The sequence below is a fragment of the Streptosporangium saharense genome, assembly GCF_014203715.1.
In the GTDB taxonomy this organism is placed as follows: domain Bacteria; phylum Actinomycetota; class Actinomycetes; order Streptosporangiales; family Streptosporangiaceae; genus Streptosporangium; species Streptosporangium saharense.
In genome coordinates this window covers 1-55,458 of the sequence record NZ_JACHJP010000016.1, presented here as the reverse complement: position 1 = coordinate 55,458, position 55,458 = coordinate 1, and the positions used below count along the sequence as shown (strand labels likewise).

General features: G+C 70.7%; 59 protein-coding genes, 1 pseudogene and 1 CRISPR repeat array (1 of these 61 only partly in view). Of the genes and pseudogenes, 26 read left to right on the top strand and 34 right to left on the bottom strand.

Features of this window, described 5'->3' with window-relative positions:
- The 5 genes in view from FHS44_RS38790 to FHS44_RS38770 are tightly spaced (at most 22 nt apart) and all read left to right on the top strand, a layout consistent with a single transcriptional unit that may run on beyond the window.
- Positions 1-1,165 carry the 3' portion of a glutamate-cysteine ligase family protein gene (locus FHS44_RS38790; protein ID WP_184725339.1) on the top strand. 59 nt of this gene lie to the left of the window's left edge, so only the last 1,165 of its 1,224 coding nucleotides appear in the window; the start codon falls outside the window, past its left edge; its stop codon occupies positions 1,163-1,165.
- Positions 1,162-2,472 carry an ergothioneine biosynthesis protein EgtB gene (gene egtB, locus FHS44_RS38785; RefSeq protein ID WP_184725337.1) on the top strand — a complete coding sequence of 437 codons (1,311 nt, stop codon included), beginning with the start codon at positions 1,162-1,164 and terminating at the stop codon, positions 2,470-2,472. Before FHS44_RS38790 ends, egtB begins: the two co-directional genes overlap by 4 nt.
- A complete protein-coding gene (egtC, locus tag FHS44_RS38780; RefSeq protein WP_184725335.1) occupies positions 2,473-3,183 on the top strand; it encodes an ergothioneine biosynthesis protein EgtC in 711 nt (236 codons plus the stop codon).
- A 22-nt stretch (positions 3,184-3,205) separates the two neighbouring features.
- Positions 3,206-4,186 carry an L-histidine N(alpha)-methyltransferase gene (gene egtD, locus FHS44_RS38775; RefSeq protein WP_184725333.1) on the top strand — a complete coding sequence of 327 codons (981 nt, stop codon included), beginning with the start codon at positions 3,206-3,208 and terminating at the stop codon, positions 4,184-4,186.
- A 15-nt stretch (positions 4,187-4,201) separates the two neighbouring features.
- On the top strand, positions 4,202-5,302 hold the full coding sequence (locus tag FHS44_RS38770; protein ID WP_184725331.1) for a M20 family metallopeptidase: 1,101 nt from the start codon (positions 4,202-4,204) through the stop codon (positions 5,300-5,302).
- A gap of 24 nt (positions 5,303-5,326) precedes the next feature.
- Here FHS44_RS38770 and FHS44_RS38765 read toward each other — a convergent pair whose 3' ends face one another.
- Together FHS44_RS38765 and FHS44_RS38760 are read right to left on the bottom strand one after the other, a co-directional pair.
- Positions 5,327-6,130 carry an MOSC domain-containing protein gene (locus FHS44_RS38765; protein ID WP_312863996.1) on the bottom strand — a complete coding sequence of 268 codons (804 nt, stop codon included), beginning with the start codon at positions 6,128-6,130 and terminating at the stop codon, positions 5,327-5,329.
- A gap of 86 nt (positions 6,131-6,216) precedes the next feature.
- Positions 6,217-7,077 (bottom strand): oxidoreductase, encoded by an 861-nt coding sequence (locus FHS44_RS38760; protein WP_184725329.1) that lies wholly within the window; start codon positions 7,075-7,077, stop codon positions 6,217-6,219.
- Between the two features lie 84 nt (positions 7,078-7,161).
- On the opposite strand from FHS44_RS38760, the gene FHS44_RS38755 reads away from it, so the two are divergent.
- The 6 genes from FHS44_RS38755 (at position 7,162) to secY (ending at position 11,161) form a co-directional block, all read left to right on the top strand.
- The gene (locus tag FHS44_RS38755; protein ID WP_184725327.1) at positions 7,162-7,956 is read left to right on the top strand and encodes a helix-turn-helix domain-containing protein; all 795 of its coding nucleotides are present in this window, start codon (positions 7,162-7,164) and stop codon (positions 7,954-7,956) included.
- Between the two features lie 138 nt (positions 7,957-8,094).
- Positions 8,095-8,613 (top strand): P-loop nucleotide/nucleoside kinase family protein, encoded by a 519-nt coding sequence (locus FHS44_RS38750; protein ID WP_184725325.1) that lies wholly within the window; start codon positions 8,095-8,097, stop codon positions 8,611-8,613.
- Between the two features lie 147 nt (positions 8,614-8,760).
- Positions 8,761-8,928, top strand: coding sequence for a hypothetical protein (locus tag FHS44_RS40485; RefSeq protein WP_221461821.1), 168 nt, complete (start codon positions 8,761-8,763; stop codon positions 8,926-8,928).
- A 24-nt stretch (positions 8,929-8,952) separates the two neighbouring features.
- Positions 8,953-9,495 carry a peptide deformylase gene (locus FHS44_RS38745; RefSeq protein ID WP_221461820.1) on the top strand — a complete coding sequence of 181 codons (543 nt, stop codon included), beginning with the start codon at positions 8,953-8,955 and terminating at the stop codon, positions 9,493-9,495.
- Positions 9,496-9,513: 18 nt separating this feature from the next.
- Positions 9,514-9,729, top strand: a complete 216-nt coding sequence (locus FHS44_RS38740) for a BldC family transcriptional regulator (RefSeq protein WP_184725387.1) — start codon at positions 9,514-9,516, stop codon at positions 9,727-9,729.
- A gap of 109 nt (positions 9,730-9,838) precedes the next feature.
- Positions 9,839-11,161 carry a preprotein translocase subunit SecY gene (secY, locus tag FHS44_RS38735; protein WP_184725323.1) on the top strand — a complete coding sequence of 441 codons (1,323 nt, stop codon included), beginning with the start codon at positions 9,839-9,841 and terminating at the stop codon, positions 11,159-11,161.
- Here secY and FHS44_RS38730 read toward each other — a convergent pair.
- The 9 genes from FHS44_RS38730 to FHS44_RS38690 form a co-directional block, all read right to left on the bottom strand.
- Complete coding sequence (locus tag FHS44_RS38730; protein ID WP_312863995.1) at positions 11,136-11,807, bottom strand: response regulator; 672 nt, start codon at positions 11,805-11,807, stop codon at positions 11,136-11,138. The genes secY and FHS44_RS38730 overlap by 26 nt on opposite strands.
- Positions 11,808-11,815: 8 nt before the next feature.
- Positions 11,816-12,784 (bottom strand): sensor histidine kinase, encoded by a 969-nt coding sequence (locus FHS44_RS38725; protein ID WP_184725320.1) that lies wholly within the window; start codon positions 12,782-12,784, stop codon positions 11,816-11,818.
- A gap of 246 nt (positions 12,785-13,030) precedes the next feature.
- The gene (locus tag FHS44_RS41515; RefSeq protein ID WP_184725318.1) at positions 13,031-13,519 is read right to left on the bottom strand and encodes a Pycsar system effector family protein; all 489 of its coding nucleotides are present in this window, start codon (positions 13,517-13,519) and stop codon (positions 13,031-13,033) included.
- Between the two features lie 49 nt (positions 13,520-13,568).
- On the bottom strand, positions 13,569-14,930 hold the full coding sequence (locus tag FHS44_RS38715; protein ID WP_184725316.1) for a hypothetical protein: 1,362 nt from the start codon (positions 14,928-14,930) through the stop codon (positions 13,569-13,571).
- Positions 14,931-14,932: 2 nt separating this feature from the next.
- Positions 14,933-16,210 carry an OmpA family protein gene (locus FHS44_RS42630; protein ID WP_184725314.1) on the bottom strand — a complete coding sequence of 426 codons (1,278 nt, stop codon included), beginning with the start codon at positions 16,208-16,210 and terminating at the stop codon, positions 14,933-14,935.
- On the bottom strand, positions 16,207-17,097 hold the full coding sequence (locus tag FHS44_RS38705; RefSeq protein WP_184725312.1) for a hypothetical protein: 891 nt from the start codon (positions 17,095-17,097) through the stop codon (positions 16,207-16,209). The genes FHS44_RS42630 and FHS44_RS38705 overlap by 4 nt, the downstream gene beginning before the upstream one ends.
- On the bottom strand, positions 17,094-19,313 hold the full coding sequence (locus FHS44_RS38700) for a hypothetical protein (RefSeq protein ID WP_184725310.1): 2,220 nt from the start codon (positions 19,311-19,313) through the stop codon (positions 17,094-17,096). The genes FHS44_RS38705 and FHS44_RS38700 overlap by 4 nt, the downstream gene beginning before the upstream one ends.
- Entirely contained in the window at positions 19,310-20,107 is a 798-nt protein-coding gene (locus FHS44_RS38695; RefSeq protein ID WP_184725308.1) for a hypothetical protein, read from the bottom strand. The genes FHS44_RS38700 and FHS44_RS38695 overlap by 4 nt, the downstream gene beginning before the upstream one ends.
- 121 nt (positions 20,108-20,228) lie before the next feature.
- Positions 20,229-20,942 (bottom strand): Crp/Fnr family transcriptional regulator, encoded by a 714-nt coding sequence (locus FHS44_RS38690; RefSeq protein ID WP_184725306.1) that lies wholly within the window; start codon positions 20,940-20,942, stop codon positions 20,229-20,231.
- Positions 20,943-21,137: 195 nt separating this feature from the next.
- Here FHS44_RS38690 and FHS44_RS38685 point away from each other — a divergent pair, with 195 nt between their 5' ends.
- Entirely contained in the window at positions 21,138-21,611 is a 474-nt protein-coding gene (locus FHS44_RS38685; RefSeq protein ID WP_184725304.1) for a DnaJ family domain-containing protein, read from the top strand.
- Here FHS44_RS38685 and FHS44_RS38680 read toward each other — a convergent pair.
- From FHS44_RS38680 to FHS44_RS42150, 3 genes are all read right to left on the bottom strand, one after another.
- Positions 21,608-22,657 (bottom strand): aldo/keto reductase, encoded by a 1,050-nt coding sequence (locus tag FHS44_RS38680; RefSeq protein WP_184725303.1) that lies wholly within the window; start codon positions 22,655-22,657, stop codon positions 21,608-21,610. The genes FHS44_RS38685 and FHS44_RS38680 overlap by 4 nt on opposite strands.
- A gap of 73 nt (positions 22,658-22,730) precedes the next feature.
- Positions 22,731-23,396 (bottom strand): response regulator, encoded by a 666-nt coding sequence (locus FHS44_RS38675; protein WP_184725302.1) that lies wholly within the window; start codon positions 23,394-23,396, stop codon positions 22,731-22,733.
- Complete coding sequence (locus FHS44_RS42150) at positions 23,393-24,529, bottom strand: sensor histidine kinase (protein ID WP_184725301.1); 1,137 nt, start codon at positions 24,527-24,529, stop codon at positions 23,393-23,395. Before FHS44_RS42150 ends, FHS44_RS38675 begins: the two co-directional genes overlap by 4 nt.
- 141 nt (positions 24,530-24,670) lie before the next feature.
- Here FHS44_RS42150 and FHS44_RS38665 point away from each other — a divergent pair, with 141 nt between their 5' ends.
- Genes FHS44_RS38665 through FHS44_RS38655 form a run of 3 tightly spaced genes read left to right on the top strand, consistent with a single transcriptional unit; the run spans position 24,671 to position 27,376 of the window.
- Complete coding sequence (locus FHS44_RS38665) at positions 24,671-25,384, top strand: ABC transporter ATP-binding protein (RefSeq protein WP_184725299.1); 714 nt, start codon at positions 24,671-24,673, stop codon at positions 25,382-25,384.
- A complete protein-coding gene (locus FHS44_RS38660; RefSeq protein WP_184725293.1) occupies positions 25,381-26,112 on the top strand; it encodes an ABC transporter permease in 732 nt (243 codons plus the stop codon). The genes FHS44_RS38665 and FHS44_RS38660 overlap by 4 nt, the downstream gene beginning before the upstream one ends.
- Before the next feature lie 52 nt (positions 26,113-26,164).
- Positions 26,165-27,376 (top strand): M48 family metallopeptidase, encoded by a 1,212-nt coding sequence (locus FHS44_RS38655; protein WP_184725292.1) that lies wholly within the window; start codon positions 26,165-26,167, stop codon positions 27,374-27,376.
- 9 nt (positions 27,377-27,385) lie between these two features.
- On the opposite strand, the gene FHS44_RS38650 is transcribed toward FHS44_RS38655, so the two are convergent.
- Complete coding sequence (locus FHS44_RS38650; protein ID WP_184725290.1) at positions 27,386-27,958, bottom strand: TetR family transcriptional regulator; 573 nt, start codon at positions 27,956-27,958, stop codon at positions 27,386-27,388.
- 96 nt (positions 27,959-28,054) lie between these two features.
- On the opposite strand from FHS44_RS38650, the gene FHS44_RS38645 reads away from it, so the two are divergent.
- The gene (locus FHS44_RS38645) at positions 28,055-28,276 is read left to right on the top strand and encodes a putative antibiotic biosynthesis monooxygenase (protein WP_221461818.1); all 222 of its coding nucleotides are present in this window, start codon (positions 28,055-28,057) and stop codon (positions 28,274-28,276) included.
- Positions 28,277-28,278: 2 nt separating this feature from the next.
- Here FHS44_RS38645 and FHS44_RS38640 read toward each other — a convergent pair whose 3' ends face one another.
- The 3 genes from FHS44_RS38640 to soxR form a co-directional block, all read right to left on the bottom strand.
- Positions 28,279-28,791 carry a hypothetical protein gene (locus tag FHS44_RS38640; protein ID WP_184725285.1) on the bottom strand — a complete coding sequence of 171 codons (513 nt, stop codon included), beginning with the start codon at positions 28,789-28,791 and terminating at the stop codon, positions 28,279-28,281.
- 95 nt (positions 28,792-28,886) lie between these two features.
- Positions 28,887-29,660: a lytic polysaccharide monooxygenase gene (locus FHS44_RS38635; RefSeq protein WP_184725283.1), complete on the bottom strand. Its 774-nt coding sequence runs from the start codon at positions 29,658-29,660 to the stop codon at positions 28,887-28,889.
- A 118-nt stretch (positions 29,661-29,778) separates the two neighbouring features.
- Positions 29,779-30,249, bottom strand: coding sequence for a redox-sensitive transcriptional activator SoxR (gene soxR / locus FHS44_RS38630; RefSeq protein ID WP_184725281.1), 471 nt, complete (start codon positions 30,247-30,249; stop codon positions 29,779-29,781).
- A 44-nt stretch (positions 30,250-30,293) separates the two neighbouring features.
- Between soxR and FHS44_RS38625 the strand changes: the two genes are divergently transcribed.
- The 7 genes and pseudogenes from FHS44_RS38625 to sigJ all read left to right on the top strand — a co-directional run.
- Positions 30,294-31,730: an MFS transporter gene (locus FHS44_RS38625; protein WP_246436700.1), complete on the top strand. Its 1,437-nt coding sequence runs from the start codon at positions 30,294-30,296 to the stop codon at positions 31,728-31,730.
- A gap of 106 nt (positions 31,731-31,836) precedes the next feature.
- Positions 31,837-32,406: an RNA polymerase sigma factor gene (locus FHS44_RS38620; protein ID WP_184725279.1), complete on the top strand. Its 570-nt coding sequence runs from the start codon at positions 31,837-31,839 to the stop codon at positions 32,404-32,406.
- Positions 32,399-33,229: a CU044_5270 family protein gene (locus FHS44_RS38615; protein ID WP_184725277.1), complete on the top strand. Its 831-nt coding sequence runs from the start codon at positions 32,399-32,401 to the stop codon at positions 33,227-33,229. The genes FHS44_RS38620 and FHS44_RS38615 overlap by 8 nt, the downstream gene beginning before the upstream one ends.
- Positions 33,230-33,244: 15 nt before the next feature.
- The gene (locus FHS44_RS38610) at positions 33,245-36,415 is read left to right on the top strand and encodes a S8 family serine peptidase (RefSeq protein ID WP_184725275.1); all 3,171 of its coding nucleotides are present in this window, start codon (positions 33,245-33,247) and stop codon (positions 36,413-36,415) included.
- 532 nt (positions 36,416-36,947) lie between these two features.
- The gene (locus tag FHS44_RS38605) at positions 36,948-37,811 is read left to right on the top strand and encodes an NAD(P)H-binding protein (protein WP_184725273.1); all 864 of its coding nucleotides are present in this window, start codon (positions 36,948-36,950) and stop codon (positions 37,809-37,811) included.
- Positions 37,812-37,817: 6 nt separating this feature from the next.
- Positions 37,818-38,159 (top strand): DoxX family protein, encoded by a 342-nt coding sequence (locus FHS44_RS38600; protein ID WP_184725272.1) that lies wholly within the window; start codon positions 37,818-37,820, stop codon positions 38,157-38,159.
- A gap of 32 nt (positions 38,160-38,191) precedes the next feature.
- Positions 38,192-39,034, top strand: a pseudogene (sigJ, locus tag FHS44_RS38595) (RNA polymerase sigma factor SigJ); the annotation flags it as partial.
- A gap of 15 nt (positions 39,035-39,049) precedes the next feature.
- On the opposite strand, the gene FHS44_RS41500 reads toward sigJ, so the two are convergent.
- From FHS44_RS41500 to FHS44_RS38575, 5 genes are all read right to left on the bottom strand, one after another.
- Entirely contained in the window at positions 39,050-39,277 is a 228-nt protein-coding gene (locus tag FHS44_RS41500) for a BldC family transcriptional regulator (RefSeq protein WP_246436703.1), read from the bottom strand.
- An 11-nt stretch (positions 39,278-39,288) separates the two neighbouring features.
- Positions 39,289-39,522 carry a hypothetical protein gene (locus FHS44_RS38590; protein ID WP_184725270.1) on the bottom strand — a complete coding sequence of 78 codons (234 nt, stop codon included), beginning with the start codon at positions 39,520-39,522 and terminating at the stop codon, positions 39,289-39,291.
- Positions 39,523-39,797: 275 nt separating this feature from the next.
- The gene (locus tag FHS44_RS38585; RefSeq protein WP_184725269.1) at positions 39,798-40,115 is read right to left on the bottom strand and encodes a hypothetical protein; all 318 of its coding nucleotides are present in this window, start codon (positions 40,113-40,115) and stop codon (positions 39,798-39,800) included.
- A complete protein-coding gene (locus tag FHS44_RS38580) occupies positions 40,112-40,285 on the bottom strand; it encodes a hypothetical protein (RefSeq protein ID WP_184725268.1) in 174 nt (57 codons plus the stop codon). The genes FHS44_RS38585 and FHS44_RS38580 overlap by 4 nt, the downstream gene beginning before the upstream one ends.
- Positions 40,286-40,413: 128 nt before the next feature.
- On the bottom strand, positions 40,414-40,635 hold the full coding sequence (locus FHS44_RS38575) for a hypothetical protein (RefSeq protein WP_184725267.1): 222 nt from the start codon (positions 40,633-40,635) through the stop codon (positions 40,414-40,416).
- 224 nt (positions 40,636-40,859) lie between these two features.
- Here FHS44_RS38575 and FHS44_RS38570 point away from each other — a divergent pair, with 224 nt between their 5' ends.
- The 3 genes from FHS44_RS38570 to FHS44_RS38560 are packed head-to-tail and all read left to right on the top strand — an operon-like array spanning position 40,860 to position 43,029.
- Positions 40,860-42,029 carry a helix-turn-helix domain-containing protein gene (locus FHS44_RS38570; protein ID WP_184725266.1) on the top strand — a complete coding sequence of 390 codons (1,170 nt, stop codon included), beginning with the start codon at positions 40,860-40,862 and terminating at the stop codon, positions 42,027-42,029.
- Positions 42,030-42,033: 4 nt separating this feature from the next.
- Positions 42,034-42,507 (top strand): GNAT family N-acetyltransferase, encoded by a 474-nt coding sequence (locus tag FHS44_RS38565; RefSeq protein WP_221461817.1) that lies wholly within the window; start codon positions 42,034-42,036, stop codon positions 42,505-42,507.
- A 21-nt stretch (positions 42,508-42,528) separates the two neighbouring features.
- Positions 42,529-43,029 carry an NUDIX domain-containing protein gene (locus tag FHS44_RS38560; protein WP_184725265.1) on the top strand — a complete coding sequence of 167 codons (501 nt, stop codon included), beginning with the start codon at positions 42,529-42,531 and terminating at the stop codon, positions 43,027-43,029.
- Positions 43,030-43,175: 146 nt separating this feature from the next.
- Positions 43,176-43,730: a CRISPR direct-repeat array (repeat unit 29 nt; unit sequence GTCGCTCATCACCCTGGAGGGTTCGCAAC).
- A 109-nt stretch (positions 43,731-43,839) separates the two neighbouring features.
- Here the strand turns inward: FHS44_RS38560 and FHS44_RS38555 are convergent.
- The 11 genes from FHS44_RS38555 to FHS44_RS38505 form a co-directional block, all read right to left on the bottom strand.
- Positions 43,840-44,466: a hypothetical protein gene (locus FHS44_RS38555; RefSeq protein ID WP_184725264.1), complete on the bottom strand. Its 627-nt coding sequence runs from the start codon at positions 44,464-44,466 to the stop codon at positions 43,840-43,842.
- A 355-nt stretch (positions 44,467-44,821) separates the two neighbouring features.
- Complete coding sequence (locus tag FHS44_RS38550; RefSeq protein WP_184725263.1) at positions 44,822-45,472, bottom strand: response regulator; 651 nt, start codon at positions 45,470-45,472, stop codon at positions 44,822-44,824.
- Positions 45,469-47,718, bottom strand: coding sequence for a sensor histidine kinase (locus tag FHS44_RS38545; RefSeq protein ID WP_184725262.1), 2,250 nt, complete (start codon positions 47,716-47,718; stop codon positions 45,469-45,471). The genes FHS44_RS38550 and FHS44_RS38545 overlap by 4 nt, the downstream gene beginning before the upstream one ends.
- Before the next feature lie 334 nt (positions 47,719-48,052).
- Positions 48,053-50,194, bottom strand: a complete 2,142-nt coding sequence (locus FHS44_RS38540; RefSeq protein ID WP_184725261.1) for a peptidase domain-containing ABC transporter — start codon at positions 50,192-50,194, stop codon at positions 48,053-48,055.
- Between the two features lie 672 nt (positions 50,195-50,866).
- The gene (locus FHS44_RS38535) at positions 50,867-51,862 is read right to left on the bottom strand and encodes a TIGR04500 family putative peptide maturation system protein (RefSeq protein WP_184725260.1); all 996 of its coding nucleotides are present in this window, start codon (positions 51,860-51,862) and stop codon (positions 50,867-50,869) included.
- Positions 51,859-52,830 carry an MvdC/MvdD family ATP grasp protein gene (locus tag FHS44_RS38530; protein WP_184725259.1) on the bottom strand — a complete coding sequence of 324 codons (972 nt, stop codon included), beginning with the start codon at positions 52,828-52,830 and terminating at the stop codon, positions 51,859-51,861. Before FHS44_RS38530 ends, FHS44_RS38535 begins: the two co-directional genes overlap by 4 nt.
- Before the next feature lie 65 nt (positions 52,831-52,895).
- On the bottom strand, positions 52,896-53,057 hold the full coding sequence (locus FHS44_RS38525; protein WP_184725257.1) for a hypothetical protein: 162 nt from the start codon (positions 53,055-53,057) through the stop codon (positions 52,896-52,898).
- A gap of 35 nt (positions 53,058-53,092) precedes the next feature.
- Positions 53,093-53,251 carry a hypothetical protein gene (locus FHS44_RS38520; protein WP_184725255.1) on the bottom strand — a complete coding sequence of 53 codons (159 nt, stop codon included), beginning with the start codon at positions 53,249-53,251 and terminating at the stop codon, positions 53,093-53,095.
- Positions 53,252-54,169: 918 nt separating this feature from the next.
- Complete coding sequence (locus tag FHS44_RS38515; RefSeq protein ID WP_184725253.1) at positions 54,170-54,397, bottom strand: BldC family transcriptional regulator; 228 nt, start codon at positions 54,395-54,397, stop codon at positions 54,170-54,172.
- 11 nt (positions 54,398-54,408) lie between these two features.
- Positions 54,409-54,648, bottom strand: a complete 240-nt coding sequence (locus FHS44_RS38510) for a hypothetical protein (RefSeq protein WP_184725250.1) — start codon at positions 54,646-54,648, stop codon at positions 54,409-54,411.
- A gap of 343 nt (positions 54,649-54,991) precedes the next feature.
- Complete coding sequence (locus tag FHS44_RS38505; protein WP_184725249.1) at positions 54,992-55,339, bottom strand: hypothetical protein; 348 nt, start codon at positions 55,337-55,339, stop codon at positions 54,992-54,994.
- Between the last annotated feature and the right edge of the window lie 119 nt (positions 55,340-55,458).

Below are 55,458 nucleotides of genomic sequence, written 5' to 3'. Positions count from 1 at the left end.
CGCGCGGGACTGCTTCCTCGGTGCCACCGGGGACGAGGTGGGGATCGAGCTGGAGTTCCTGGTCTTCGACCGTACGGCCACCGGCGAGCAGGTACCGCTGAACAGGACCGCCGCCGTCCTGCCACCCCTGGACGGCGGAAGCCGGGTGACGTTCGAGCCCGGCGGGCAACTCGAACTGTCGGGACCCGCGGGCCCGCTGTCCGAGGCGATCACCCGGATGCGTGCCGACGTGGACGCCGCGAGCCGGGCACTGCGCGGAGCCGGTCTGGCCCTGGCGGGGGCAGGCCACGATCCCGTACGGCCCGCGAGACGGCAGTTACACCTGCCCCGTTACGACGCGATGGCCGAGTTCCTCGGCCTGCCGTACGGGGCGTTGATGATGTGCTCGACCGCGTCGATCCAGGTCAACCTGGACCTGGGCGACAGACCTTCGGCGCGCTGGGAACGCGCCCACCGGCTCGGCCCGATCCTGCTGGCCGCGTTCGCCAACTCCTCGCTGCGTGAGGGACGGCCGTGCGGGTGGATGTCGGGACGTCAGGAGGTGTGGGAGAACCTCGACCGCACCAGAACCGCCCCCGTCCCGGCCACCGGGGACCCCGTGGCCGACTGGACCTCCTATCTCCTCGACGCCCGGCTGATGCTGGTGCGCGAGGGCGGCCGCTACCGCACGATCCGCGACGGCTCGACCTTCCGCGACTGGCTGGACGCGCCCGTGCCCCCACCGACCCTGGCCGACCTGGCCTACCACGCCACGACGATCTTCCCTCCGGTACGGCCGCGCGGCTGGCTGGAGATCCGCTATCTCGACGCCCAGCACCCGGCGAACTGGCCGGTGTGCGTGGCGGTCACCCACGCCCTGGTCGTTGATGACAGGGCGGCGGACACGGCGCTGGCGGCGGCGGAGCCGTACGCGGGGATGTGGCTTGAGGCGGCCCGCTGCGGCCTCACCGACCCGCGACTGCGCCGGGCGGCCGAGGAGTGCTTCCGCGCCGCGGAGGAGGCACTGCCCAGGCTCGGCGCCGACCGCGCGCTGACCGCGCGGGTCTCCGCCTACACCGACCGTCACGTGACGACCGGGCGACCCCCCGCCTACGACCTGCTGGAGCTCGCCGGAGAACCGGGACCGCGCCTGTCGGCCTGGTTGACGGAGGAAGGACACGCATGAACGACTTCAAGGAGCGCATCGCCGCCGAGTTGACCGCGGTGCGTGGTCGGTCGCTGGCCTACACGGAGGCCGAGGACGACCTGCTGGTCAGGCAGCACTCGCCACTGATGTCGCCGCTGGTGTGGGACCTGGCGCACGTCGGCAACTACGAGGAGCTGTGGGTGTTGCGGGAGGCCGGGGGAATCACCCCGTTGCGTCCAGAGATCGACGACCTGTACGACGCGTTCAAGCACCCCAGGAAAAACCGGCCGAGCCTGCCCATCCTGGGGCCTGTCGAGGCGCGCCGTTACATCGAGGGGGTGCGGGGGCGGGTGCTCGACGTCCTGGACAGGCTCGACCCGGAGAGTTCCGACCCGCTGCACCGGGACGCCTTCGTCTTCGGGCTGGTGATCCAGCACGAGCACCAGCACGACGAGACGATGCTCGCCACCTGGCAGCTCTCCGGGGCCGCGGGCCTGGTCAGGGACGGCGAACTGCCCCCGGGCAAGCCGGGCGGCCCCGAGGAGGTGTTCGTGCCCGCCGGGCCGTTCACGATGGGGACCAGCACGCTGCCGTGGGCCTACGACAACGAGCGGCCCGCGCACCGGGTGGACCTGCCCGCCTACTGGATCGACCGGCTGCCCGTGGGCAACCGGGCCTACGCCGACTTCGTCGAGGACGGCGGCTACGACGACCCGCGCTGGTGGAGCCCGGAGGGGTGGGCCTGGCGGCGGGAGACGGGCGCCTTCGCCCCGCAGTTCTGGACCAGGGACGGCGACACCTGGTGGCGGACCCGCTTCGGCAGGCGGGAGCCGGTCCCCATGGACGAGCCGGTCCAGCACGTGTGCTGGCACGAGGCCGACGCCTACGCCCGCTGGGCGGGCAAGCGGCTGCCGACCGAGGCCGAGTGGGAGAAGGCCTGCGGCTGGGACCCCGAGGCGGAACGGGCCAGGAAGTATCCGTGGGGGGACGCCGATCCCGACCCCGGCCTCGCCAACCTCGGGCACCGGGCGGCGCGTCCCGCCCCTCTCGGCGCCTATCCGGCGGGGGCGAGCTTCTACGGTGCCGAGCAGATGATCGGGGACGTGTGGGAGTGGACCTCCTCGGGGTTCCAGCCCTACCCGGGCTTCAGGAGCTTCCCCTACCGGGAGTACAGCGAGGTCTTCTTCGGCGGCGACTACCGGATGCTGCGCGGCGGCTCGTGGGCGGCCGACCCGGCGGCGGTCCGCACGACGTTCAGGAACTGGGACCACCCCATCCGCAGGCAGATCTTCACGGGCTTCCGGTGTGCCCGGTCAGTGTCGGCAGAGCGTTCGGAGCTGCGGTAGATGTGCCGTCACGCCGCCTGGCTCGGCGCTCCCCGGTCCGTCGCCTCACTGGTCAGCGAGCCGGAGCACGGCCTGCTGCGGCAGTCCTACGCCCCGCGCATGCAGCGCCACGGCCTGATCAACGCCGACGGCTTCGGCATCGGGTGGTACGACGCGGCCCGTGCCGAGCCGGTGCGTTACCGCCGTTCCGTCCCCATGTGGGCGGACGCCAACCTGCCCGCCCTGGCCGAGGTCGCCCGGTCGAGCTGCCTGCTGGCGGCCGTGCGGTCGGCCAGCGTCGGCATGCCGATCGAGGAGAGCGCCACCGCGCCCTTCACCGACGGGGCGTGGCTGCTCAGCCACAACGGCCGCGTCGCCCGTGGCCCCGTCAGGGAGCTCGCGGACGGCGCGGGCGCGGAGAGCACCTGCGACGCCGCCTGGGTCGCCGCCGCCGTTTTCGTACGGCGCCGCGCCGGTCTCACCCTCGGCGACGCCCTGTCCGAGGTCGTCGTCAACGCCGGGACCAAGGACCCCGCGGGGCGGCTGAACCTCCTCGCCAGCGACGGCTCGTCCCTGGCCGCCACCACCTGGGGCGACACGCTCTTCCTCAACCTCGACGACGGCGTGCTCGTCGCCAGCGAGCCGCTCGACGACCGGCCCGGCTGGCAGGCCGTACCGGATCGGAGTCTGGTGCTCGCGTCCTTCGACGGCGTGCGCGTCCAGCCACTGTGACCTGCGACATCAAGGAGTCATCATGCCCGTGAGCCAGTCCGACGTACGCCTGACCAGCCATCTCGGTGACGACTACCTCAGCCAGGCCCTGGAGAACGACGTCCGCGCCGGGTTGTCGTCCGACCCCAAGTGGCTGCCGCCGAAGTGGTTCTACGACGAGACCGGCAGCGAGCTGTTCTCCCAGATCACCCGGCTGCCCGAGTACTACCCGACCCGCAGGGAGCTGTCCATCCTGCGCAGGCACTCCACCGACATCGCCGCCGACAGCGGGGCGGACACGCTGGTCGAGCTGGGTTCGGGGACCAGCGAGAAGACGGTGCTGCTGCTCGACGCCCTGGCCTCGGTGGGGAGGCTGCGCGCCTACACCCCGGTGGACGTGGACGCCGTCACCCTCCGCGACGCCGCCCGGCGCCTGGCGGCCCGCTACCCGGGGACGGAGGTGCACGCGGTCTGCGCCGACTTCGAACGCCACCTGGCGCTGCTGCCGAAGCGGGGGCGGCGGATGGTGGCCTTCCTCGGCGGCACCATCGGCAACCTCGACCCCGAGGCCAGGGCCGTGTTCCTGAAGGAGCTGCGCGACACGCTCTCCCCCGGTGACTCCTTCCTGCTGGGGGCCGACCTGGTGAAGGACACCGGGCGGCTGGTCGCGGCCTACGACGACGCGGCCGGGGTGACCGCGGCCTTCAACAGGAACGTCCTGCACGTGATCAACCACAGGCTGGAGGCCGACTTCGACCCGGACGCCTTCGAGCACGTCGCGCTGTACGACGAGCGCAACGACTGGATCGAGATGCGGCTGCGCGCGAGCCGCGCCATGACCGTGCGGATCGTCGCCCTCGACCTGTCGGTCTCCTTCGAGGAGGGCGAGGAGACCCGGACGGAGATCAGCGCCAAGTTCCGTCCTGAGGGGCTGAACGGGGAGCTGGTCGCGGCCGGGTTCACGCCGGGCCAGACCTACACGGACCCGACGGGGGACTTCACCCTGGTTCTCGCCCACGCGTAGGGGGACGATGAGGCGGTGGACCTCGACTCCCTCCTCGTGACGGCACGGCGATTGCTCGCCGTGCCGTCCACCGCCGACCGCCCCGGTGACCTGCGCGAGGCGCTCGAACTCGTGCTCGGCCTCGTCACCGACGCCTTCACGGTCGAGCGGTTCTTCTCGAACGGCAAGCCGAGCGCGCTCGTCTATTCCGGCTCCCGGCGCCCCCATTTCCGGGTCATCCTCAACGCCCACCTCGACGTGGTGCCCGCGCCGCCGCACCAGTTCCGCCCGCGTCTCGACGGGACCCGGCTGTACGGCAGGGGCGCCCACGACATGAAGGTCTCCGCCCTGGTCGAGGCGCTGGTCTTCCGCGAGCTGGCGGGGGCGCTGCCGTACCCCATCGGGCTGCAGCTCGTCACCGACGAGGAGGTCGGCGGCCTCGACGGCACGGCGCACCAGATCGACCGGGGCGTGAGCGGTGACTTCGTCGTCATCGGCGAGCAGAGTGGGCTGCGGGTCGTGACCGACTCCAAGGGGATGGTCACCGCGAACCTGCGGGCGAGCGGCCGGGGCGCGCACAGCGCCTACCAGTGGCTCGGCGACAACGCGCTGCTCAAGCTGCACCACAGCGTGGGCGCCCTGCTGGAGCGCTACCCCGTGGCGACCGAGGAGGCGTGGCGGACCACGGTGAACGTCGCCAGGATCGAGACGCCCAACCTGGCCCGCAACCAGGTGCCCGACGAGGCGGAGGCGTGGCTGGACATCCGCTTCCCGGCCGGTGACCCCGACCTGGACGGCAGGACCGAGGAGGAGATCACCGCGCACCTGGCGGGCTTCTGCGCCCCCGGCGTCGCGCCCGTCGTCACCCACGTCGCCCCACCGCACCACGCCGACCCAGGGCGGCCAGAGGTGCTCGGGCTCCGGCGAGCGGCCCGCGAGCAGGGCTACGACGGCGATCTGCTGCGCAAGCACGGCGCCGCCGACTGCCGGTTCTACTACCGCAAGGGCATCGACGCCGTCATCTTCGGCATCGGCGGGGACGGGCAGCACGGTCCCGACGAATACGCCGACATCACCACGATCGAGCCCTATCGCAGGGCGCTGCGCGCGTTCCTCACGGGCCTCGCCGACGGCTGAAAGTGACAATCCAGCGATAGATTGTCACCCCAGGAGGACGACGGGATCGCCGACGCGGATCGTGCCCGGGGTTCTCGGGAAGCCGGTCTTGCCGAAGACGACGCGGGGCCTGTCGGTCATGACGGTCCTGAACCCGGCGAGCGTGCGCAGTGGCTCACGGCCCTTGACGCCCGTGGCCTGGTCCACGTTGACGATCACGCAGCGCCCGCAGGGCTTGACCAGCTCGACCTCGACCTCGCCGATCCGCAGCCACCGTACCCCGTCCTCCTCGAACGGCTCGCGCCAGCCGGAGACGACGATGTTCGGCCGGAAGCGGGTCATCGGCACCGGCTCCGCGAGCCGCGTGTTCAGCTCGGCCAGCGACTCCTCGGAGGTGACGAGCAGCGGGAGGGAGTCGGCGTAGCCGCTCTCCCCCACGGCGTCGGCCCAGCCGACCCTGCGGACGTGGTCGTCGGGGAAGCTCACCAGGCGGCAGGGGACGCCGAGCGCCGTGGAGAACCACCCGGCCGCCTCCTCCCCCTGGTCCACGCCCCGGTCGGGGGCCTTGAAGAGGGTGATGTCCCGCGCGGGCCGGTCGCGCCGTACCTCGTGGGTGAGCGGGACCTGGGCGGCCGGGTCGGGGGGCTCGACGCGGAGCTTGTCACCGTCGTAGACCGGCCGCAGCAGCGCCATCCTCGGCACCTCCCGCTGGGACAGGTGGGCCCCCTCCGGGGTGACGAGCATCAGCTCGCGGTCGTGCCGTATCCCCCTGGGGGTGATCTCCGCCTCCCGCAGCGCGGTGCCGCCGCAGCTCTTGAGCGGGTAGACGTTCAGCTCCGTCACGATCACGTGGATCTCCGTGCCGTCATGGCGGCGACCCTACGCGTCCCCGGAAGCGATCAGAAGGTTTCGCCGGTGAATCTCACAGTAAAATGTCAGTCTTTCTGTGAGGCGAGTGCGTTGAGTTCCGCGACCTCCTCCTCGTCCAGCACGAGGTCGGCGGCGGCCACGTTCTCCGCGAGGTGCGCGAGCGAGGAGGTCCCCGGGATGGCCAGCGTCACCGGGGAGCGGGCGAGCAGCCAGGCCAGCATGACCTGCGCGACCGTGGCGCCGTGCCGCTGTGCGATCCGCCCGATCCGCTCGTCGTCGGGCAGCCCGAACCCGCCGAGCGGGAAGAACGGCACGTACGCGATCCCCGCCCGCTCGCACTCGGCCAACAGGTCGAGATCGTCCTGACGCGTCAGGTGGAAGTGGTTCTGCACCGCCACGACCGGCGCGACGTCCCGCACCTGCGCGAGCTGGCCCGCCGTCACGTTGCTGAGCCCGAGGTGCCGGATCAGCCCCTCCTCCCGCAGCCCGGCCAGTACGGCGAAGCGCTCCCCGATCGGCTCGTCCCGCGTCTCCATCAGGCCGACCCGCAGGTAGACCAGGTCGAGCCGGTCCCGCCCGAGCCCGGCGAGGTTCTCCTCGACGGCCGCGCGCAGGTCGCCGGGACCCGCCTCCGAGAGCCACCCCTCGGGACCGCGCCGGGGACCGACCTTGGTCGCGATCACCAGGTCCTCCGAGTAGGGACGCAGCGCCGTCCTGATCAGCTCGTTGGCCGAGAGGTCCCCGTACGCGTAGAACGCGGCGGTGTCGATGTGGTCAACGCCGAGTTCGACGGCCCGGCGCAGCACCGCGAGCGCGGTCTCCCTGTCTCCCGCCGGGCCGTCCCAGCCACGCGCGGGCAGCCGCATCGCCCCGAACCCGAGGCGCGAGACCCGCCTGTCACCGCCGAGCATCCAGTGTTTCGTCATGCTTCGACCCTTCCCCCTCCGGCCCGCCCGGCGCGAGCCGGTGGCAACAAGCTGCCACGCCGTACGGCACGGCAGACTTGGGGGGTGGACCAGGACCAGAACGTGACCCTGCGCGGCGAGCGGGAGCTGACCGAGCGCGCGGGACACCTGCTGCTCGGCGCGCGGCACGAGTTCGCCTGCGCGGCCGGTGACCTGCTGACCTGGAGCCTGCCCGGCATGCGGGCGCGGATCCCGACGGACCACGGCTCGCTGACCGTCCGCAAGCTCTTCGACGTACGGCTCCTCGCCGACGAGGAGGGGCGGCGGCACCTCGACGAGGCCGCCCGCAGGGGTGCCCTGGTGCGGATCTCCACGACGGGCCTGCCGTACGAGACGATCATCGTTGACGGGCGGCTCGCGGTGCTGGCGGGGCCGCCGGGGCCCGGCGAGCGCTCCTACACCGTGGTCCGCTCCCCCGGCGTGGTCGCGAACGTCAACGCGCTGTTCCTCGCCGCCTGGAACGCCGCCGCCGACCTGGCCGAGTTCCGCTCGGCGCCGAATCCCCCGCCCGTACTGGACGAGGAGGGCAGGCGGGTGCTGGCCATGCTCGGCAGCGGGCGCAAGGACGAGGTGGCGGCGCGCGAGCTGGGCCTTTCACTGCGCACCTACCGGCGCCGGGTCGCCGCCCTGATGAGGCTGCTCGACGCCGACTCCCGCTTCGAGGCGGGCCTACGGGCCAGGGAACTCGGCCTCGCTCTCGCCCAGGAGCTGTACGACATGCGGGACAAGCCCGTCCAGCAGATCGCTGATTTGTCCGGGGTGCCGCGCTCAACGGTGTACGGGAACCTGAAGGGCGACACCGTGCCCCGCCAGCCAAAGAAGATCCAGAACAGGGCGTAATCGGGGAGTTGAGATCATGGCAGGGCCTCATTCGGCGGGGATGCGCCAGGGGGCGGCGCCGGGCCGGAAGCTCGTGGCAGGCTGGGCGCAAGAGCGTGGTGACGGGCAGGGGACCGACGGAGTGGCAGGGACAGCGAGATGCGCGAGCCTAGGGTCGGCGGCGGTGACGCCCGGCCGGTGGTGTACTTGCTGGTCGGGCTGACCGGTTCGGGCAAGACCACCTATGCCCGGCAGGTTCTGGAACCGGCCGGGGTGATGCGGCTGTCAGTGGACGAGCTCGTCTATCAGCGTCACGGCCGCTATGGCGTGGACTACCCCGAGCAGGAGTACTTCGCGCGGGAGGCGCCAGCGCTCGCTGAGGTTCGTGAGCGCCTGGCCCAACTGGTGAAGGCCGGGCAGGACGTCGTGGTCGACCATGGGTTGTGGTTGCGGCGCGATCGTGAGGAGTGGAAGAAGCTCATCGAGCAGGCGGGGGGCCGGTGGCGGCTGGTGTACTTCGACGTGCCCCGCCGTGAGCTGCTGCGGCGGCTGGCCGAACGCAATCTGCGCGAGGACGCCGACGCCTTGATGGTGACGCCGGAGGCTCTGGAGGACTTCTACGCCCGGTTCGAGCCCCCAGGAGAGGACGAGGGCGCCGAGGTCCCCTCCGGATGGTGAGCGTCGGCGGTTCAGGATGGTCCTGACCTGGGTGGGCGCCACCGGTCCAGCAGGTCTGCGCAGGCGTGCGGCCACCATGGCGGCGTCGTGGCGAGGTCGACCGGGCGGAAGGGAATCGGCCCGGCGGTGTGGGGCACCGAAACCTCGATGACCGCTGAGGCCGCCCCGCTGCGCACCGCGCCCGCGGGCCGCACCCACGACGGCCGGAGCATCTTCGACTGGTCGACCGACGACCCGCCGCTGCATGCCCGCTTCCGCCTCGAATGGCGGTTCCGCGCCCTACGCCCCCCACACTCCACGAAAGAAGCCAGGTGATCACCGGTGCGGCCCAGTCAGCACATGCAGGCGCTCGGCGTCGTCCAGCAGGGCGCCGACATCCTCACCCGTCCCGCCGTCCCATTTGACTTGCCCGCCGAGCACGAGGTCGCCAGCGCCGTCGTCGACCGGCTGCTGGCCGCCGCAAGCCAGATCAGCCGCGTCCACGCCTTCGCCAAAGGCATGGGCCTGGCCGCCCCTCAGATCGGTATCGCGCGCGCCGCCGCCATCATCTTGCCTGCCGGTGGAGACTCCGCCCCAATCATTCTGCTCAACCCCGTCGTCACTGAGGTCTCCGAGGAGACCGACGAGCAGTACGAGGGCTGCCTGTCGTTCTTCGACGTGCGTGGCATGGTGCCCCGGCCGCTTCACCTGGACATAGAACACTCCGCCTACGATGGCCACCAGACGATCACACGATTCGACAACGGCCTGGCCCGGTTGGTCGCCCACGAGGTCGATCACCTGTGCGGGCGGCTCTACACCAGCCGGATGCGCCCCTGCGTCCAGCCGATTCCGGTGGAGGAGTATCGCGGCACCGGCCAACCATGGACGACACGTCGATGACGTGGGTGCCGGCCCCGGATTCCCCGTCCCCGAACGGGTGCGCTACAGGATCGCGATCCGGTCGGCGACCGGCTCCTCACCCCCGGAGAGGTCGCCCGGATCTTCGGCGTTGACCCCAAGACCGTCAACCAGTGGGCGCTCACCGGGAAGATTCCCTCGATCAGGACGCCCAGCAACCACCGCCGATACCGCGAAATCGACATCAAGGCCCTCATCAACGCCTCGACGTCGTGACCACACCACTCCTGGAACCAGGGAAGTCGCGCGTGTACGCGGATTCGCGTACGGCGAAGCCTCTGGTGGGCGGATGCCCCGCCGACGGCGCCGGAGGAAGACTCGGCGTATGCCATCCCTCCTCCTCCGGGCCTTCCGTGTGCCCGATCTCAGGAAGAAGATCCTGTTCACGCTGGCGATGATCGTGTTGTTCAGGCTCGGGCAGATCCTCCCGGCGCCCGGGGTGGACGTGGACGCGGTGCGCTCCTGCCTGAGCGGCGCCAGCGGCGGGATCGTGGACGCGGTGCAGCTCTTCAGCGGCGGGGCGATGCTGAAGCTGTCGGTCTTCGCGCTGGGGATCATGCCCTACGTCGTCGCCGGGATCGTGATCCAGCTCCTCACGGTGACGGTTCCCCGGCTGCAGGCGCTCAAGAAGGAGGGGCAGCAGGGACAGGCGAAGATCACGCAGTACACGCGGTACCTGACGGTCGCGCTCGCCGTACTGAACGCCTCGACCGTGGTCGCGATGGCCCGCACCGGCCGGATCTTCCCCACCTGCGGTAAGCAGTTGCTGCGGGACCAGGGGATGCTGACGACGCTGGTGATCGTGGTCACGCTGGTCGCGGGGGCGTCCACGATCATGTGGCTGGGCGAGCTGGTCACCGATCGGGGGATCGGGAACGGCATGTCCATCCTGATCTTCACGCAGGTGGTCGCGGTCTTCCCGTCCTACCTGTCGAACATCTTCGTGCTCAGCCCGGCCGCGCTGGTGACGATGCTGCTGGCCGGGATCGTCCTGGTCGCCGCCGTGGTGTTCGTCGAGCAGGCGCAGCGACGCGTCCCGGTCCAGTACGCCAAGCGGACGATCGGCCGCAAAATGCACGGCGGGACCTCGATCTATCTGCCGCTCAAGGTCAACCAGGCCGGGATCGCCCCGGTGATCTTCACCTCGTCGATGCTGTTCCTGCCGCAGCTCGTGGCGCAGCTCACCGGGGGCACGGGACCCGTCGCGGACTGGATCTCGCGCTATCTCGCCTCCGGCGACCACCCCGTCTACGTGGCCGCCTATCTCCTGCTGACCGTGGCCTTCACCTACTTCTACGTCTCGATCACCTTCGACCCGGTCGAGGTGGCCGACACCATGAAGCGCTACTCCGGGTTCGTGCCCGGCATCCGGCCGGGACGGGCGACCGCGTCCTATCTCGCGTTCGTGCTGTCCCGGCTGACCGCACCCGGCGCCGCCTATCTGGCCGTGCTGTCGTTGATCCCGATCGTGGCGTTCGTGCTGCTGCGGGACCCGGGGACCCAGCAGAACTTCCCGTTCGGCGGGACGACCGTCCTCATCATGGTCGGCGTCGGGCTTGAGACGGTCAAACAGATCGAGGCGCAGCTCGAACAGCGCACCTACCGGGGCTTCCTCAAGGACCTCAGGGAGACGCCAGCCCGGACCTGACCGCGAAGACGACGAGCTGCGCGCGGTCACGGGCGCGCAGCTTGACCATGGCGCGGCTGACATGGGTGCGTACGGTCTCCGGGCTGATGACGAGTTCGGCGGCGATCTCGTCGTTCGACCGGCCGGTGGCGACCCAGGCGACCATCTCGCGTTCCCTCGGGGTGAGGGTGTCGATCCCCTCGACCGGGGCGGCGTCGTGACGGCCGAACAGGCCGATGACCTTCCTGGTGACCGAGGGGGACAGCAGGGCCTCCCCCGAGGCCACGACCCTGATCGCGCGGGTGAGCTCCTCGGGCGCGCTGTCCTTGAGGACGAACCCGCTCGCCCCCGCCTGGAGCGCCGCGAAGACGTAGTTGTCGACCTCGAAGGTGGTGACGACGACAACCCTGGTCGCGGCCAGCCCGGGGTCGGCGGCGATGGCCCGCAGCGTCTCGATGCCGTCCATGCCCGGCATGCGGACGTCCAGCAGGAGCACGTCGGGACGCGCCTCGCCGAGCAGACGCAGCGCCCCGGCGCCGTCGGCGGCCTCCCCGGCGAACTCCAGGTCGGGTTCACGCTCGATGAGCGCCCGCAGTCCCATCCGCACGACGGCCTGGTCATCGGCGAGCGCCACCCGAATCGGCGCCGTACTCACGGGGGCGTTCACCGGCTCGTTCATACGGTTCCGCGCGGTTCGACTCCAGACGGGAAACCGGTTCCGAGTGGAAGGTCGGCTTTGGGGGCGTCGGTCTCCAGTGGGAAGTGGGCCGCGACGCGGAAACCGCCGTCCTCGCGGGGACCGGCCTCGAACGAGCCGCCCGCCTTGGACACCCTGGCCCGCATCCCGACCAGGCCGCGACCCTCGGTCGGGGTGCCCGCCGTACCGGAACCCTGGTCGAGGACCTCGACGCGCAGGCCGTCGCGGTCGTGCGCGAGGCGGACCGTGGCCCGGGTGGGACCGGCGTGGCGCAGGACGTTGGTCAGCGACTCGCGGACCACGCGGTAGACGACGTCCTCAAGATGGGCGGGGACGTCCGGCCGCGCGGGCTCGACCGTGACGGCCAGCCCCGCGGCTCGCACCCCGGCGACCAGGCCGGACAGGTCGTGACCGACGGGGCCCGGCCCCTCCTCGACGAGGTCGAGCGCGGAGCGGAGCTGACCGAGCGCCCGCGTGCTGGTCGCGCGGATGGCCTCAAGCGACGCGCGGGCCTGGTCGGGGTGCTCGTCGAACACCAGCAGGGCGAGCCCGGCCTGCATGGCGATGGTCGCCAGACCGTGCCCCGCGGCGTCGTGCACCTCCCCGGCGATCCGCGCCCGCTCCTCGGCGATCGACGCCACCGGATGCGGGGTGGGGACGGCTGGTTTGACCAGCGGGGCCGGGGGTGGGGCGGGTGCGGCGGCGAGGGTCCAGGTCGTTCCCGCGGCGGCGGGCCGTACGGCGGGAGCGTCCGTGCCCTGGAAGCCGGTGGTCACCCCCCTGGCCTGGGTCAGGCCGCTCGACGGCCACGGGATGGCCAGCCAGCCGACCCACGCCAGCATGAGGATGACCGGCAGGTCACGCAGCCGCCCAAGCCGGGACAGTGCCGCCGCGGCCGCCACGAGGGAGCCACGTGGACGGCAGTCCTGAGGCGTGTGCTCGGTCACCGTTCTCCCTCGGCCCTCCCTACGGCACAGGGCATATGCCCCGATCTTAACCATTCCCGCCCCGACCCGTGGGGCCGTCACGAGATCGCCGCGTGGTCCGTCACGGCTTCGTCGTGAGGTTCTCCATGGTCTGTCGGGCTTCGCCGGAGCCCGTCCCAGGATCGAGGTCTTTCAGGGGGCCGCCACGAGGTTCCCGCAGGGGATCGGTCAGGGAGCTGTCGTGGAATCGCCGGGGAGTTCGGGAGGTCAGAGCATGGCGGCGGCGACGGTCAGGACGCCGCTCAGTACCGAGATCGCCAGGCACCACAGCGCGAGCTGGATCAGCCGGTACTTCGTGGAGACGATGCGGCTGATCGTGTGGATCTGGTCGGTGAGCCGTCCCAGCTCGTCCGGGGACGGCCTTTCGAGCGCCGCCCGCAGGGCCTTGGGGTCCGAGTGCGCGACCATGTCCCCGAAGTAGGCGTTGACGAGCGGGCGGCGCAACCTGATCCGCCTCGGATACAGGGCCATGAGCAGCAGCGTGACCGACATGAACGCCGCCCCCGCCGCCGTCCACCGCAGCCACGGCCACGAGGCCCCCCACGCCCCGCTCACGACGCCGTTCACCATGTCGCCGACGACGCCGCTGACCGCGATACCGATCGCGCCGAGCAGGATCGAGGCCTTGGTGTCGGCCCTGTTCACCTCCTCCCGGGTCTCGGCGAGGATCGTCACCGCCCTCGTCCGTGCGTCCACCCGAAGTTCCGGCCCCGGCCTGGTCCGTGGTTCCGCGCGTCGCGTGCGCCTAGCCCTCACGTTCCTCCGTTCCCGTACGGCCCGCGGAAGCCCCGCTCCACTGGGCCGTCAGCCGTCCCCGCACCTCGGCGAACTCCCGTTCCAGCTCGCCCGGCTCGTATCTGCTCAGGACCTCCTGCACCTCCCGCAGCGCGCCGTACTCGGGGACTGGGCCGGAGACCCCGGCGAGCTCGTTCCCGATCCACTCCGGCAGCGGCGGCTCCCCCCGGACGGCGCCGGAGTCCCGGGAGCCGGGGACGAACGTCGGGGGCAGTTGCCCGGCCTTGCCGTGGAACCCCCGGGCGTAGGTGATGAACCGGTAGGCCTCGCCGTACCGCTCGGTGACACCGGCGACGAGGTCGTCGCGCAGGGCCCGCAGGTCGCTCCACGCCGTGACGTGCAGCCGCAGCCGTCCGCCCGCGTGCCGTACCAGCCTCCGCTCCGACCTGCGGGCCCGCTTCAGGACGCGCCGGACCTCGGCCTCCCGCGTGGCGTAGGGGTCGTAGGCGGCGACCTTCACCGCGATGGCGCACAGCGACAGCGTCGCGACCAGGACGGCCACGAAGTCCGGGGGGAGGGGCAGTCTGCCGCCCGCGTTCACGTCCACCACCCGGAACAGCGCCCAGAGCGTGGCGACCAGGAGCAGCAGCGTGGGCAGGATCAGGCGCAGCACCCACAGCCCGAGGTTCGCGAACAGGCGGGCCTTCGCTCCCCTGCCCTCCTGACGCTCCTCGTGGAGACGCCTGGCGCGGTAGACGGCCCTGCCGAGTCCGACCCCGGCGACGATCATGCCGAACGTCAGCCCGGCCCCGGGAAGCAGGGTGATCACCTGCTCCAGGAGGGAGACCGCCTGGTTCCCGACGAACCGCTGGAAGATGCCCTGGAAGTACCAGGTGTCGAAGGCACCGGCCGAGACGATCGCCGGCCACGCGATCACCCGCAGCCAGATCGGGGGCCGCGCCTTCCTGTCCGCCATGTCGTCGTCGAGCCGATCCCGTTCCCGTACGGCCCGCGTCAGGGCGCCCTCGTCGGCGAAGGCCCGCAGGTCGTCCAGCGCGACCGTGGCCTCCCCGTGGGTCTTGATGAGTCTGCGCCGCCCCCACGCCATGGGGTCGAGGTTGCGGTGCAGATGCCGTACGGCACGGCCCTTGGCGGACAGCAGCGCGTGCATCTCCACGCTGTCGAGCTGGTCGGGCTCCCGCTCGGGGGTGACGGCGAGGTAGCGGTCGAAGTTGCGCTGCCAGCAGTCGCAGCCGTGGTGGCACAGGTGCACCTCACGGCTGTCCAACGGGGGACGCGCGCTCCCCTCTGGCACGACCCGGCCCTGGATGACCGTCTCGTCCTCGTGATGGGAGGTGTGATCATCGTTCATGTTCAGCCACGCACCCTGTAGACGATCTCGACGCGCCGGTTGCACGCCTTGGTGTCCCCCGCGTTCGGTGAGGGGCAGTTCCCCGCGATCTCTCCCCGCCCCTCGGTGCGGAAGCCGCGCAGCCCGGCCCGCCGCAGGACGTCGCCGACGGCCTGCGCCCTGCGCCGGGAGAGCTCCTCGTTGTAGGTCGTGCCGCCCCGGTCGTCGGCGTATCCCGCCACACCGACCGACTCGGGCGCCTGCCCGGCCAGTTCGTCGGCGAACCGCGTGAGCAGTTCCCGCCCCTTCACGTGGAGCACCGCGGACCCGGTGGGGAAGAGCAGGTTCTCCGGGAAGACCTTCTTCACGAACGGGCTGGGGGCCCGTTCCGTCGAGGCGAAGGCGATGACCGGGTCCTTGACGGTGACGGGGACGCCCTCGGTTCCCCGGGCGGGGTCGGGGGGACGGCCGTCGGCGATCCGGCACGGGTGGGCGCCCGTCGCGGCGCACAGTCCGCTCCACAGGCTGGTCAGCCACTTCCTGTGGCTCTGCCGTGGCTGCGGCCTGCCCGCTCCCGGATGGCCGAGCCACGCCATCTCGACCGCCCAGCCCTTCAGATCGGGCACCGCCCGCTGTCCCTGGCAGGCCCGGACGATCCTGCGGACGAGGGTGAGGTCGCGCATCGCGGTCTGTCCCAGGGAGGCGCATCCCTGGGTGGACAGGCCGTCGGTGGCCACCACGAGCCGGTGTTCGGCGTCCGGCGCGCTCGTCTGGACGCGGTCCACGTCGAGTGCCCCGAGGACGGCGCTGCCCGGTTCGCGGGGCGGGGAGGCGGCGGCGCGGCCCACGGCGTCCCTGAGACAGTCGCTCACGTTGAGGGCGTAGGAGGAGCGGTAGCCGTCCGCCGTGGCCGTGAGATGGGGCAGCAGGAGATCGCCGACGACCCACTCGACCGATCCCTCGCCGTCGAACGCGCCGACCCTGATCCGCGCCGGGGTGGGCACACGCGTGTTGGGGAACGAGACGGCGTCGCCGACTGCCGTGCCCGCGCCGCCGAAGACGGCCCGGTACCAGTCCCACGCCCTGCCCTTTCCGTCGCGGGCCGAGGCGCTGCGGTCGATGAGGACCACGAGGTCCAGCCTGGCCGGGGCGGCGTCGGAGGTCTGCTCACCGAGCCACCGGCACGCCTGGCCCGCCGGATCCGCGCCTGCCCCGGGGGCCGTCTGGCCGAGCAGGCCGCCGACTGAGCATCCCGTGACGGCCGTCATGGCCACCAGCGTGAACAGGTGCCGGACTTTCACCGCTCCTCCAGCCAGGGCAGGTCCGCCACGGGAGGCGGGACGGGGACGCCGAGCCGTTCCAGGGCGATCCGCAGCACGCCGTCGCTGGCCGCGACGAGGTCGAACACGTCCACGCTCTGCTGGGCGGCGACGACCTGCTTGACGATGTCCAGGAAGTTCTGCGCGTCCTGCCTGCGCTCCTCGACCATCGTCGTCATGACCCCGGCGACCCCCCGGGGACTCTCCGCCAGTTGTACGGCGAAGCGCGCGGCCCAGTCCTCCATGCCCTCCTTGAGGAACTCCCGCCAGTCGTCGCGGGACCGCGTCATGTTGTCCATGATCGCCATGTCGATCTCCCGCTTCGCCTGGATCTCCAGGAGCGCCCGGCCGAGATGTTTGCGCAGCTCACGGACCTCCTCGGTGAGGTTGATCTGAGCCTTGACGGTCACCGTGATCGTCACGTCGTCGCACTGGTGCGACGGACGGGCGAACTCCGTCGTGAGTTCCTTGTTGACCTCCTCCTCCGCCTCGCCGGGCAGGTGCGGGTCGAACCGGCGGGCGACGCGCCGTACGACCTCCTCGGCCCGTTCGTGGATCTTCGGCCGCTCGGCGGCGATGTCGGCCCTGAGCCCCGTCGTGGTACGGCCGTCGCCCGAGGTCACGCACCAGGCGACCGTGACGACGGCCTGGAAGGAGAAGGCGTCCCCACGGGCGGGGACGACGAGTTCGAGCGGGGAGTCCCACTCGTGCAGTCCCTGCTCGTCGTAGACGGCGTGCGGGGCGGGCGGGGGCTGGAAGAACCGGCGCACCGAGGTGATCGGGCCGCTCTCCCCGTCCTTCCAGGGGTGGGCGCTGCCCAGGCCGGAGCGGCGGGGCAGCTTTCTGAGGAGCCGGTACAGGAGTCTCATGAGCCTGCCGTCCCTTTCATGTGGTGGTCCAGGCGGTGGTAGAGGGGGATGTCGACGACGCGCCGCAGATACCAGTGGCGCAGGTGGAGGCGGAGCGGCCCGCGCAGGTGGTTGCGCACGGCCCCCTCGAACACGGCCTCGACGACCGGCCGCACCCCCGGCACCGTGGCCCAGTTGCCGACCCACTCGGCGAAGACGTCCCAGGCCGCGCGGATCGGACGGCCGATGACGCCCGTCGGCATCCTGGCGATCAGCCCGCACCTGAGGGCGTTCTCCCACAGGGAGACGAGGTGTTCCCGCGCCCAGTCCTGCTTGTCGGCGGGGAACTCCGCGAGCAACAACCTGCAGGTGCCGCTCTCCACCCCGGAGGCCAGCCGGGTCATGGCGAGCGCCGCCGTACGGCGCAGCCCGGGATGGCCGCCCACGGCCCACTCCGCCAGTTCGGAGAGGACCTTGACCGCCGTGTCGGGGCCGTAGATCTCCATGAGCGTCCGCGAGACGGCGTCCTGGGTCGCGGGGCGCGAGGAGCGCAGCGCGATCTGCCTGAGGGCGGGCAGCGCCCGGTCGATCTGCTCGACACCGACGCCGAGGCCGTACGCCCTGGCGACGATTGCCTGTTTCGCCGCGCTTCCCCCGGCCCAGTCGCGCAGTCGGTCGAGCAGCCGGGGCGCGACGTGCTGGGACAGCAGTGCCGCCTCGATGGCCCAGGCCGCGAGCCAGTGGTCGCGGGTCCTGCCGGAGACGCTCCAGCGGCGCAGGAACTCACCGTCGATGACGTCGAAGTCGTAGGTGACGAGCCTGCCGATGGCGTGGGCCGCCTTGATGCGGACCGCCTGGTCGGGGTGCTCGCACAGCCGTCCGAGCCAGGCGAGCAGGGCCTCCCTGATCGTCGGGTGCTCCCGCCAGGCGACCTCAAGCACGACGGAGGCCATGGTGGAGCGGCGCAGGCTGATCCGGCTGCCCCGGCCGCGCTCGTCCGGCACCTGGGACGCCTGGGCGTAGTCCACCCACTGCGACAGCGCGTCCCACGACTCGGGATCGACGAGCGTGTGGTCGGGGTCGGCGAGGATCTCGGTGAGCTGGAGCGCCGCCCGGGTGATCGTCACCGAGGGCAGCTCGTTCAGCACGGCAACCCCGAGCAGGAAGCAGCGCCGCCGTACATCGTGCTCAGGAGAGAGCAGGGTGGCGACGTGGGCGCGCAGCCTGCGCGGCTGCCCGGCGAGCGCGTCGTCGAGCCCGCCGCCCGCGCGCAGGGCCTCCGCCGCGTCCTTGGCGAGCTGTACGACGTCGGCCAGGGTGCAGCCCTCCCTCAGGTACTCCCGGACGCCGTCGTGGACGGCGGTCTCCGCCGGGGCGGCGCCGCCGAGCTCCCAGGACAGCCACCGTTCGAAGACCGGGCCGGGAGGCGGAGGGTCGTGGTCCACGGCGGACACGGTGCCGGGGAACCCTCGGTCCACGAGGACCACGATCCTGGCGTTCCTCGTGGCGGCCACGGCGGCGAGGTGCTGGAAGACGCCGTCCGCCGAGGCACGCGTCCACGCCCTGCCGGTGGCGTCCAGGACGTAGCCGCCCCCCTCGTCGAGCCGCTCCTCGGTCAGGTCCAGCGGATCGACGGAGTCACGTACCCACCCCACGGGGGCCTGTGCCGTACGGCGGCGGTCGAGCAGCGCCATCCAGCCGGTGACCATGCGGCCGCTTCCCCGCCCGCCCCGCAGCGCGACGACCGGCTCGTCACGCAGCAGCGCGGCCAGGCGTTCGTACGACGCGGTCGGGACGTGGACCCGGGCGAGTTGCTGGCGCCGGTTCGGCGCGAGGTGGACGACGCCCCCGCGCCCCTCCTCCTCCCGGCCGCCGAAGACCATCCGGTCGGCGTGGTAGATATTTCCGGATTTAACGCGATAAGCGCCCCCGGAGATCGCGTCGCGTCCGGCACGCGGGCCGTCGCCGTACTCGCCGTAGAGGTCGCGCAGGTTGGCCTCGCGCAGGTGCCGCTCCCTGTCCTCCGCGGCCATGCGCTCACGGAGGGGCCGGTCGAGCTCGCCGTCCTCGTCGTCCCCGGTCTCGTTCTCGGCGGGCTTGGGGTTCTCGGAGGTCCTGAGGGCGTTCTTGGCGGCGTCGGGGTTTTCGGGGGTCTCGGAGGCACCTGCGGGTTCCTGGGCCTTGGCGGGCTCCGGCGGCCCGGCCTCCGGTTCCTGGGGCGTGGGCTCGGCGCTCATCGCCCACCGTGTCCGGTGCCGAAGTGCATGTCGCCCCGCGAGGTGTAGACGTTGCCGTTCTTCACCCGGTTCTGGTCGCCCATGATGACGTCACGCGCGGCGCCGAAGGGCTTCGGCGGGCGCGGGCCGTCGCCGTCCTTCTGGATGGGGGACGTCTCGTCGGCGGGCGGGTCGAAGACGTCCAGTTCCCGCAGCTCGTGGACGTCGGCGTTCGGCAGGTACAGATAGGCCAGGAAACGCTGCTTCTTGCCCTGGACCGTCACAGGCCGGAACCGCACCGGCCGGGGATGGCCGTACCCCTGGGACAGGTAGTCGTCGAAGACCCGGTCGGAGACGATCACCGCGAGGTCGGCGGCCGGGCACACCCGCATGGCCTCCCGCGCGGCGGGCGCGTCCACCAGCCGGTTCACCTGTACGGCGTGCGGCCCCGGCCTGCCCATGGGGGTCGCGGGCAGCACGGGACCCACGTGCAGGGCGACGCGCAGCCGTACCCGGGTCCAGTTGTCGCCGTACTGCCTGCGGTTGTACACGGCCAGGGCGACGTCGAGCTCCCGCACGAACGAGTCGGCCAGGTCGAGCACGGAGGCGGGCTCGGTCAGCACCGAGAACTCCCCGTCGCCGGACACCTGACGCGACCATCGGGGGCGTTCGATCCCGGCCTCCCGCGCGGCGGTGTCGAGGAGGTTGGCCAGGGCCGTCTGCAGGACTGCCTGTTCCCCGGCGTTTCGCGAGCTGTAGTCCTCGATGTCACCGGAAATCATCGCCCGGTATTCGGGCATGACGGCTTCCGTCATCCGCTTCCCCTTTGTCAGATCTTTTCGGGAACACGGCCAACGATGACGCCCGAGGCGCGAAAGGAAGCCTTACAAATATGGTTTCGGAGAAATATCCGGTGTCATATGGAAACGATCACGATCAGTTCATGTCGCTCAGCTCCGCGTACGTCATGAGGGAATGCGGGTCGAGAATGACGACCCTGCGGTGGCCGACCCGCACGAGGCCCTGGTCGGACAGACCCCGCAGCGCCTTGTGGACGGAGATCTCCTTGGCCCCGATGAGCGCGCCGAGTTCCGACTGCGACAGCCGTACCCCGATGTCCACGCCCTCGGAGCTCTCGCGGCCGTGCAGGCGGGCGAGATCGACGAGCACCCGGGCCAGGCACACCCCGACGCCGTAGCCGGCGAAGTCGAGACGGCGCCTGTTCGCCCAGCGCAGCCGGTCGCTCAGCATCGTGTTCAGCACCAGCCCGGCGGCTGCGTGCTCGGCGAGATAGCCCAGGAAGGGGCCCTTCGCGATGCGGATCACCATCGAGCGCACGCACGTCGTCACGGTCGCCGAACGGCGTGCCCCGTCGAGGACGGCCATCTCCCCGACAAGATCACCGCCGACCCTGATTCCGAGAAGCGCGCCCACTCCGTTCTCGACCCTGGCGACGACCGTGACCAGCGCGTCGATCAGGAGGACCACGTGGTCGCCCGGATCTCCCTGGGCGAGCAGCACCTCCCCGGGAGGACACACCCTGGGTCTGCCCAGGCTGAGCAGCGCGCGGCGATCCGCCTCCGCGAGTCGTGCGAGAAATGTCCCTTTAGGCCATGAACGGTCGGGACGACCGGACGGCTCGGAAACCATTGGCTCTCCGTGAGCGCCGACAAATTACGGTCAACGCCAACCTAACACTCTCTTTCCGGTAACCCGCCCCACATGGTCGACATCGGAAAAACCCATTTCTCTCATCTGGAGCCCCATCTTGACCTCGGTACGGAGGCGGAACATCTGCCTGGTTATCCTCGGAAAAGAACACCGAACGCGACACGGAGGTGCCCTGTGACGGAGCGCAAACCCCTCGGCGTCAGCTTCGAGACATGGATCGACCGGCAGATCCGCGAGGCCACGGAGCGCGGCGAGTTCGACGACCTGCCGGGCGCGGGCAAGCCCATCCCGGGCGGGGGCAAGCCCGACGACGAGATGTGGTGGATCAAGCGGAAGATGCGGGAGGAGAACCTCTCCTTCCCGCTGCCGGGGACGCTCGCGCTGCGCAAGGACGCCGAGGACTCCAGGGCCGCGGCGGTCGGGGCGCGCACCGAGGCCGAGGCCAGGAAGATCATCGAGGAGCTGAACTGCCGCATCCGCGACGCCCACGGCAGAACCCTGTCGGGGCCGCCGGTCTTCCAGCCGACCCTCGACGTCGAGGAAGTCCTCACCGAGTGGCGTGAGCGTCACCCCGTCGAGGACCCCCCTGCCTCCCCCGAGCCCCCGCTCCGCAGGAGGCGTTCCTTCTTCCGCCGCAGAACCGGCTAGGCTCCGGCGCGGTCGTCGATCGTACGGCGGCGCAGCGCGACCTCGGTCAGCGCGGGCGGCTGCCAGGCGCCGTCCGGGTGGTAGACGTCGGTGCCGGGCGGCACGATCTCGTCGATCCGGTCGAGGGTCGCGTCGTCGAGGACGAGCGAGGCCGCCTTCAGCGCCGATTCGAGCTGGGCGGGCGTCCTCGGCCCGATGATCACCGAGGTGACGGCCGGATGCGCGGCCGGGAAGGCGATGGCCAGTTCGGGCAGCGTACGGCCAAGCCCGTCGGCGATCTCGACGAGCTGCTCGACGACGTCGAGCTTGGCGGCGTTCACCGGCACCGTCGGGTCGAAGCGCCCCGGCGCCAGGGCGGCGCGGCCCGTGGTGAGGTCGATCTCCTGGCCCTTGCGATACTTGCCGCTCAGGAAACCCCAGGCAAGCGGGCTCCAGGTGAGCACCCCCATGCCCAGCCTGCGGCAGGTCGGCAGCACGGAACGCTCCGCTCCCCTGGCCAGCAGCGAGTACGGCGGCTGCTCGGTCCTGAAGCGCATGAGCCTCCGGCGTTCGGCGACGTGATAGGCCTCGACGACCTCCTCGGCGGGGAAGGACGAGCAGCCGAAGGCACGGATCTTGCCCTGCCGTACGAGATCGCTCAGGACGGAGAGGGTCTCCTCAACGTCGGTCGTGTGGTCGGGGCGGTGGACCTGGTAGAGGTCGATCCAGTCGGTCCGCAGCCGCCTGAGGCTCTCCTCGACCTCCCTGATGATCCAGCGCCGGGAGTTGCCGCTCCGGTTGGGGCCCTCGCCCATCGGGAAGTGGACCTTGGTCGCGAGGACCACGTCGTCACGGCGGCCCTGCAACGCCTTGCCGACGATCTCCTCGGACTCGCCCGCCGAGTACATGTCGGCGGTGTCGACGAAGTTGACGCCCTGGTCGAGGGCGGTGTGGATCATGCGGACACACTCGTCGTGGTCGGGGTTTCCCACCGCGCCGAACATCATGGTGCCCAGGCAGTGGACGCTCACCTCGATGCCGGTGCCGCCGAGAACGCGGTAGCGCACGGTCGTACTCCTTCGGTGACGGGGACGGGACCCGCACTCTAGGTGCTGGAGTCCGCTCCAGCGCAAACCGTCCTCACGGCCCCAGGAGCCCGGCGTCGCGGACCTTCATCGCCACCTGGACGCGGTTCTCGGCGCCGAGTTTGGCGAAGATCCGGGTGACGTTCGCCTTGACCGTCGCGACGCTCATGTGGAGGCGTTCGGCGATCTCGGTGTTCGAGCCGCCCCGCGCCACCTCGACCGCGACCTCCCGTTCCCGCTCGGTCAGCCTGTCCAGCTCCCGCCGCGCCTCCGCGTCACGCACCCCCCGCACGCCGTACGGCCCGCCGGTGGCGGCGGCGATCACCCGGTGGGTGACGCTCGGCGAGAGCACCGGCTCACCCCGCGCCACGGCGCGGACCGCCTCGACCATCCGGGGCGGCGGCGTGTCCTTCAGCAGGAAGCCCACGGCGCCGAGCCGCAGCGCCCGCAGCACCATGTCGTCGGCGTCGAAGGTGGTGAGCACCACGATCCTGGGGGCGTCCGGCCCGGCCAGCAGCAGCTCGGTGGTGGTCAGCCCGTCCTGTTCGGGCATCCGGATGTCCATCAGCACGACGTCGGGTTCGAGGTCGCGGATCACGGCCATGGCCCGCAGACCGTCCCCGGCCTCGCCGACGATCTCCAGGTCGGGTTCGCCGCCGAGGATGAGCCTCAGCCCGGTGCGCACCATCGGGTCGTCGTCCACGATCACCAGCCGGATCACGGGTCAGCCTCCCAGGGAAGTCGGACATCGAGCACGAAGTGCCCCTGCCGTACGGCATGGCCCAGCGTGCCACCGGCCATCCGGGTCCGCTCCGCGAGGCCGACCAGCCCGAGCCCGCCACCGGGGCTCGCGGGCCTCCCGTGCGACACCGGGTTGCTCACCCGGATGCGCAGCCCCTTCCCCGGCCTGCCGTCGAGTTCGGCCGCCACCCGGCTGCCCGGGGCGTGCTTGCGCGCGTTGGTCAGTGCCTCCTGGACGATCCGGTAGGCGTGACGGCCCGTCTGCGTCGGCAGCGACTCCCGGTCCTCGACGGTGTCGACGACCTCGACCCGCTGACCGGCCGCGCGCACCTCCTCGAACAGCGCCCCCACGTGCTCAAGCCCCGGCTGCGGCGCCTCAAGCTCGCCGTCCCGTCTGAGCGTGCCGAGTACGGCCCGCAGCTCGTTGAGCGAGCGATGGGCGTTCTCCTGGATCGCCAGCGCGATCTCGCGGGTCTCCTCGGGACCGAGATCCTTCCGGTAGGCCAGGCCCCCGGCCAGCATCGACAGCAGCGACATCCGGTGGGCCAGGACGTCGTGCATCTCCTGGGCGATCTTCGCCTGCTCCGCGAGCTTGGCCTGCTCGATCTGGCGCAGCCGTTCGCGCTCCGCCGCCCGCGCCGCCTCCCGCCGGGAGGCCTCCAGGTCGCGAACTCCCCGGAGATACAGCCCGAAGAGGGTCAGACCGCCCAGGATCGCGGTCCCGGTGACCAGGGTGACGACGGCCGCCTGGCTGAGGCCGTACCGGACGGAGTTGACCAGCAGGCACAGCCAGGACGCGGCCGCGACCGGCAGCGTCCACCGCCACCGGCGGTGCGTGACCAGGGAGACGTAGGCGACCTGGGCAGGGCCGGTCGCGGTGGTGGAGAAGGAGGTCAGCAGGGCGGTGGCCAGCGCGGTCTGCCACGGCAGGCGGCGGCGCCAGCGCATCAGGACCAGCCCCGCGATCCCGAGCGAGATGTCCACGACCGTGGGGACGATCCGGTCGGGTGACCGCGAGACCACCCAGATCAGGATCGTGCCGTGGAACAGCATGGGCAGCACCGCGCACACGTAGCGCACCGCGCTGGCTCGCCGGTCCAGTGGTCTGTTCACGCCCCCAAGCCTAGGAACCGTCCCCGTCGGACCCCCAGCGACCTGGGTCTATGCCGTGGCGCCCGAGGTCGATACCTGGGTCGGCAACCGTCTCGCCCCCGGGCCGATGCCCTGCGGCGCCGGGTCCGGTGGACTTGACACATGATCGAGTTCAGTCATGTCAGCAAGGTCTACCGGGGGGTGCGGGCGCTCGACGACGTGTCCTTCACTGTCGAACCGGGGAGCGTCACCGGGTTCCTCGGGCCGAACGGCGCGGGCAAGAGCACGGCCCTGCGCGTCCTGGTCGGCCTCTCCCGCCCCACCTCGGGCTCCGCCACCGTGTACGGCCTGCCGTACGACACGCTGGGCAACCCCGGGACCCGGGTCGGGGTGCTGCTCGACGCGGGCGCCCTGCACCCGGGCCGCAGCGGGCGGGAGGTGCTGGCGCTGGGCGCGACGACGCTCGGCCTGCCGGGGTCGCGGGTCGGGGAGGTCCTCGACCTGGTCGGGCTGACGGGGCAGGAGGCGCGGCGCCCGGTGGGCGGCTACTCGCTGGGGATGCGGCAGCGGCTCGGCATCGGCCACGCGCTCCTCCGCCGTCCCGGCACGCTCGTCCTGGACGAACCCGCCAACGGCCTCGACCCGCAGGGCATCCGGTGGCTGCGCGAGTTGCTGCGCCACCTGGCCGACTCGGGCTGCGCGGTGCTGCTCAGCTCGCACCTGATCCACGAGGTCGAGCAGGTCGCCGACCACGTCGTGATGATCGGCCGGGGCCGCGTCCTCGCTCAGGGGCCGGTCGCCGGGCTCGGCGGGGGCCGTTCGCTCGAAGAGACCTTCCTGGCCCTGACCTCGGACACCGACCGGAGCGCGGCGTGACCTCCATCCCCTTCTCCAGACTGCTGCTGGTCGAGACCCGCAAGCTCTTCGACACCCGTAGTGGGAAGATCCTGACCGCGGTCCTGGTCGTGCTGACTGTCGCCTCCGTCGTCGGGCGCGGCCTCGTCGCAGGGCCCCGGCTGTTCACCCTGACCGGTACGGCCGGGATCGGCTTCGGCGTCCTGCTGCCGGTGCTCGCCATCCTGGCGGTGACCGGCGAGTGGAGCCACCGGACCGCCCTGACCACGTTCACGCTCGAACCCCGCCGCGCGCGGGTGCTCGCGGCCAAGTTCCTGCCGCCGCTGGCCGTGACCGTGCTGGCCGCCCTGTGCGCGCTGCTCGTCGCGGTGCCCACGACGGCTGCGGTTTCCGCCGTACGGCACGTGCCCGCCGACTGGGAGGTATCCCCGCTCGCCCTGCTCGGCTGGGTCGCGACGCTCGTCCTGCTGACCGCGATGGGCTCCGCCCTCGGTGCCCTGTCCCTGAACGCCCCGGTCGCGATCGTGGTCTGCCTGACCAACACGATCCTGTGGAACGTCGTCGGCAGACTTGGCGAGGTAGGCCGCTTCCTCGCGGAGTGGTTCGACCTGGGCGCCACGACCGCTCCCCTGTCGACCGGCGCCATGACGGGCGGCGACGCCGTACGGCTGGCCACGTCGATCCTGCTGTGGATCGCCCTCCCCGCGGTTCTGGGCACCCTCCGCGTGACCCGCGCCGAGATCGGCTGAGGCGGTTGAACATGTACTGACCGAAAGCCCGGTTTGGGGGATGATCTCTCTCATGTCCCCCCAGCCGACCGTCCCGATGGACGGCAGGTGCCCCTCCTGCTCGGCGTCCATCCCGGTCGATCCCCGTTTCGTCGTCTGGTGTCCCGAGTGCGACTGGAACGTCGACCCCGAGGCCGAGCCGCCCGTCGCCCCCACCTCCTGGCGCACGAAGCGGGCCGCCATGGAACGGCTCTACGCCGAGGCCCTGAACGAGACGAACCCGTACCGCCGCAGGGACGGTTTATGGCCGGTCGCCATGGCCGTGGCGGGGATGGCGCACCTGACCCTCGCCGCCATGACCGTGGGCTCCGGCTGGCTGCTGGCCATCGGCCCTCTACCGGTCAAGGTCGTCGGGATGGTGGGTCTCGTCGCCGTGTTCTTCTCCCTGCCCCGCCCACGCCGCGTGCGGCCGGACGAGTGGTCGCCGAGCCGTGCCGAGGCTCCCCACCTGTACGGCCTCGCCGACCGGATCGCCGCCGAACTGGGGGTGGCGCCCGTCGGGATCATTCGGTTCGTTCCCAACCTCAACGCCTCCTTCGACCGGGTCGGGTTCCGGCGACGCGGTGTCCTCAACGTCAGCCTGCCCCTGTGGGAGGTGTTGGCCCCTCAGGAACGGGTCGCGCTGTTCGGTCACGAACTGGGGCACGCGGTCAGGGGTGACATCCGCCGCTCCCTGTGGTTCGTCTCGGCGTATGAGGCCGTGTACCGCTGGTACGGGTTCACCGATCCCGGCAACCGTGCGCTGCTGACCATCCCGCACCGGCTCGCCGCGCTGCTCCTGCTCCTGCTGTACCGCCCCATGGAGCGGGTGAGCCAACGCGCCGAGTACCGGGCGGACGACCTGTCCGTGAAGGTCGCCTCCTCGGCCGCCGCCCTCTCCCTCATAGGGATCTCGACGCTCGGAGCGGACATGGCGGCTCTGCTCCAACGCCGGACGGCCGGGTTCGACCCCGAGGACGGCGCCGCGCTGTGGCGGGAGCTTCGGGAGCACGTCGCCTCGGTGCCCGAGAGCGAGCGGCTGCGGCGGCTACGGGTCTCCGCCCTGCGCGCGCCGTCGGAGCCCTCGTTCTACCCGCCCGTCCATCTCCGGGTACGGCTGGCCGGGGAACGGGGCGTCGAGCGGGGCTCGGTCGACTTCCCCGAGCGGGAGGTCGCCGCCGTGGAGGCCGAGCTGGCGGAGGTCAGGAATCGGATGGCCCACGCCGTACTGACCATTGATCTGTGAGCCGGGGCCCTAACCGGCCAGTTTGGCGACCAGGCGGACGAGGGTGTCCCGGGCGGTCTCCGTGCCCTCCGCCATGATCATCTGAGCGAGTTGGGGGGTGGCGTACCACCATCCGGCCAGGGCGATCACGGCGTAGAGCAGCTCCCTGGGGGCGAAGTCCGAGGTCAGGGTGCCCGCCTTCTGGCTGGCGGCGAGGGCGGCGAGCTTCTCGGCGTAGTGGGCGCCACGCTGCTCCCCGGCCACGACGGGCCCGTCCCCGCGGTGCAGGCCCTCCCAGTGCAGCAGGCGGATGAACTGCGGGTGCTCACGGTGGTAGTCGTAGACGCGTCCGGCGTACTCCGGCAGGTCACCGGCCAGGTGCTCGTCCAGCGGCACGGCCTCGGCCAGCTTCTCCAGCGCCGAGGTCAGCACGGCGGCGAACAGTTGCTCCTTGTTGCCGAAGTACTGGTAGATGCGCTCCTTGTTGACGCCCGCGGCGGCGGCCACTCGGTCGAGCCGGGCCGCCTCGGGGCCGTGTTCGGCGAACTCCCGCACCGCCGCGTCCAGCAGGAGCTGCCGCGTTCTCTCCGTGTTCCAGGCCATGGCGGCCAGCATAGCCGAAACTCCAACTGGACAGTTGGAGTCCGTCGTGGCAATATCCAACCCATGAGTTGGAAATGTGCTCCGAAAGGTACCGCCATGTCTCCCGTTCCCTCCGTGCACCACCGCGCCGCGATCACCTGGCTGTCGGTCTACGCGATGATCATGCTGGTCCAGGTCGTGATCGGGCCCGTCCTCACGCCGCTGCCCATGCCGCTGCGCACCCTGGTGCTCACCGCGGTCGTGGTCCCCGTCGTGGTGTACGCCCTCGTCCCCAACCTCCTGCGCGTCCACGCCCGTCTGCGCGGGAACCGCCGTTGAGACTAGGAGGCGGTGTCGTCGGGGTTGTCGGCGAGGACGACCAGGAGACCGTCCGCGGCGCCACGGAACATCCGGTGCAGGTCACGGACGTTGTCGACGATGATGACGCTGTCAAGCAGGTCGGCGCGGAGCCTGGCGGCCCTGACGTCACCGGCGCCGTCCGGATCGAAGGCCGTCGCGGCGAGGAACAGGCCGCCGACCCCGGCCGTGGAGGCGGCCTCGCGGGCGGCAGTGCCGTCGATGCCGGAGATGTCGTCGGGGACGCCGGGCAGGATGGGGCGGCCGTCGCGGAGCAGGAGCGTGAGCGGGCGAACGGGGAAGTCCTCGGTGGCGATGCCCTCGGGAATGAAGGGCTCACCGGTGAGACGGCGCGTGCGGTTGTCGGGATAGCCCCAGGGCCTGCCCCCGGCCTGGTCGGCGAGACCGGCGCGGGTGAACAGGCTGCCCTCGGCGTCCAGCACGAGGTCGCCGGGCTGCCAGCGCTCGCCCTCGTAGGGATGGTGCTCGTCGCTCACACCCGGCACGTTACCCGCCGCCACCGACAAACAGCAGAGCCCGCGCCCCCGGTGGAGGGGACGCGGGCTCTCAGTGACGCGTGGGTGTCACCGGATCACTGGCGCTGCCAGAGGGCCGGGACGTTCGGCGGCTCCCAGCCGGGAAGCGCCGTGTGCTGCTGGAGGCAGCGGTAGGTGGTGCCGCTGTAGGTCGCCAGGGCGCCCGACGTGTAGACGGTGCCGGCGGCCCACGGGGAGGCCGGGCCCTGGGTGGGCGTGACGGTGGGGGTGACGGTCGGCGTGACGGTCGGGGTCACGGTGGGAGTGGCGGTGGGGGTGACGGTCGGCGTCACGGTCGGGGTCGGAGTCGGCTGGGGGCCGCCACCGATGTTGACGTCGACGCAGTTGTAGAAGGCCATCGCGGTGTCGGCGATGTTCCAGATGGCGTAGATCTTCTGACGGCCGGACCAGCCGCTGAGGTCGACCACGTGCGAGACCGTGGCGCCGGGGATCTTGCCGCGGTCGTTGAACTCGGCGACACGGGTGTTGCCGACGTAGTACTGCCACGTGCTGGTGGAGTGACGGGCTTCGATCCGCCAGTTGAACGTGACGCTGGTCCCGACGCTGGTGACCGGCCACGCCTTGCTGTCGTCGTCGAGCGGGGACCAGCGGGCGTCACCGCCGCTGCAGTTGTGCTGCCCCTTGGGACCCTCGACGCTCGCGGGCTCCCAGATGATCTGCCCACAGTTGGAGACCTTGCCCTGCGCGCACAGGGCCTGCCTGCTGGGAGGAGAGGTGATGTAACCGTGCGCCAACGCGGGGGTGGCGGTGAACACCACCGTGGCGACCGCGATGACCGCCGCTGATGCGACTGAGATCACTCTGCGCATGTCGTTATTCCTTCGCTGGGGGGAAATCCAAATATAAAGGAAACTTTACTAACAGTAAATATCCTTCGAACTGGGATTCCACCCCAACGGTCAATCTGTCACACATGCCCCAGGAAGGTCACTCAAACTCCTCTGGGAGGGCGGGAGGCAGCCGCGTGGCGCCCGGTCCCTGCTCGGCCAGACTGTCCTGCGGGTTGAGGACCCGGCAGCGCCGCAGCGACAGGCAGCCGCAGCCGATGCACCCGGTGAGCTCCTGTTCGAGCTGCTCGATCTCCCGGCGTCGGGCTTCGAGCAGGGCCGCCCAGCGGCGCGAGATGCGCTCCCAGTCGCGCTTGGAGGGCATCCGGTCCTCCGGCAGGCCCTCGAAGACCACGGCGACCTCCGACAGCGGGATGCCCATGCGCTTGGCGACCAGGATCAGCGAGATGCGCCGCAGCACGTGCCTGCGGTAACGGCGCTGGTTGCCCGCCGTACGCTCCGAGCTGATGAGGCCCTGCTGCTCGTAGAAGTGCAGCGCCGAGACGGCGACACCCGCGCGGCGGGACACCTCCCCCACGCTGAGGAGGTCCGTCGGTGTGAGCTTCTCCATACCCTCTTTACCTCAAGTCCACTTGAGGTCCTAGCTTACCGGTCATGGCAGCATCCTCCATGGAAGATACCGGGAAACCGCACCCGGCCCCCACCCAGAAGGGTCCCCGCCCGGGCAGTTGGGGAGACCTGTTCGGCCGTGAGCACCTGACCGCCGCGCTCATCCTCGCCGGGGGCGTCGCCCTCTACGCGATGAACCTCTACCTCACCGCGGCCCTGATGCCCTCGATCGTCCAGGAGGTCGGCGGGGAGCGGTACTACGCCTGGGTCGCGACCGGATTCCTCATGGCGGCCGTGATCGCCTCGATGCTCGTCAGCCGTTTCCTCGGGATGCTCGGCGCGAGCGGCGCCTACGTCCTGGGCTTCCTCGTCTTCGCCGTGGGGGCGGCCCTGAACGCGCTGAGCCCCACGATGGAACTCCTGCTCGTCGGCAGGGTCGTGCAGGGCTTCGGCGGCGGCCTGCTCGCCGGGCTCGGGTACGCGGTGATCCGTGGCGCGCTGCCCGACCGGCTCTGGGCCCGCGCCGCGGGACTCGTCTCGGCCATGTGGGGCGTGGGAACGCTCGTCGGCCCCACCCTCGGCGGCGTGTTCGCGCAGCTCGGCGCGTGGCGGTGGGCCTTCGGCCTGCTCGCCGCCGTCGCGCTCGTCCTGGCGCTGCTCGCCCGCCGTGCGCTGCCGGGCCGTACCCACTCCGGAGCGCGCCGGGAGGCCGTGCCCGTGCTCTCGCTGGTCGTGCTGGCCCTGGCCGCCGCCGCGTTCAGCGTCACCTCGACCCTGCCCCAGGGCTGGGGCACCTTCGGCGGGGTGGCCGTCGGCGCCGTGCTCGTCATCGCGTTCGTCGTCGTGGACAGGCGCGGGAGCGCCACCGTGCTCCCCCGGCTGACCTACCGCAGGGGCAACGGCCTGAAGTGGATCTACCTGACCGTCGCGGTGCTGTGCGCGGGGGTCATGACGGAGAACTTCATCCCGCTGTTCGGCCAGCGGCTCGGCGGCCTCAACCCGCTCGCCGCGGGCTTCCTCGGCGCCGCCGTCTCCGCGGGCTGGGTCGTCTCCCAGCTCTTCAGCGTGAACATCACCGCCGAACGGTCCAAGCTCCTGGCCATCCGGTGCGGATCGTTCCTGCTGCCCGCCGGTCTGTTCGCGTACGGCCTGCTCCAGACGACGGGTGCCTCCTGGCCGCTCGTCGCCCTCTGGGCGGCCGTCCTCATCCTGGCCGGGGTCGGGATCGGCGTCGCCTACCCGCACCTGAGCGTCGCCGCGATGCGCAGCACCGACGACGAGCAGGAGGGCGCCAAGGCCGCCGCCGCGCTCAACACCACCCAGCTCATCGCCTACACCGTCGCCTCGGCCCTGGCGGGCACCCTGATCAGTCTCGGCGGCTCGTCCCTGGTCGTCTCGGCCCGCTCCATGGTCCTCGGCCTCGCCGTCGTCACCGCCCTCGGCACGGTCACCGCGGCCCTCGCCCAACGATCATCACACTGACGCCTGGCCGTACGGCTGGCTCACGGGAAGATGATCCCGCTCTGCGGCGAAGGGAGGGTGAAAGCACTCATCGACCGAAAGGCAGGCTCATGTCGGAGACAGGAGCTTGATCACCGAAGCGGCTGAGGTGGACGACACCGAACTCGTCACCCACTACCGGCGGGACCCCGACCTGTTCACCGTCGTCCACGACCGCTACCACCGGGACGTCTACCTGTACGTGGCCGGGCGGCTCGACACGCAGATCGCCGAGGACATCACGGCCGAGACGTTCCTGGTGGCCTTCGACCGGCGTGACCGGTTCGACCCGGAACGCGGGGGCCTGCGGCCCTGGCTCTTCGGCATCGCCACCAACCTGATCGCCAGACACCGGCGCAAGGAGAAACGGCACTACAGGGCATTGGCCCGGCTGGGACCGGATCCCGACGTGGAGGGCCACGAGGGCCGGGTCGTCACCTCCGTCACCGCCCAGCGCATGAAGCCGTACCTCGCCAGGGCACTCGCCGCGCTCCCCGGGGGCGAGCGCGACGTCCTGCTCCTGGTCGCGCTGGGGCAGCTCAGCTACGACGAGGTGGCCCAGGCGCTCGGCATCGCCGTCGGCACCGTCGGCTCCCGGCTCAACCGGGCCCGCGCGAAGATCCTCACCTCCATCGACAGGGAGAAAGCCCGTGGATGATCTGGACTCCATCGCCACCCTGCTCGCCAAGCCCGAACCGTCCCGCGAGGTCCTCCTGCGCAGCCGGGGACGGCTCGAAGCGAGGATGGCGGGCCGCGGGCGACGCCGTACCGGATGGCTCGTGCCCGTGGTCGCGCTGGCCACCGCGGCGGCGGCGGTCGTCGCCGTGATCACCGTGTCGCCCGCCGACCTCTCCGGCAGGGACGTCCTGCTCATGGCCGCCGTCAGCGCGGAGCGCACACCCCAGGGGTCCGGGACCTACTGGCACGTCTCGTCCAGCCATGAGACCCCGGGCCTGCCCCCGATGGAGAGCTGGATCAGCCGCGACGGCCGACGCTGGACCCGGGGCATGCCGATGGATCCTCCCAAGGCCGTCATACCGGACCCCAGGCCGCTCATGCTCAAGGGCACGGAGGTGAGCTTCGAGGACCTCGCGGGGCTGCCGACCGACCCCGAGGCGCTGAAGACCTGGATCGCCAAGCGCAGGGGGAACCCCAACGACATGAGCCGGTCCGAGCTGCGGGGCGAGCCGCTCTTCCCCCTGATCTCCCTGATCACGGAGCTGCCGACGCCTCCCGAGGTCCGCTCCGCGGCGTTCCGGGCGCTCGCCACGACGCCGGGCGTCAGGAACACGGGCACGGTCGAGGGCGGCCAGGAACTGGTCATCCCCGACCCCGACGGGTGGGAGACCAGGTTGGTCGTCGACCCCGAGACCGCCCAGGTGAAGCGCACCAACTTCCCCCTCGGCGGAGACGGAAGCCTGACGTGGTCCAAGGACTCCATCTCGCTGACCACCGAGTGGACCAACCGGCTTCCCCGGTAACCCCTGAGGAAAACCATGATCTTCGGCAGACCGCTCCTCGCCGTCGCCCTCGCGGCGACGGCCCTGATCCCCACACCTCCCGCCCCGCCTGACGTTCCCGCCGGGGTGACCCTGATCACCGGTGACCGCGTCGTCGTCACCGGCCACGGGCACCGGATCGTCCCCGGTCCCGGCCGTCAGGAGGTCGTCCTCACAAGCCAGATGCGCGACGGCCACCTCTACGTGATCCCCTCCGACGCCCAGCCCCTGGTCACCGGGGGCGTGCTCGACCGACGCCTGTTCGACGTCACCCAACTGCTCAGATGGCGGTACGGCGACGCCGACCGACGCGACATCCCGCTCATCACCCAGACGAGCACCGGCCCCGCCTCCACGTTCAGGGGCCTCGGCATGACCGCTGTCCGCCTGCCCAAGGACGGCGCGGCCCAGGCGTGGAAGGACCTGGCGGGCAGCCGTACCCTGACGCCGGGCACGACCAGGATCTGGCTCGACGGCCGCCTGTCCTTCAGCCTCGACCGCAGCACCGCGCAGATCGGCGCCCCCGAGGCATGGAAGCAGGGGCTGACCGGGGAGGGCGTCACGGTCGCCGTCCTCGACTCCGGCTACGACCCCGACCACCCGGACCTGAAGGGCGTGGTGACCCAGGAACGCAACTTCAGCGAGGACCCCGACATCCGCGACACCGTCGGCCACGGCACCCATGTCGCCTCAATCGTCGCGGGCAACGGGGAGAAGTACCGGGGGGTGGCCCCGGGCGCGCGGCTGGCCGTCGGGAAGGTCGGCGGCGCGGGCGGCGCCTCGGAGTCCGCCCTCATCGCGGGCATGGAGTGGGCCGCCCGCGAGGTCAAGGCCAAGGTCGTCACCATGAGCCTGGGCGACGCCGACCGGCCCGGGATCGATCCCGTCGAGCAGGCGGTGAACACGCTGTCCGCGGAGACGGGCACGCTGTTCGTCGCCTCAGCGGGCAACGACGGCAGCATGCTGCCGGTGAGCAGCCCCGCCAGCGCCGACTCCGCCCTCGCGGTCGGCGCCGTGGACAGGCGGGACCAGATGGCGGTCTTCTCCAGCACCGGTCCCCGGACCGGCGACCACGCCGTCAAACCGGACCTCACCGCACCGGGAACGGACATCGTCGCGGCGGCGGCCCAGGGCACCGCCGATGGCCCCCACGTCGCCAGGAGCGGCACCTCCATGGCCGCGCCGCACGTGGCCGGGGCCGCAGCCATCCTCGCCCAACGGCATCCCGACTGGACCGGCCAGCGGCTCAAGGCCGCCCTCACCGGCAGCGCCCGCCCCACATCCGGCGCCACGCCGTACCAGCAGGGCACAGGCCGGGTGGACCTGGTCCGTGCCCTGAGACAGCAGGTCACGGCCCAGTCGGAGGGCACCTGGGCCGCCTTCCCCTGGAAGGGGTCCGAGGGCCGCGAGAAGACCGGGACCATCACCTACGCCAACGCGGGCGACACCCCGGTCGGTCTCGACCTGACCGCCGAGGGGGACGTGCTCGAACTCGGCACCCGGCACCTCGACGTGCCCGCGGGAGGACAGGCGTCGGTCACGCTCACCGTCGACGCGACCGGCAAGGCTCCCGGGGAGCACGTCGGGACGGTCACCGCGACCTCCGGTGACACCGTGGTCCGCACCCTGGCCGGGGCGTACGTCGAGCCCGAGTCCTACGACGTCACCGTCAACGCCGTCGGCAGGCAGGGGCAGCCGGTCGATCCCTGGCAGGCCGAGGCCTACGACGCGAGGACCGGCAGAACCATCGGTCTGGCGTTCCAGAACGGCACGGCCACCGTACGGCTCACCAGGGGCGACTGGAACCTCTTCACCGAGACGGCGGAGAGGATCGACGGTAAGGGGACCTACACCATCGCCGTCTCCCCGCTCAGGGTTGACGGCGACGGCCTGCGGCTGACGGTGGACGCGCGCCAGGGCAAGGTCGCCGGGGCCACCCTTGACGACCCGACCGCAGAACGGCAGCGTGGCTTCGAGTTCGAACTGGTCCACGGCGCGTGGAACTCGTGGTTCTCCACAACAGCCGACGTCGGCTCCCAGTACTTCGTCCCGGTTCGCCGCCCCGGCCTGACCTACAGTCTGCGCACCATCTGGCTGAGCAGGGACGTCACCCCAAGTCCCTACGTCTACGACCTGGTGGACCGCCGCACCGGCGGCCTGCCCGACAACCCCATCTACACCGCCAGGAAACGGGACCTGGCCAAGATCACCGCGACCTACCGAGCCTCGGGGACCGCAGCCGTGGGAACGCCGATGGCCGGACTTCCCACCGACGGCTATCCGGGGTCGTCCCTGAGTTGGCTGGTCGGCGACATCCCCCTGCCGGGGACGCTCGTGCACTACCGGACCCCCGGGGTGGTCTACGAGAGCGGCCTGCAGGTTGGTGACTCCGTCGTCTTCGGCGCCCCCGAACCCGCCAGACGCGGACAGACCAGCGAAACCTGGAACACCTCCGTCACCGGCCCGTCGTTCATGGTGCCGAACGGCAGCCGCACCGGCGACGAACTGCTCCTCACCGGGGCGGGGATGTTCGCCGACGGCGGCCGGAACCGAACCGGCTTCGACGGCGCCGCCACCGGCACCGCCACCCTCACCAGGGACGGCAGAACCCTGGCCACGGCCACCCTCACCGACTGCACCGTCTACGAGACCCAGACCTGCGAACTCCGCACCACCGTCCCCTCCGGCCCGGGCACCTACACCCTGACCACGTCGATGCACAGACGGGTGCCGTACTCGACCCTGTCAACCGCCGTCGAGTCGAAGTGGACGTTCCGCTCGACGACCACTTTTGAAGAGGAACCACTGCCCCTACTCGCTGTCCGGTACGGCCCCGCAGCCCTGGACACTTCCAACAGAGCCAAACCAGGCAGCCTGACCCGCCTCCCCCTGCGGCTCGAACACAACCCTTCTTCGGGCCGGACTTCGTTCGGGTCTTCGGGTGGGAATTCGGTTCAGTCCGTGACCCAATCTTCGATCCGGCTGGAGATGTCGGTTGACGACGGCGCACACTGGCGCCAGGTCCCGGTCATCCGCACAGGCCCGGACTGGACCGCCGTGGTGCCGAACCCGCGTACGCCCGGTTTCGTCTCCCTCCGCGCGACGGTGGCCGACCCCTCAGGCACCAACCTGACCCAGACAATCACCCGCGCCTACGCCATCGGCTGACCCACACCCCTACTCCTCAGGCCCGGTCCCTCCTGAACCGGGCCTGAGGCCTTCCTCCTTCGATCTCGTACGGCCCCGCACCTCAATCCACAAGCCGTGGAAACCACCCCAATCCCGCCACCCCACTACCCTGTCTCCCACCACCAGCTTCTCCTCAACAGGCAGCCCGCCCGAAATGTCCAACTCAGCAGAAGTAATAAATTTAAGCCCCCCTCGCCGACAAACCCGCAGGTCGCCGAGGGTGCTCCCCACGCACGCGGGGATGGTCCCGCGGGAGGGGTCATCCCGCGTGATGAAAGTGCATGCTCCCCGCGCATGCGGGGGCGGCTCTAGGGACCTACACCTCTTGAACCAGTAAGCACCGCCCTGCCGTTCAGTAGGCGTTGCGAGCCGTACCCCTGGAAGTGTGCACAAACCGGACAGACGGTAAGTCCGCCAGGTGATGTCACACTTCGCTCCTCGTCGCCCCTCTTAGGAGGCGTGGCCGTTCCCCTCAGGGGACGGCATGACCACGGCGACAAGGAGTACCGGCATGACCGTTCTCATCACCGGAGCCACCGGGGCCGTCGGGCGGCTCGTTGTTCAACGGCTGGTCGCCGAAGGAGCCCGTGTGCGCGCCGTGAGTCGCTCTCCCCATGACGCGGCGCTGCCGTACGGCGTGGAGGTCGTCCAGGGGGACCCGGCCCGGCCTGACACGATGGCCGAGCGCTTCGTCGGGGTCGAGGCGGTGTTTCTGCATTCGCGTACCTTCGGGGACTCCGCCGACCGGCTCCTCTCCCTGGCCGCTGAGCGGGGTGTGAGCAGGGTGGTGGCCCTGTCGGCGATGAACATCGACGATCCGGTCGAGCTGCAGCCGTCCCGGCAGCGAGGAGACCGGAACCGGGAGGCCGAGGAGGCGGCCGTCGCCAGCGGTCTGGCCTGGACCAGCCTGCGTGCCAGCAGTTTCGCCGGTAACACCCTGCAAGCTTGGGGCGGCCAGATCCGCGCGGGAGACGTCGTGCGCTACGTGCACGCGGGCTTCCGGGAATCCCTGCTCGACGAGCGGGACCTGGCCGAGGTCGCGGCCCGCGCGCTGCTCACCGACGAGCTGGTGAACCGCCGGCTGGAGCTCACCGGACCGGAGTCTCTCTCACACGAGGAGATGGTGGCCGTGATCGCCGCAGCCCTCGGCAGGCCCCTGCGCTTCGAGGAGCTCCCAACGTCGGCCGTCGCCGCCCGCCTGGTCGGCACCGGACTGCCCGAACCGTTCGTGCGCGCCCTGATGGCCCGGTACGACCACTATGCCGACCGCGACCAGCATCCCCCGACGGGCGAGGTCGCCAGGGTCCTCGGCCGTCCCGCGCGGACATACGGCGACTGGGTGGCCGACCACCTCGACGCCTTCGGGAACGGATGAACTCCGATGCCGCCCGCCTACGTCGTCACCGCCTTCTCCGGCTTCGCAGCCATGACCCGGTTCGCACCGATCATGCGTACCCTCGGTCCCGCGCTCGCCCGGGCCGGAGTGCCGGAGTCGTGGCTGGTCTGGCCGATCGGCGCGCTCAAGGCCCTGGGCGCGCTGGGCCTCGCGCTCGGACTGCTCGGCATACCTTTTGTCGGTACGGCTGCCGCCTCGGGCCTCATCCTCTACTTCGTCTGCGCCGTTTACACCCATCTGCGCGTCGGCGACTTCTCACCACAGTTCGGCCTGGCGGTGGCCACGCTGGCGCTCGATCCCGCCCTGGTGCTGCGCGCGACCCACTGACCGGGCAACATGTCCGTACCGGCAAGGAGCCCATGATGCACGAAGCCTCCGAGGTGTTCGCCGACCACCGCGAGCTGCTGTTCTCCGTCGTCTACAACATGCTCGGTACGGTCGGCGACACCGAGGACGTGCTCCAGGAGACCTGGCTGGCCTGGGCGGCGCGAGATGCGACCGGCGTCGACAACCCCCGCGCCTACCTGGTGCGCGTCGCGGTCAACCAGGCCCTCGCCCACCAGAACGCGTTGCGCAGGCGCAAGGAGACCTACCTGGGCCCGTGGCTGCCGGAACCGCTGGTCACCACCCCCGACGCCGCCGAGCCCGCTGTACGCGCCGAGTCGGTGTCGATCGCGCTCCTCGTGGTCCTGGAGACGCTCACCCCGCTGGAGCGGGCCGTGTTCGTCCTGCACGAGGTGTTCGCCTACCCGCACACCGAGATCGCCGCCATGCTCGACCGCAGCCCGACCGCAATCCGGCAGCTCGCCCACCGGGCCCGCGAACACGTCCAGGCCCGGCGCCCACGCGTCCGGATCGACCGGCGTACGCACCGGGAGGTGACCGAACGCTTCGTCGAGGCGGCGTTCGGCGGTGACCTGCCCGCGCTGATGGAGATGCTCGCGCCCGACGTCGTCCTGTGGCCCGACGGCGGAGGCAAGTCGACGGCGGGCGGGCCGCGTCCGATCCGTGGCCGCGACAAGGTCGCCCGGGTGGTCGTGGCCAACGCGCGCGGCGGCGCGGACGTCCGGTACCGCCAGACCAACGGCGACCCCTCCGTGGTGATCTTCGCGGAGGACGCCCCCCTCGCGGTGATGGTGCTCGACCTCGACGCGAACGGAGAGCGGGTACGCGACATCTACGTGGTCAGCAACCCCGACAAACTCGGAACCATCAAGTCAGGGGGTCCGGTTGCCGTTGATGAGAATGTCGATGTCGGTCTGGCGGTAACGCCGCTGCCCACTCGGGGTCCTGATCGACGGAATCTTCCCGGTGAGCGACCACCGATTGACGGTCTTGGGATCGACGCCGAAGATGTGCGCCACTTCGCCGGGGGTGAGAAGCCGGTCGGTGGCTTCTCCTGTGGCGAAGGTTCCGTCCGGGGCGACGGCCTTACTCGCGGGCATGGGGGCTCCCTTCAGTAACGCAGTCGATGGAGGATCTCGTCGTGCCGGGCCAGCGCCCTGACCAACCGCTGCAGGCTGGTACGGCCCAGCATGTCCCTGGCCCCGGCTTTGCGCTGGTCGGGCCGCAGCGGGTAGTAGCGGATGGCCCACCACCGGGGTAGGCCGGGCAGGTCACGCTGTTCGTAGCGCCAGCCGGGGTGCGTGCTGATGAGCACGTCGATCACGCGTTGCTCGTACTCGGTCATGGTCGTCCCTGGTGCGGGAGTTTCAGGAATGGAAGGGGCGGGTGCCCGGCCCCGAGCCGGGGAGCACAGGCCGGGCACCCTGGAGGAGGACCGGCCCCGCGACACGGGGCCGGTGCGCCAGACGGCTCCCCCTTCCCCAACACACCGAGTACTTCGACGTGTGTGGGAGCCGCCTTGCGAAGATGTGCGGCCCAGACCCCTCCAGACTGAGCCGCACGTTCATGAGGTACGGCGGGCAGAGGGCGGGATGATTTCCCCTGCCTGCCGTACCGGCTTCAAGAGCGCAGCAACCTGCGCAGACCGGGAGGCCGCTGACCGACCCACCCGGCCCGGACGGTGGCGGCGGCCCGGGCGGCATGAGCGGTCCGGGCCTGAAGCGCGCGAGCAACCGCGACCGCCCGGATGCTCGGCGGCACCGCCGGAGACACCTGCGCGGCCAGCTTCCGGTCCAACTCCTCAACCGACTCAGCCCTGATCAGCAGCACGCTCCTGGGCTCCGGCCTGCTGCGGTAGGCACTCCACAGTCCGGTCACCGAGCTGTGGAAGACCAACCAGCCGGGATGGGCCTGCTGTACGGCCTCACAACTCCTCACGCCGCCCTCCCCAACGACTCGGCGAGCGGCATGCGCAGAATCAGGAGCGTCTCGGCCTCCCGCATCCGCTGCTCCAGACCTTCGGCGGTGTCGTCAATGACGATCACCGGCTGCGGGCTGGGCCAGGCGCACAGGCCGAAGAAGCGACGCTGGCTCAGGCTGTACAACACCGCCCATCCTGGCGAAACGCTCCCCAGCACCTCAGCCTCAGCCCGAGCCGGACCATCCCACACCCGCCGATACACCGGGATGTGAGCCTGCCCGTCACGATGCCGCCCACCAGGCCGAGACCGCCCGATCACGCCGTCACCTCCTTGGCCACCGCGTCACGGGCCTTCTCCTCCTGCTCGGCGACAGCGGCCTGAACCTCCTCGAAGGTGTCGGCATCCACCGCCGGTTCCACCCCGGCCCGCAACGCCACCCGAGGAAAGGCACGGTTACGGATGGCCCAGTACCGTCCGGTGTCACTGACGATCAGCCGCCAGCCCGGGATCGCCGGAGTGGTGGGGGTGTCATGCATGATCCGGACCTCCGTTGTCCGATCAGGAACTCTTTCGGGTGAAGCGATCACCGGACGGGTCACCGCTTTGGCGACTTCTGTCGTGCCTGCCAGAAGTCGCCAAAGCCTCCACGCCGGGGATATCTGCGGGTAGCGTCTCTGACACGTGTGGTGAATTTCTAGGTGAAACCCGTCCGCCGGTGTCCGCGGCCCGTGCGGACATCCTTGGTTCCAAGGGGTTCGGAATGTCGGAGACATTTGGCCAAGCGCTGAGAAGGCTGCGCGGCGAGCTCTCATTGCGCGAGCTTGCGCGGCGCGCGTCTTGCGCAAAGAGCTATATCGGCGACCTAGAAAGCGGTCGCCGTCGGCCCAGCCTTTCTGTGGCGACAGCGCTCGATTCCGCGCTGCGGGCGGACGGAGAGCTGGTCGCCTTGGCTAAGGTGCTGGCCCCGGCGTCGCCGAACCGGGTGGAGGCACTACGCCTTGGCCTTATCGACGCGGTAGCTTCGGGACCCATGAGTGACGCGAGCCTGGACGACTGGGATCACGTCGTCAATCAGCACGGTCGAGCCACGCGCTACCGTCCGGAAAACGAACTCCTCGAAGAACTGACCGGTGACTTCGCCGACCTCAGTCGCTTTCTCAGCAAAAATCACTCACCTGCCACCAGAAAGAGAATGCTGCGTACAGCGGCATGGATGGCGGGTCTTATCAGCCTGACCATTCTCAGGATGGGCGATCACCGCGCCGCTCGACGCTGGTTTCGCACTTCCTGCAGTGCCGCGACCCAGGTAGATGACTCATCCATCTTGTCATGGGTTTACGCCCAGGAAGCGTATGCATTGTATTACGGAGGCGATATCGCCGGGGCAATCAACACAGCTCGGGCTGCTCAGGAAATTGCCTGCGGAACTAAATGTGTGGGAGTTGCCCTGTCCGCTCCGCTTGAGGCTCGCGCGCATGCCCGCCTTGGCCATGCTCAGGACGCGGAGGCCGCGATTGAGCGAGCAGAAGTGGCGCTACGCAATCTGGACAGTGAATCGACGGGTGAGTCGGCGTTCGCCTACAACGAGGCACAGCTTAGATTTCACCAGGGTAATGCCCTAACCCATCTGGGCCAGACTGGGCGCGCCTGGGAGATCCAAGAACGGGCGTTGGAGCTCTATCCGACCAACGACCTCACTGATAGAACGCTGGTCCGACTCGACCAGGCGATCTGCTTGGCCCGCGAGGACGTGGCTGCCGGTTCAGCTCTCGCCACCGAGGCCATCACTGCTCTGCCGCCAGCCCACAGAAGCCCCCTGATCATGTCTCGGGCGCGAGATGTAGTCGCCAGCGTCACCACGGGACCGCATGTGCCCATTGAGGTTAATCTTCTTCACGAACTCGTGTTAGCTGCCGAGAAAAAGGGTTGATAAAGTGATTAGCGTAGAGCGGGCCGTACGTGCTGATGTGCCGATCCTTGCTGAGCTGATCGGTGAAATCGAGGCGTATTACGGCGGTGTCCCTTCGGATGACGAATACACCGGCCAGATCACCGCACTGCTCTTCGGGGCGCATCCGGTCGCCCATGTTCTGCTGGCACGGGCGGAGGATCGCCAGGTGCTCGGAATGGCCTCCTACTCGTTTCTGTGGCCAGCGGCCGGAGCCGAGGCATCGCTGTATCTGAAAGAACTGTTCGTCCGGCCCGATGCCCGTAAACGGGGCGTGGGACGTGCACTGATGGACGCGCTCGGGCAGGCCGCCGCAGAGACGGGGTGTTCGCGGGTGGAGTGGACCGCTGACCACGACAACCCTGCCGCCCTGGCGTTCTACGCGGCGCTGGGTGCCCAACCACACAACGGAAAGATCTTCTACCGCGTACAACAGCCAGGAGGAGCGGCTTCCCTCTGACACCTTGACGAAGGGATCGGCATGACCGAAGCACGTACCGACGTCCCGTCCCGGCCGCTGGAGCCCGCGACGGAGGCTATGACGCTGCTGGTCGCGGCGGTGATCGTGCACGACCGCGAAACCGACCGGGTCGTGCTGCTCCAGCGTGGTCCCCGCGCCAAGTTCGCCCAGGGCATGTGGGACCTGCCCGTCGGCAAAAGCGAGCCGGGAGAGCCCATCACCCACACCGCCATCCGGGAACTCAAGGAAGAGACCGGCCTGAGCGTCCAGCCCGAATCACTGCGCCTGGCCCACATCATCCACGGCGCACGGGGCGTCGAAGCGCCCAACGGGTTCCTGACGGTCGTCTTCGCCGTACACGAATGGTCGGGCACCCTGACCAACGGCGAGCCGGACAAACACGCCCAGGTGCGCTGGACCCCCACCACAGAACTACCGCGCGACTTCGTCTCCACCACGGCCAGCGCCCTGCACCGCTACCTGGCAGGCGGCCCGGACATCTCCCTGGACTCCTGGAACTGACCAGGAGAAGGAGAGCGTTATAGGATCCGGTCAGACTTAAAGATGATCAACGCTCTGACCTGCACCTCCGCACTACCGCCGGACCGCTGCAAAAACAGCGCGTACCGCCTTCACGGCACCGGCTCCGACCTGGGCCTTTACCCTCGGTCGCTCATCACCCTGGAGGGTTCGCAACAGCAGTTCGAGGACGGTCTCTCGGTGCCAGGTGCTTCCGGTCGCTCATCACCCTGGAGGGTTCGCAACGGGGTGGCGAGGGTGAGGATTTCGGGGGTTCCCTCGGTCGCTCATCACCCTGGAGGGTTCGCAACTGGCGGGCCAGGTGATCGAGGGCGGCTTCACGTTCGGGTCGCTCATCACCCTGGAGGGTTCGCAACTCGGTGGATCCGAGCCATACCCGGTCGTAGGCGGAGTCGCTCATCACCCTGGAGGGTTCGCAACCTCCACTCCCGCTTTTCGGTCATGATGGACCTACCTGTCGCTCATCACCCTGGAGGGTTCGCAACGGGGCCTCACCACCGATGTCCATGATGGCGAGATCCGGTCGCTCATCACCCTGGAGGGTTCGCAACACCACGTACTCAGGGTCAGGCGGACGCCGACGGACTGTCGTCGCTCATCACCCTGGAGGGTTCGCAACGCGCACCGGGTGAATGCGGTCAGGTGCCGATCCTGGTCACTCATCACCCTGAAGGGCTCGCAATGCGAGATTGAGCGCTGTCATCAGTGGCGTCGTGTTTGCCCTGGTCCTGTGGGGAGGGGGCCACGGACCAGGGCTTTCGCTGGGTGGTTGTGGAGGGAAGCGTCCCAGGGTCAGCGGGTTGAGGGGGTGGGGTGGAGGGCGAGGCGGAGGCCTAGGTGGGCGTGGGTGGCGAGTAGCCAGGCCGCGCTGACGTACACCGAGGCCGTGGAGCCGCCGAAGATCTGGGCCACCATGGTCACCGGGAACCACACTCCGGCGAGGAGGGGCAGCCAGCGGTTCGCGCCCTGGCTCCGGCCTCGGACCGCGATGGCGATGCCCAGGACCAGCATGCCGAGCTGACCGAGCGGCCAGCAGGCGTCGAGGATCATCAGCGGCAGCGGGAAGTCGTCGTGCCTGGCGTAGCCGAAGGACAGCGCGTTGAGCAGGAAGGCTCCCGACAGCAGCACCAGCAGACCGGCCGGGATGATTCGGGTCCAGCCGTCACCGGCGCCGCGCGTGGCCATGACCGTCCAGACGAACGCGAACAGACCTACGACGAACAGCATGCCGGTGATGGTGTCGAGGGTCTGGATGCCCTCCTGGATCTTGTCCCCGACGACGACGGTGCCGATCGCCCAGGCGGTGGCCCCGATGGCCAGAAGGATTCCGGCGATCCTGGTCCGTGCCGGGTTCGCGGGTGGAGGGGTCGCGACGGGGTCGGCGGGGTTGACATTGCTGGGCACAATGCGACTGGACATGGCGCTTCCTTGCCTTGGTGCGGATCGGTGGGAGCACGATCCCGCCGATGTGTCCCGGGCGCCCAGGGAGGAGGATCACGCGCACGGTCCCGATTCGGCCCGGCCTTCCGGGGACTGCCGTCCGGCCCGGCCCGGGACACCGGAGCCGTGGCCCGCCCAAGGGCACCAGAAAACAGGCAAACCCGGAGGCCAGGCAGCAGGATGACAGACAAAACCGGCAGCCAGGGCAGATGGGCTTGGTGCTGGAAGCCAGATGAGCCCGGCTGCCAGAAGAAAGACGGGCCTGGATACCAGAAAACAGGCGGATCCGGCTGCGGGAAAGCGGGCGGATCAGGGGGCCAGGGGTCGAGCGTGGTTACCGGCCGAGGCCGGCTTCGCGGGCCTGGATGATGGCCTGGGCGCGGTCGGCGACCTGGAGTTTGGCGAAGACGTTGGAGACGTTGTTGCGTACGGTCTTCGGCGACAGTGACAGGCGTTCGGCGATCTGCCGGTTCGACAGGCCCGCCGCGATGAGGTCGAGGGTCTCCCGTTCGCGGGCGGTGAGCTGCTGGAAGGGCTCCTCGCGGGGCGGCCGGACCGCGGCGAGTCTGGCGAAGTAGCGCGTCACGCGTTCCGCGAGCGCGGGTCCGAAGATCACCTCACCGCTGGCGACCGCGGTGATGGCACGCAGGATCTCGGTCTGGTCGGCCCCCTTGAGCAGGTAACCGCGGGCACCGGCGAGCATGGCGGCGAAGACGCTCTCGTCGTCCTCGTGCATCGTGAGCACCAGGACGTGGGTGTCGGGACAGGCCGCGACGATCCGTTCGGTGGCCTCCACCCCGTCCAGGCGGGGCATCCGCAGGTCCATCACCACGACCTGGGGCCGCAGCCGTACGGCCTCGGCGACGGCTTCCTCACCGTCGGCGGCGGTGCCCACCACCTCGGCCTCACCGGTGGAGTGCAACATCATCCGCAGCCCGTCCCGGTAGATCGGGTGATCGTCGGCGAGCAGTACGCGGGGCGTCATGGAACAGCCACCTCCGTGGCGGGCAGTACGGCGTGGACCCGGGTGCCGCCGTTGTCAGCGGTCGCGACGGCGCACCGGCCGCCCAGTTCCTCCGCGCGCTCCCGCATGCCGAGCAGGCCGACGCCCACCACGGCGCCGGGGCGCAGGCCGCGCCCGTCGTCGGTCACCTCGACCTCCAGTTCGCCTCCCACCACCGCGACGCGCACGTGGCAGCTTGCCGCGTCCGCGTGCCGGGCGACGTTGGTCAGAGCCTCGCAGACGATCCGGTACGCCGCCACCTCGGTCGCGGCCGGGAGCGCCCTCAGGTCCCCTTCTGTGTCCACCTGGACGGCCAGGCTGCCGTCGCGGAACCGGGACGCCTCGTGCCGGAGCGCACCGGCCAGGCCGAACTGGTCCAGGGCCGGTGGCCGAAGATCGTGCACCAGCCTCCGCACGTCGCCGAGCATGCCGCCGAGGTCGGAGCGGACCTGGTCCAGCGCCGCGCGGGCGGAGTCGGCGTCGCGGACCATCAGGTTGTGCGCCGCCTGCACCTTCAGCGCGGCGGCGGCCAGGGTGGGGCCAAGCCCGTCGTGCAGGTCGCGTCGGAGTCTGCGGCGTTCCTCGGCCACGCCGGTGACCAGGCGTTCACGGCTGTGCTGGAGTTCCTCGGTCAGCGCGGTGGCTCGTACGGCGGCGGCGGCCTGCCGTACCACATCGGCGAGGAGCCGTTGGGCGGCCTCGGCGGGCCACGCGCCGGGGCGCGGGACCAGGGCGAGCCGTCCGATCGGCACCTCCCGGTAGGCGAACGGCAGCACGACGACGTCCGGGCGGGGCGTGCCGTACTCCACCACGACGGTCCTGCCGTCTGCGCGGTCCAGCTCGACCCGCACGTACGGTGACCGGTACGTCGCCGCCACCGCCCTGGCGACCTCCAGCAGCAGGTCCTCAGGGCGCGTTGACTCCTCAAGGCGGCGGGCGAGGGCGGAGACCACCTCGTACGGCTCGGCCCGCCCGGCCAGCACCCGGTTCACCCAGCGCCGCACCCGTTCGCGGAGCGGCGCGTAGATCACGCCCACCGCGACGGCCGCGAGCACGGCCGCGACGGGTTCCCCGATGACCGCGCCGAGACCGGCGAAGAGCGGGACGTCGATCGCGATGACGGCGAGCGCGAGCCCGCCGTACAGCAGAGTCCAGCCGAGCACGGGGTCGATGTCGTAGAGGCGGTAGCGGCTCACCGCGATCAGGACCGCGGCGGCGATCGCCACGATGGACAGCACGAACCCGAGATCTCGCGGCATCCCGTCCAGTACGGCGGAGGCCAGCATCAAGGTCGCGTTCAGCAGGGCGGCCAGCAGCATCCAGCGCAGTTGCGCCCGCCGTTCGCCCGACGATCCCCGGAACCGCCAGGCGAAGGACGCCACCGGCACGGGAAGGCTGGCCACCAGCAGGATTGGCGCCACCGCGTACGCCGCGTGCCAGAAGGCGTCGGGGATCATCGGGATCGGCACGTCCAGCCCGGGCAGGTAGTCCTGCGGCGACACGATGCGCCAGGGCACGAACAGGAAGATCAACACCGTCAGGCCCGTGGCGACGAGCGAGGCCACGGCCGCCCACCGCCAGCGGGGCGAGACCAGGCGGCCGTCCGGGAAGAACAGCAGCACGAGCAGCGGCACCAGGTTCAGGAAGGGACCCAGCCGCGCCCCGGCGTAGACGGCGGCCATGGTCAGCGGGAGCGTGCCGTCGTGGTGGGCCGTCGACAGCGCCGCGTACGCCCCGGCCAGTCCGTTCACGCAGGTCACGAGCCCGCCGATGATCAGGAGCCAGGTCATCAGGTGACGCGGCAGCCGTACGGCCAGCACTCCTCCGGCAATCGCCAGGGCGGCGCCGGGGACCGTGGAGGCCCACACCTCCCAGTCGATCGGCTCGGGGCGTGTCACCCTCCCGGTCGCCACGTCGATCCAGGTGGCGGTCACGGCGGCGGAGAGGGACAGGGCGGCCAGCGCCACGGCACCCCCCGCGAGCCACCGGTCACCGACCGAAGCGGCCGGACCGGCCTGTTCGGCCTGTTTGGCCGGACCGTCGGAACCTGATCTGGCGACGCCGTCAGCACGGGCGGTCTCAGCCGTATCCGTGACGGATCGCCCGGCGGGATCGCCGATCGTGGAAGGGCCTGCCTGTGCCCCATCGGAGCCGAACCCGACGACGCCGTCAGCACGGGCGGCCTCGACCGTATCCGTGACGGGTCGCCCGGCGGGATCACCGATCATGGAAGGGCCTGCGTGATCGCGTTCGTGCTGGTCACGGCCGGTGGCGGGTAGGTCGGACACACCGCCCAGAGTGCCACATACCACGTCCCGTAGGCACGGGAGCGGAGTCCCGCCACTGTCCCGTCCCGGCCGGGACAGCGGTCCCGGGAGCAAGAGCCATGCCAGACACCTGGAAAGTCGGATGGCGGGATCCCCCGCTTCAGACCGGTGTGACCTGGGAGGCGACTCAGGCCGGAGTCACCTGGATAGCGACTCAAGCCGGGGTCACCTGGTCAGCGACTCAGACCGGGACGATCTGGCAGGCGACTCAAGCCGGGGTCACCTGGGCAGTGGCTCAGGCCGGGGTGACCTGGGCGGCGATGAGTTCGGCGTATCTGCCTCCGCGTGCCATGAGTTCCTCGTGCGTACCCCTCTCCAGAACGCGTCCGGCGTCGAGGACCACGATCAGGTCGGCGTCCTTGACCGTGCTGAGCCGGTGGGCGATGACGATGCGGGTCTGCGGGAGCCACGACAGGTTGGACTCGATGGCCGCCTCGGTGGCGCTGTCCAGGTTGCTGGTTGCCTCGTCGAGCAGCAGCACCTTGGGCCCCGGCAGCAGGGCGCGGGCCAGGGCCAGGCGCTGGCGCTGGCCGCCCGACAGGCCCCCGTCGCCGGTCAGCATCGTGTCGTAGCCCATCGGCATGGCCGCGATCTCGTCGTGCAACCTGGCGAGCTGCGCCGCGGCGACGACGCGCTCCAGGGAGGCTCCGGGGTCGTTGAGGGCGATGTTGTCCCTGATGGAGCCGCCGAACAGGGAGGGGTCCTGGGTGACCACGCCGAACTGGCGGCGCAGGCTGCGCAGGTTGAGCTCGGCGGCGGGGACGCCGTCGTACCGGATCTCGCCCTGGACCGGGGTGTGCAGCGCGAGCAGCAGCCGGGCGAGGGTGCTCTTGCCCGAGCCGGAGGCCCCCACCAGGGCGACCTTCTGCCCCGGCCTGATGGTGAGCGAGACGTCGCGAACCTGCCAGGGACCGCGCGGGTCGTGACGGAAGCTCACGTCGCGCAGTTCGATCGCGCCGCGCAACCGGAGCACCTCGATGCCCTCGCTGGGCTCGGGCGCGGAAGCCAGGATGTCCGAAAGGCGGTCGAAGTGGGCACTCATCTGCTGGAGGTTCTGCACGCCCGCCATCAGCGCGCCCATCGGGGCCAGCGCCGCCAGCGCGATGGCGTTGAGCGCGATCAGCGCGCCCACGCTGAGCTGGCCGTCCATGACCCGCCAGGCGCCAAGCCACAGCAGCCCGAGCGGGGCCAGCACCCGTAGCGCCGACAGCGCGGCCTCCAGAGCCCCGTGTGTGAGCCCGCTGCGCACGTCGGCGTCGAGCTGCTCGGCGAAGTGGGCCGACCATTGCTCGGTCATGCGCTGCTCCGCGCCGGACGCCTTCAGCGTCTCGATGCCGCTGATCGTCTGGATGAGACTGGTGTGCGCGGCGGCGGAGGCCGTCAGCTCACGCTGCGCCAGGAGGCGGACCCGACCCGCCGTGGCCAGCAGCAGGATCGACTGCAGCACCACCACGCCGGTCAGCGCGAGCCCGAACACGGGGTCTCTGAGATAGACCAGGACGAGATATCCGACGGCGAGCGGGCCGTCCAGCAGCGCGGTGACGATCTGCCCGGTCAGGATCTCGCGCAGGGTGGACACGCCGGTGGCCCTGGCCAGCAGGTCGCCGGTGCCTCGCTGGGCGAAGTAGCGGTACGGCAGGGCCACCAGGTGGGCGACCACACTCTCGGTGAGCTCCCGGTCGGCCCGCGCGCGGACAGCCACCAGGAGCGCCGCCCGCAGGTAACCGATCACGAACTGGGCCACGCTGGACAGCAGTACGGCCACGCCCAGCAACGGCAGCAGGTCCAGGGCCCGTGCCGGGATCACCGTGTCGACCAGGAACTCGGACACCAGCGGCAGGACCAGGCCGAGCAGTTGCAGCAGCAGGGAGGCCGCGACGACCTGCGCCAGCAGGCCGCGACGGCGCCGCAGGAGGGTGCGGACGAACTCGCGCCGCCACGCCCCCGCCATCGAGGACGAGCCGCGGACGAAACCGTCGTCGGGTTGGAGCACCAGGATCACGCCGGTGAACCCGGCGCCGAACTCCTCCGCGGTGAGCCTGCGCCGTCCCTGCCCCGGATCGACGACGTCCACCCGTTCCGGCGTCCAGCGTTCGACCACGAGGAAGTGGTTGAACTCCCAGTGGACGATCGCCGGCAGGGGCGCGCCCGCGAGATCCTCGGGATCGACGGAGAACGCCTGCGCCCGCAGGCCGTACCCGCGTGCGCCCTCCATGAGGGCTCGTGCGCTCAGGCCGTCCCTGCCCACGCCGAGCTGTTGCGCCAGCTCGTGCGCGGTGACGCGCCGACCGTGGTGGCACAGCACCATGGCCAGGCACGCCGCGCCGCATTCGGTGATCGTGTTCTGCAGCAGGACCGGGACTCGTCGCCTCCTCATGGCGTGGCCCGCGCCAGCAACGTCAGCAGCACGCCACCGGCCACGGCCAGCACGGCCACCGCGAACCACAGCAGCAGGAACGACGGGGTCCGGATCGTCAGGGGCATCGGAACCCGTCGAGCCCCGGCCAGATGGCTCAACGCCTCCTCCCGGAAAACACCCGCGGCGCCCGACCCAGGAGCCGGTGAGGCGGCTGGTAGAGAGGTCGGAGCGACCGGTGAGGCGCCCGGCACAGAGACCGAAGCGGCGCCTGGTAAGACGACCGGCATGGGAGCCGGTGAGGCGACCGGCACAGGGGCAGACGAGGCGACCGGCGCAGCGACCGAGGCTGCGGCCGGTGAGACGCCCAACCCAGGGGCAGACGAGACGACCGGCACCGAGACCGAGGCTGCGCCCGATGAGGCGACCGACCCAGGGGCAGGTGAGACGACCGGCACCGAGACCGAGGCTGCGCCTGGTGAGACGACCAGCATAGGAGCCGGTGAGACACCCGACCCAGAGGCAGGCGAAGCGACCGGCGCAGCGACCGAGGCTGCGGCCGGTGAGACGACTGGTAAAGAGGTCGGCGGCTCCGGAGCCCGGGAGCCCTCGCCGTGCCCCCCGCCTCCAGGCCGACGCATGGGGCGGGTGGGGTCGTGATCGCGCATGGACGGTGCCTTCGCTGGACAGGGGCTAGACCCAGTGCCATTCGATCTTGGCCTTGGTTCTCCGGTCGGCCAGGTAGTCGGCGAAGGCGGCCCGGCCCGCGGCGGCGAGGGTGGCCTCGTCCCGCCGTGCGGGGTGCCGGTGCCGTACCGTCCCGAACAGGAACGCCGCGCCGTACGGCACGGGCCCCACCGCCACGCCCTCGGCGGCGTCCCGCAGTGGCTCGGGCAGCTCGGCCGCCGCCCGCTCGGCCACGTGGATCGACAGCTCGCCGACGGGCCCGGCCACCGCTCCCGCGAGCGCCGCGACGGGGTCGCCCTGACCGGCCAGTACGGCGAGAGCCTCCTCGGCGCCGACCGCCCACACGGCCGAGACCCGGTCGAAGTCCGCGGCGTGCTCGGCGAAGTGCTCCGCCGCCAGCTCGGCCGCCTTCCTGCCACGGAAGCGGTTGGCCCGGACCAGGGCGAACAGATGGTTCTGGTACGCCTGCGGGGTCAGGCCCACCTGCTCCAGCCAGCGCAGCATGGCCTCCCTCGTGCGCAGTCCGCGCCGCAGCCGGAACTCGTCGGAGGCCCGCTGCATCTCCTCCTCCGTAGGCTCGGGGTCGTCCCAGGTCTCCAGGCCGAGAAGGCAGAAGTCGATCAGGTCGTCCTGGAGGGTACGGTCGCGCTCGCCGTACGCCCGAAGCGACAGCAGGGCCGTCTGCACCGAAACGCCCTCGCCGTCCACCGTCAGCACCCTGCTCGCGGCCCAGTGCGTGGAATGGTCGACCACCCACGGCACGCCGTCCCCGACCGAGGCGGTGATCGCGACGGTGCCGCCGTCCGGGTGGTCGAGAAGAAGGTCGTAGTCAACGAGGAGGCTGCCCGGCCGTTCGTCCACCACGAGCTGAGCGCGGCAGGCGGGGTTGGCCGCGCGCCAGGCGGCCACGCTCTCACGCGCCGCGGGCACGCCCTCACGGCGCCGGGGCAGCCCGCGCAGCAGGTCAACCGCCTCCGCGAGCATGTGCGGGTAGTCGCTCACGCCGACACCTCCCCCACGAGCCAGTCGGCGACCGCCTCGGAGATGCGCAGGTCGGTGAACTCCTCCAGCCATCCCCACTGGCCGTTGGGATTCAGCTCCAGATACACGTACTCACCTTCCGGAGTGAGGATCACGTCGATGCAGCCGAAGGCCAGGCCCAGCGACCTGACCAGTTCGACACAGCGCCGCGCCACGTCCTCGGGGAGGTCGTGGACGGCGTAGGAGATGAAGTTGCCTTCGTAGTGGCGGAAGTCGTCGCGGGTCATCCGCGACCCCTGGGAGTGCATCTCGGCGGTGAACACCTGGTCGCCGACCACGGTGATGCGCAGCTCCACGGCCTTGTCGATCCTGGACTGGAGGATCACGGGCGCGTACGCCAGGCGGTGCCTGGTGGTGAGATGACGGCGGGTCAGGGTGGTTGTGTAGAAGCCGTGCTCCTGCCCGTCCAGCTCGTACGGCACAAGCTGGATCTCCTTGGCGATGCACCGGCCACCGGTCTCCGCCCACACGTCGACCAGCCGCTCGTCGTCGTTGGTGACGGTCGTCTGCGGCACCAGGAAGCCGTGCCGGGCTCCGGCCGCGAGGTTGACCAGCTTGTTCTCGGCGTGCAGAACCGTGTTCAGGCGAGCCGGGAACCAGCGGGCGTCGAGAGTCTCCATCCAGCCGTCCCGCAGGATCCGCCCGAGCTGGGCCACGAACTCGCCGTATCCGGCGTCCTCGACGACCTTCGCGGCCTTCGGCCGCTGCGGGCGGCGCAGCCAGACGGCGCTGATGGACGAGCAGTCGATCTCGGCGTCGTCGGTGACGAGCGTGTGCCGCCAGTCGGCGCCCACGAGGCGGGAGGTGATGCGGGTGGAGGCGGGGTAGTCACCGGGATCCCACCAGTACACGTCGAGGCCGCGTTCGACGAGCTTGGGCAGGACCAGGTTCACGCCCTTGTCGGTCTTGCTGCTGAGTATCAGGATCACCGGATTCTCCAGGAGAGGGGCGGCGCCTCCCCGAGGCGCCGCCTTGGTCGATCAGGGGAGAACCGTCAGCCCTGGGGATCCCAGCACGTGTCCGGCTGGCCGTTGTTGATCGACGTGCAGACCCTCGGGCTGGGCGGGGTCATCGGCGGGCGGCCACCGACGACGTCGTCGAGGGCGTCGTCGGACAGCGCCGCGGCGCTGTTCAGGTCGTCGAAGCGGATGGTCATGATGTGCTTCCTTTCGTGGGTTTCGTGGAGCTGGATCAGTACGGGTAGTCCGAACACGTGTCGGGCTCGCCGTTGACCGACGTGCAGACCTTGGGACTCGGTGGGGCCGACGTCGGACGACCGCCGACGACACTGTCCAGGGCGTCGTCGGGGAGCGCGGCGTGGCCGTACAGGTCGTCGAAGCGGATGGCCATGAGTGATTTCCTCCTTTCGGGATTTCGCGGCACCCACGACGTCCAGGGACGATTCGTAGGTATGGCGATCGAGATCCTTCACCGCCCCCGTCCCGGGCGCCCAGAGCGAAAAGTCCCCTCCCTGCCCGCCATCAGCGCGGCTCGTGTCCCTGTCCCAACAGGGACACGAGCCGCGTTCACGAACCGGCGCCCACGCTCCCGCCCGCCCGCGCGGACCAACACGCCCCCCTTCCGGTACGGCCCGGCGACCCGGCCGCTTCCACCCGCTGGGGCCGACGCGAGGTCACCCAACCCCGCCTGTGGACGTGCTCGCGCTTCCCCTCTCCTTTGGAGAACCTGACAGGAAAGCGTGCGTCCACGGAAGGATCGGTGGACCCGACCGAACCCCTAAGATGATCGACGCTCTGACCCGCACTTCCGCGCCCTCGCCGGACCGCTGCAAAACCAGCTCGTCCCGTTCCCATGGCACCCGGCCTGACCTGGGGATTTACCCTCGGGCCACTCGTCACCCCGAAGGGTTCGCAACGCCCGGGCTTGGCCGCCATGGGGTCGTCTTCCGACAGGTCTCATCACTCATCACCCTGAAGAGATGGCCCCAGCCCCGGCCCCCGAGGTCCTGTCCGTGCTCCCCGAGTGCGCGGGAAACCACTCCTGGAAGGACATGAGGACGATTCCTGATGTAGAACCATCCCCGCCTGCGCGGGGAGCACTGGACGCACACGGTTGACAGGCCGTCGCGCGCGGGACCATCCCCGCGTGCGCGGGGAGCACACGAGCCCCGGAGAGAGCACGCCCGCGCTGACGGGACCATCCCCGCTTGCGCGGGGAGCACGATCCGCACTTCCTCGTTGGCGTTGCCCTGGCGGGACCATCCCCGCGCACGCGGGGATGATCTTCCCCCGAGACCGGAACACGTGGTCAAGAAGTCGAAGGGTTGAGGAGGGTGTTGATGTCGCTTTGGCGGTAGCGGCGGTGGCCGCTGGGGGTCTTCAGCGAGGGGATCTTCCCGGTGAGGGACCACCGGTTCACGGTCTTGGGATCGACGCCGAAGATGTGCGCGACCTCGCCGGGGGTGAGGAGCCGGTCGGTGGTTTCGGGTCCGGTGGTGAAGGTGCCGTCCGGGGTGACGGCCTTGCTCGCGGGCATGGGGGGCTCCTTCAGTAGCGGAGGTCGTGGAGGATCTTGTCGTGGCGGGCCAGGGCCCTGACCAATCCGTGCAGGGTGGTACGGCCCAGCACGTCCCTGGCTCCGGCCTTTCGCTGGTCGGGGCGGAGCGGGTAGTAGCGGGTGGCCCACCAGCGGGGCAGGCCGGGCAGGTCGCGTTGTTCGTAGTACCAGCCGGGGTGGGTGCTGGTGAGCACGTCGATCACGCGTCGCTCGTACTCGTCATCGGTCATGGTCGTCTCGCTTCGGAGGACGGACAGGAAACCCGCCTCACGCGGGGAGGTCTCGCCGGTTCAGGCGGGGAGGCCGTGCTGGTTCGGGTGAGGGTGGGGGGTGCCCGGCCCCGAGCCGGGGAGCAGGGGCCAGGCACCCGGTAGGAGGACCGGCCCCGCGTGTGGGGACACGGGACCGGTGCGCGAGGCGGCTCCCCCTTCCCCAACACGCCCTGCCATGTCCCGGCGCGCGTGGGAGCCACCTTGCGAAGGAGTGCGGCTCAAGCCCTCCAACCCGAGCCGCACGTTCATGAGGTACGGCGGGCAGAGGGCGGGATGAGGTCCCACCGCCCGCCGTACCGGCTCAGGAGCGCAGAAGCCTGCGCAGAGCGGGAGGCCGGTAACCGATCCGGCCAGCCCGAAAGGCGTGGGCCTGCAGAGCACGGGCTGCGGCGACGGCCCGGATGCTCGGCGGCACCACCGGGGATGCCTGCGGGGCCAGCTTGCGGTCCAATTCCTCCGCCGACTCCGCGCGCACCAGCAGCACGGCGCCGGGGGTCGGCCTGCCGGACAAGGCACAGCGGTAGGCACTCCACAGGCCGGACTGCGCGTTGTGGAAGACCAGCCAACCGGGATGGGCCTGTTGCACGGTGTTGCAGGTTCGATCTGAAAGCCCGGCCTCTGGACGGGCCGCGTTGAGGAGTGGCATCATGCCGTCCTCCCGCCCGGCGAACGCCGCCTCCTGGCCGGGCCCCGGTCACTCAGCCCAGTGGGCGGACGCTCCCTGTTGTCGCGCGGGGCCAGCGAGGGCGGCGCGACCTGGACCAGCCG

Bases quoted from the DNA above. Each gene is read 5' to 3' on its own strand.
- egtB (WP_184725337.1), top strand. From the start codon at position 1,162: ATGAACGACTTCAAGGAGCGCATCGCCGCCGAGTTGACCGCGGTGCGT.
- egtC (WP_184725335.1), top strand. From the start codon at position 2,473: ATGTGCCGTCACGCCGCCTGGCTCGGCGCTCCCCGGTCCGTCGCCTCA.
- egtD (WP_184725333.1), top strand. From the start codon at position 3,206: ATGCCCGTGAGCCAGTCCGACGTACGCCTGACCAGCCATCTCGGTGAC.
- FHS44_RS38760 (WP_184725329.1), bottom strand. From the start codon at position 7,077: ATGACGAAACACTGGATGCTCGGCGGTGACAGGCGGGTCTCGCGCCTC.
- FHS44_RS38750 (WP_184725325.1), top strand. From the start codon at position 8,095: ATGCGCGAGCCTAGGGTCGGCGGCGGTGACGCCCGGCCGGTGGTGTAC.
- FHS44_RS40485 (WP_221461821.1), top strand. From the start codon at position 8,761: ATGACCGCTGAGGCCGCCCCGCTGCGCACCGCGCCCGCGGGCCGCACC.
- FHS44_RS38745 (WP_221461820.1), top strand. From the start codon at position 8,953: ATGCAGGCGCTCGGCGTCGTCCAGCAGGGCGCCGACATCCTCACCCGT.
- secY (WP_184725323.1), top strand. From the start codon at position 9,839: ATGCCATCCCTCCTCCTCCGGGCCTTCCGTGTGCCCGATCTCAGGAAG.
- FHS44_RS38715 (WP_184725316.1), bottom strand. From the start codon at position 14,930: ATGAACGATGATCACACCTCCCATCACGAGGACGAGACGGTCATCCAG.
- FHS44_RS38705 (WP_184725312.1), bottom strand. From the start codon at position 17,097: ATGAGACTCCTGTACCGGCTCCTCAGAAAGCTGCCCCGCCGCTCCGGC.
- FHS44_RS38700 (WP_184725310.1), bottom strand. From the start codon at position 19,313: ATGAGCGCCGAGCCCACGCCCCAGGAACCGGAGGCCGGGCCGCCGGAG.
- FHS44_RS38695 (WP_184725308.1), bottom strand. From the start codon at position 20,107: ATGACGGAAGCCGTCATGCCCGAATACCGGGCGATGATTTCCGGTGAC.
- FHS44_RS38690 (WP_184725306.1), bottom strand. From the start codon at position 20,942: ATGGTTTCCGAGCCGTCCGGTCGTCCCGACCGTTCATGGCCTAAAGGG.
- FHS44_RS38665 (WP_184725299.1), top strand. From the start codon at position 24,671: ATGATCGAGTTCAGTCATGTCAGCAAGGTCTACCGGGGGGTGCGGGCG.
- FHS44_RS38655 (WP_184725292.1), top strand. From the start codon at position 26,165: ATGTCCCCCCAGCCGACCGTCCCGATGGACGGCAGGTGCCCCTCCTGC.
- FHS44_RS38650 (WP_184725290.1), bottom strand. From the start codon at position 27,958: ATGGCCTGGAACACGGAGAGAACGCGGCAGCTCCTGCTGGACGCGGCG.
- FHS44_RS38645 (WP_221461818.1), top strand. From the start codon at position 28,055: ATGTCTCCCGTTCCCTCCGTGCACCACCGCGCCGCGATCACCTGGCTG.
- FHS44_RS38635 (WP_184725283.1), bottom strand. From the start codon at position 29,660: ATGCGCAGAGTGATCTCAGTCGCATCAGCGGCGGTCATCGCGGTCGCC.
- soxR (WP_184725281.1), bottom strand. From the start codon at position 30,249: ATGGAGAAGCTCACACCGACGGACCTCCTCAGCGTGGGGGAGGTGTCC.
- FHS44_RS38625 (WP_246436700.1), top strand. From the start codon at position 30,294: ATGGCAGCATCCTCCATGGAAGATACCGGGAAACCGCACCCGGCCCCC.
- FHS44_RS38610 (WP_184725275.1), top strand. From the start codon at position 33,245: ATGATCTTCGGCAGACCGCTCCTCGCCGTCGCCCTCGCGGCGACGGCC.
- FHS44_RS38605 (WP_184725273.1), top strand. From the start codon at position 36,948: ATGACCGTTCTCATCACCGGAGCCACCGGGGCCGTCGGGCGGCTCGTT.
- FHS44_RS38600 (WP_184725272.1), top strand. From the start codon at position 37,818: ATGCCGCCCGCCTACGTCGTCACCGCCTTCTCCGGCTTCGCAGCCATG.
- FHS44_RS41500 (WP_246436703.1), bottom strand. From the start codon at position 39,277: ATGCCCGCGAGTAAGGCCGTCGCCCCGGACGGAACCTTCGCCACAGGA.
- FHS44_RS38590 (WP_184725270.1), bottom strand. From the start codon at position 39,522: ATGACCGAGTACGAGCAACGCGTGATCGACGTGCTCATCAGCACGCAC.
- FHS44_RS38575 (WP_184725267.1), bottom strand. From the start codon at position 40,635: ATGCATGACACCCCCACCACTCCGGCGATCCCGGGCTGGCGGCTGATC.
- FHS44_RS38570 (WP_184725266.1), top strand. From the start codon at position 40,860: ATGTCGGAGACATTTGGCCAAGCGCTGAGAAGGCTGCGCGGCGAGCTC.
- FHS44_RS38560 (WP_184725265.1), top strand. From the start codon at position 42,529: ATGACCGAAGCACGTACCGACGTCCCGTCCCGGCCGCTGGAGCCCGCG.
- FHS44_RS38555 (WP_184725264.1), bottom strand. From the start codon at position 44,466: ATGTCCAGTCGCATTGTGCCCAGCAATGTCAACCCCGCCGACCCCGTC.
- FHS44_RS38550 (WP_184725263.1), bottom strand. From the start codon at position 45,472: ATGACGCCCCGCGTACTGCTCGCCGACGATCACCCGATCTACCGGGAC.
- FHS44_RS38545 (WP_184725262.1), bottom strand. From the start codon at position 47,718: ATGATCGGTGATCCCGCCGGGCGACCCGTCACGGATACGGTCGAGGCC.
- FHS44_RS38540 (WP_184725261.1), bottom strand. From the start codon at position 50,194: ATGAGGAGGCGACGAGTCCCGGTCCTGCTGCAGAACACGATCACCGAA.
- FHS44_RS38525 (WP_184725257.1), bottom strand. From the start codon at position 53,057: ATGACCATCCGCTTCGACGACCTGAACAGCGCCGCGGCGCTGTCCGAC.
- FHS44_RS38520 (WP_184725255.1), bottom strand. From the start codon at position 53,251: ATGGCCATCCGCTTCGACGACCTGTACGGCCACGCCGCGCTCCCCGAC.
- FHS44_RS38515 (WP_184725253.1), bottom strand. From the start codon at position 54,397: ATGCCCGCGAGCAAGGCCGTCACCCCGGACGGCACCTTCACCACCGGA.
- FHS44_RS38510 (WP_184725250.1), bottom strand. From the start codon at position 54,648: ATGACCGATGACGAGTACGAGCGACGCGTGATCGACGTGCTCACCAGC.
- FHS44_RS38505 (WP_184725249.1), bottom strand. From the start codon at position 55,339: ATGATGCCACTCCTCAACGCGGCCCGTCCAGAGGCCGGGCTTTCAGAT.